Raw genomic sequence first — 57,078 nt, 5'->3', positions numbered from 1 at the left:
GCCAGGTTCCAACAGCGCGCGGTATCGGGCCGACTGCCCACCGTGCAGTAGTCCCGCGTGCCGACCATGATCGCGTGTTAGCAGAAGCGCCAATGCGGCGCTTTCTCCATACGGTCGTGCGGAAAGCAGGATCGCTTGATCATTCCAGTCCATACGTTCAAGTCTATTACAAAGAACAGGAAGCCGTTAAGAGGCATGGATTGGGCATTCGCCGGCCAACGAAGCCAGATCGCCTTTCAAATGGCTGAGCCGGGTTCACCCGGAAGACCTGATCTGGCTACAAAAGGTGGCCGAAGAACAGCTCCGGACCAGAGAAGGACACAATGGGCCAGCACCCCAAGGGGCCGATGATGGTCTAGGGGAAGGGAACGTCATGGTCACCGTGACCACCCAGACGCGCCGGCGTCCACGACTTTCTCTGAAATCCCTTTGGAGTCCAGGGCCGGTCATGATGGTTCCGGTATGAGCGGGATCTCGGCATGGAGTGCATTACACAGTCGGTGAGCCAGCGCCGATAACTCGTCCAGGCCGTAGTCGGTGTGCAGCCCACAGCCCCAGACCGGGCCCGGCCAAGCCGGATCATCGCGCCGTCGCGCCACCACGTGAATGTGAAGCTGCGAAACGACATTACCCAGGGCGCCGGTATTGATCTTGTCAGGCTGGCAAAGGCGCTCAAGCACACGAGCAGCGGCGGATGCCTCCCGCGACAGCAGCCCCTGATCGTCGGGGGACAGGCGGTGTATTTCCACTGCTCCCGCTCGGCGTGGCACAAGAATGAGCCAGGGGAACAGGCGATTGCGCATAAGCAGCACGCGCGACAGGGGCCAGTCACCCAAGGACGCTGTATCCTTCACCAGTCGCGCATCCAAATCGAATCCAGTATCCATCACCTTACATCCGCCCTGGCTCCCTGCCCGGTCTATACCAAGATGGGCCGGCTGCGCTATGCTGAGACCTGTCACAACGGATGGCCATTGCGCTTTTCATAAAAATACCAGAAACGGCTGCCAGAAGCTGACCAGCCGCCATTCCTGGCGGGTGGTGTCCAGGGGCAAGACAGGAACGATGGGCAAGATTTTGAAAATGCGGGCTTCGGCCTGGTTGGTGCTGTTGCTGCTGGTCCTGGGCAATATCGGGGCCTGGGCTCTGTCCAACCGGCCCACCACACCTGAGAAACTATGGTCGGGTACCATCTCCGGTGTGGCCTTCAGCCCCTATCAAGAACATCAAAACCCGCAAGATGGTCGTCACCCAAGCCGCGCTGATATGGAGCGCGATGTGGCGGTCGTCGCTCCGTTTGTCCGATCCATCCGCACCTATACGGTCACCGATGGGTTGGAGGTGATTCCAGAACTGGCTGCCAAGCATGATCTGGATGTGACGGCCGGCGCCTGGATTTCCGGCGATCTGGGCAAGAACGAGCAGGAAATCAACTCCCTTGTCCGTTTGGCCCGGGCCAACAAAAACGTCACCCGCGTGATGGTGGGCAATGAGGTGATGTATCGAGGCGATCTGGAGGTCGAGGCCCTGATCGACTATATCCAGCGCGTCAAACGGCAGATGGATGTCCCCGTTTCCACCGCCGAACCGCCCTATGTCTGGATCAGATATCCCGAGTTGGCGCAGGCAGTCGATTACATCACCATCCACCTGCTGCCCTATTGGGAAAAGGTGCCCATCGAACAGGCCATGGATCAGGTTCGCCGTGGCTATGATGAGGTACGGGCAAAGTACCCGGACAAACATATCCTGATCGGGGAAGCTGGCTGGCCGTCAGACGGTCCCTATCGGGGCGGGGCACAGGCCAGCCTGGTAAACCAGGCCCAGTTCATCCGCAATTTCCTGAACCTAGCCGGTGAGAACCGCTGGGACTATTACATCATGGAAGGATTCGACCAGCCATGGAAGCGGCAGATCGGCGGCGAAGCGGAGGCTAACTGGGGCATCTGGGATACCCATCGCCAGATGAAATTCCCCATGGAAGGTGGAGTGTTCGAGGTGCCGGGCTGGCCGGTTCTCTGCGCCATCGCCACGCTTCTGGCCTTTATCCCCATGTTCTGGTTTGTGCTGGCGCGCGATGATCTGAAGCCTGCCGGGCAGCTCTTCTATGGCGCGCTCATTCAGGGGATCGCGTCGGGTCTGGTCTGGACCGCGACGGAGGCGATGACGACGGGCATGAACACCATGTCCTTCGTGGCCTTTCTGATCCTGATCTGTGCGCAGATCCTGCTGCTGATCGTCGTTCTGATCGACGGGTTGGAACTGACGGAGGTGGTGTGGACCGACCGCTGGAAGCGAAAATTCACGCCCGTGAAGGTCAATACCAGCGGCTATTACCCCAAGGTCTCCATCCATGTGCCCTGCTATAACGAGCCGGCACATATGGTGATCGAGACGCTGAACGCGCTGGCGAAGATGGATTATCCCAACTTCGAGGTGCTGGTCATCGACAACAACACCAAGGATGAGGAAGTGTGGAAGCCGCTGGAGGCGCATTGCGCCAAGCTGGGCCCGCATTTCCGCTTCTTCCATCTGGCGAAATGGCCGGGATACAAGGCCGGTGCCTTGAATTTCGGGCTGGCGGTTACCGCGCCCGATGCTGAGGTCGTGGGCGTCATCGACAGCGATTATCAGGTCACGCCAGATTGGCTATCCTCCACCATTCCCTATTTCGAGAGCCCGAAGGTCGCGTTCGTCCAGAGCCCGCAGGATTACCGCGACTGGCAGATCCATCCCTTCCATCGCATGATCAACTGGGAATATCAGGGCTTTTTCCATATCGGCATGGTCCAGCGTAATGAGCGCAACGCCATCATCCAGCATGGCACCATGACCCTGATCCGCACCTCCATCCTGAAGCGGGTGGGCTGGTGGGCCGAATGGTGTATCTGCGAAGATGCCGAACTGGGCCTGCGCCTGTTCGAGGAGGGGCTGGAAAGTGTCTATATGCCCGACAGCTTCGGCAAGGGTCTGGTCCCGGACAGCTTTGCCGGGTACAAGACGCAGCGCTTCCGCTGGGCCTATGGCGCGGTCCAGATCATCAAGCGGCATTGGCGGGAATTCCTGCCCAGCGGCAAGACGCTGACCTTTGGCCAGAAATACCATTTTGTCACCGGCTGGCTGCCCTGGTTTGCCGATGCGGCCCATATGCTGTTCGTGGTCGGGGGCATCTTCTGGTCGCTGGGTCTGCTGTTCGCGCCCAAATATTTTGAATTCCCGCCCACCGTCTTCATCATGCCGACCTTGGGGGTATTTTTCTTCAAGGTGGCCTGCGGCCTCTGGCTTTATGCGGCGCGGGTCAAGTGCGGCTTTCTGGACAAGGTCAATGCCGCCGTCGCCGGCATGGCCCTGACCCATACGGTGGGCCGCGCTGTCTGGACCGGGCTTTTCACCGAGGGGCGTCCGTTTGTGCGCACGCCCAAATGTGAGGATCAGCCGGCTTTGATCCAGGGCTTCCTGCATGCCAAGGAAGAGGTCATGCTGATGCTGGCCCTGTGGGTCACAGCCTTTGCCGTGGGCTGGAAAGAAGGCGGCGACAATCGCGACGCCTATATCTGGTCGGCCATGCTGGTCGTCCAGTCCCTGCCCTATATCGCGGCCCTGGCCGTGGCCACCATCAATGGCCTGCCCATGCCCAAGCAGGAAGAAGGACCGACGGCCCCGGCGGCGGCGGAGTAAGCCCGATCATTTGACCGAGCGGAAGAAGCGATCCCACCATCCCCCACCGGGGCAGGTGAGACCTTCTTCCGCCGCACAGCCGCTGCGGGTGAAGGCAACGGTGGAGACGCGGCCCAGCACGCGTTCCAGCGGCACATAACCGACATCGTTCAGAAAACGGCTGTCACCGGAATTGTCACGGTTGTCGCCGGCCATGAACAGGTGACCGTCGGGCACGATATATTCCGGGGTGTTATCGGCCATGCCGGCGTCGGTATTCTCAAGGATCAGGTGACGGCGACCGCCGGGCAGGGTTTCCTGATATTCGCTGGCCGTCACGATGGTGCCGGAATGGGCGCGATAGGTGATGTCGCGCAGCTTTTCCCGTGCCACCAGCGCGCCATTGATATAAAGCCGCCCGTCCAGCCATTGCAGCCGGTCACCGGGCAAACCAACCACCCGCTTGACCAGATCACTTTCTTCGCCTGCCTTGCGGAAGACGACAATGTCGCCGCGTTCGGGCAGGTCACCCAGGACCCGGCCTGCGCCTATGGGCAAAGGCACAAAAGGGGTAGAAAAGCGGCTGTAGCCATAGGGATATTTGGCCGCATAGAACTGATCACCCACGGTCAGGGTGGGCAACATGCTTTCCGAAGGGACATAAAAACCCTGATAGAGGAAGGTATTGACCAGCAGATAGGCCCCACCGAAAAGGGCGATGCTGCTGGTCCATTCCCGCAATGTTGACCGTGGTTTGACGGTCGCCGCGCCCTGGCCTTCCGTCCCCGCCATCAATCCGCCGCCACCCAGCGGAACAGACGGTCAGACCAGCCACCACCGGGGCAGATCAGGCCGGGTTCTTCGCTGCAGGATTTGCGGGCAAACGCGACCATGGAGACACGCCCCAGCACGCGTTCAACAGGGATATAACCGACCTGACGCAGATAACGGCTGTCCTGCGAGTTATCACGGTTATCACCCATCATGAACAGATGGCCGTCCGGGACCTTATATTCAGGCGTATTGTCGGCAAAACCGTCATCCCGCTGTTCAACGATCAGGTGTTTGCGGCCATTGGGCAGGGTTTCGGTATATTCCGTCACCTGCACCACCATGCCGCCATTGTCGCGGTAAGCATAGTCACGGGTTTTTTCGCGCGGTACTTCGGTCCCATTGATGTAGAGCCGGCCGGCGGTGACCTGCACCGTGTCACCCGGCAGACCAATCACCCGCTTCACATAATCTTCTTCCGTCGATGGCAAGCGGAATACCACAATGTCGCCACGTTCGGGCGTGATGTCGGGGAAGCGGGCCGAACCGCCGACCGGCAGCGGCACAAAACTGGTGGAGAAGCGGCTGTAACCATAAGCATATTTGGCCGCATAAAACTGGTCACCCACCTTCAAGGTGGGCAGCATGCTTTCCGATGGGACATGGAAGCCCGCAAACAGCAGCGTGTTGATGACGAGGTAGAAGCCAGCAACAAAACCGACCAGACCTGCCCATTCCTTAACAACTGCGCGCAAAGCCATTCCTCCTCACGGAAAACAGTGCCGACACCATGCCCGCGGCTCTGTTCATGGTCAATCATCCGCCAGCATGGCGGGTCCGGGGTCCTATGGTCTGAGGCCTTTTCACGCAGGGGGCTGCGCCGTCGCCGGGCCACCTTCCGGCACCACGACCTCGCCTTCGTCCGCCCCCGCTTCCGCCACGGGAGCATCGGCACGGCGTTCCAGCACGGCGGCGAAGAAGCCATCCGTGTCATGTCGCAGCGGCGTCAGGCGCAGCATGTCGGTGCCAACGGGTGGCTTTCCCCAGGCCGCGGGCCAGGCAGAAGGCACAGGGACCAGGGCAAAATCCGGATGCGATGCCAGAAAGGCCTCCACCTGACCCTCATTTTCCTCCCGCAGGACCGAACAGGTGGCATAGACCACGCGCCCGCCAGGGCGGACCAGACGGGCGGCACTGTCCAGGATGCTGGCTTGCAAGGGGAGCAATTCCACCAATCCCGGCCCCAGGGGACGCCAACGGCTATCAGGATTACGGCGCCAGGTCCCGGTGCCCGAGCAGGGCGCATCCACCACCACCCGGTCAAACTTGCCCTTGTGGCGCTTCACCCAAGGATCGCGTTCGGTCTTGATGGCCCGGGTTTCGATATTGTGCAGGCCGGCGCGGCGGAAACGTTCCTTGGCGCGGGTCAGACGGCCTTCCAGAACGTCGGTTGCCACCACACGCCCCTTATTTTCCATCATGGCGGCGATGGCCAGCGTCTTGCCGCCGGCCCCGGCGCAGAAATCCACGACCTGCATGCCAGGCTGGGCATCGGCCATAAAGGCCACCAGTTGCGAACCTTCATCCTGGATCTCGATCATGCCGGACTTATACGCGTCCAGCGCCATAACAGGGGCGCGACCGGCCAGACGCAGGCCCACGGGCGACAGGTCGGTGGGCGTGGCCTTGATCCCGGCGTCGGCCAGCGCCTTGATGGCGTCCTCGCGCGTGCCCTTCACGGGGTTCACGCGCAGGTCCAGCGGCGCTTCACCCAGCATGCCCGAGGCTTCGGCCAGGAAACGATCGCCAAAGGTGGCGCGCATCGACGCTTCGGCCCATTCCGGCACCTCGGCCTGAACCGCTTCCGGCTGGTCAGGATGGTTCAAGGTGCGGGTGTCCAGCGCCCGGATCAGCTTGCGCTCACGATCCGACAGGGGGGCGGGGGCGAACTTGGCGCCATTGAACAGGCCCGCCACGGCATCGGCCGTGCGGCCCCCGGCCAGGATACAGTCGGCAATGACCAGGGCGCGCGGATCGGGCATGTGGTTCACCCGTTCCAGCCACCAATGCAGCCGCGCCCAATGGCGCATCACGCCATAGACCAGCGACGCGATTTCCCCCCGGTCTTTGGCCCCGATATACCGGCGAGCGCGAAAAAAGGCGCTGGTGACGGCATCGGCCGGACGCGGGGTGTCCATCACCTCGGCAAGCAGATCAGTCGCGGTGGCCAAACGGGCGGCGGGGGTCATGGCGTGTCTTCTCGATACTGGCAGCACTGGTAAAGCCGGCGACTATAGGGCCGCGCAGGGCGTCGTGGAAGTGCCGGGCGACCATGGCTGCCCCTCTTGGCCGGTGGGAGGGGACGGGTCGGGTCAATATCCCCCGTCCCTTCCCGCCCGGCGCCGCTGTGAAACATGGTGGAACGGGAGATCGTTGCGGTCGCACAGGTCCATAGGCGGCTTATCGCCCCAGGCCAGCCAGCGGGCACGCAGGGCCCAGCGCGCCGCCGACAGCCCGGCCGCACTATCGACACCGTCAGCCAAAGGCAGACGGTTATGGAGTATCCAGACCAACAAGCGCACCGCAGGGCGGCGACGGATGGAATAGGAGCCGCGTTTCAGACGCAGCGAGGGGCCAGCATGGTGCGGGGCTGGCGGGGCCGATGCTGTGATCTTCCGGCGGGGACGCCGGCGCCAACGCAGGCAAGCCGGAAAGTCCGGCAGCGGATCGGCGGATTGACCCAGGGGATCGGCATCCGGCGACGGCAGCGGGGGCACCGGGTCGGGCATGGCCAGGGTAGCAGGTACCGATTCCGGCGTGATCTCCGGTTGGGGATCGGGATGGGTTGCCGCAAGCCGGGGGCTGAGCGGGTCCGGGGCAGGATCGGACAGCACACGAGGCGGTGGGGTGGGGTCAGGACCGGCGGGACTGTCATCGGCAGGCACCCGGCCGCCGGGGCGAATGGGACCGCGATAGCGGGCCCTTGCCGGCGGCGGGGCGGTGGGCGATTCTTCCGGCACAGGCAAAGGTACCCTTGTACCGGGCGCCGCATCGAGATCGGCCATGATCCTGGCGGCATCCTGTGGACCGGGGAACCAGCCGGCAGGGATACGAGCATAGCCGGGTTTGGGCGGCTTTTCGGCCTGCTGTAAGAGTTCGGCGCCCAAGCCCAGACGGTCAGCAGCCCAGAGGGTGGCGCGCATATTGCCGTCAGCAACCGCCCTGTACAGCGTGTCCACAACCAGTTCCCGCATGGCCACAAACCGGCTGTCCGCCTCCCGCCGCATCAGGGCGCGTTCTTCGGCCACACGCCGCCGCAGATTGTGGGATTGCGAGAGCGCCCGCCAGATGGTGGTGCGTGACAGTTTGTAATGTTCGGCGATCTTGATGATCGGCACCCCGGCGGCGAGGTGGAAAGCGATCTTGGCCCAGGTGACTTCATCGGCTTTCCGGGAATTATATCCTTCCAGCAGATGGCCGCAGGCCGCGAAGCTGACATCTTCGCTATAAGGCCGGACATGCCGGTCAGAGGACCCGCGCCACCAGGCCTCCGCCTGCTGTTGCGGTGTCAGGGTGTGATGATCCGTATCAAAGGGATTGTGACCGAGCGAGGACATGGGGCGCCACCGATAATGGGATGCGAGACCATTATCCTATCTGGCGTTAGGATTATTTTCCATTATTTTGTGGTTACCCATTTCAGTGTCGCCAGTCGAACAGGGTCAGCAGCGTGCGCTGGATCACGGGTTTGAAGTTATTGTCCGACAGCAGATAAATGGCGATGCCGCCATCGGGCAGCGGGCGAGTGTCGATACCTTCATAGTTTTCGGTCGCCATAGGCGGGTTGAGGCGGGCGATCTCCCGCCCCTGCAACACCCCGCCCGGCCGCAATGCTGCTGCCAGATTGGCAGAATTCAAATGCACGATACGGCTGCCCCAGCCACCCAAGAGACCAGCCCGCCGTTCCAGCACCAGGATGCCACCATCAGGCAAGCGCGCCGCGTCAACCGGCAGGAAGGGGGACAGGGCCTGATAGGTAAGGTCCACCCAGCCATCAGCGCCCCCGACCCAGGCGCGATGCTGCCCCTGCCCGATATCCTGTTCGGCGATGGCCAGAAGCCGGCCATCGGCAAGGGCCAACAAAGTCTCAATCCCGGCATTAAAGGGCAAATCAGCGAAGGCCGCCGGGGTGTCCAGCAGTACCGCCGGCGGCCCGGCCAGCGATGGCGGATAGCGCAGGATGGAATGGCGGCGTTCCATGGACACGGCCCACCCATCGCCCGGCCAGGGGCCGATCAGTGCCAGCCCCTCGGTATCGTTGAACAGGCCCGGCAGTGCCTGTCCGTCGGCACCCCGCAGCGCGGCGATGCTGAAGTCGCCAGCGCTGGCCAAACGACCATCGCGGTCATAGCGCAGCCGGCCGGCAATCCGTTTGCCCCGGTCGCTGATCGCCACAAACTGGCTGCCATCGGGGCTGACCCGCAAGGCGGACAGGCCACCAAAATCCGGACTGGCATCGCGCAGATGCAGGGTGCCGCGCCAGACCAGTTCACCGGCCCGCACAGGGGCCGCAGCCTCTTCCAGCAGCGCAACCGGCGACGAGGGCGGGCCGTCCTGCCCGATGGCACAGCCAGACAGGGACAGGGCCAGACCCAGAGTGGCCGCTACACGGCGCCAGCAACCGGACATTCAACTACTCCGTTCAGGGGGCCAGAGGAAGATCGGCTTATCTCCATCGGATGGGGGGACACTGTCCCCCCTTCCTATCGCGGTTGCGAAACGTTTATCCTGTCCGCTGGTCCGAAAACAGTAGCCAGAATGACAGGCGGTTGGCGCGATGAGTGATCCTGAACTGACGTCAAATCCCGGTCCCGCAACCCCGGTCCCGGCCCCGGTTGATCCCGCCATCGAAACCTCCAGACTGGAGCGGATCGAGGCCCGACTTGCAGCCTTGGAGGATCGGCTGGCCGGTGCCGGTGCGGCCCTGCCACCGCCGCGCGACACCGAGCCCCCCCCTTCGCCAGCGGGCAACAAGGGGGGACTCGACGCGATGCCGACCATCCTGGCGTCGCTGAACGATTTCGTGCGCAACAATCCGGTCCTGACGCTGATCGCGATCATCGTCGGCCTGGTTGTGCTGTCGCACCTGTTTGACTGAGGACCGGTCATGAACAGCTATAGCTTTGAGACCACGATGAAATTCAAGAATCGTGGCGACATGGAAAAGGCCGAGGACTGGATCAACGCCAATATCAAGGGCCTTTGGGCTCTGGAATTCCTGGGCATGCAGGAAGAGATGAGCGTCGATACCGGCATGCGCAGCAATGTGCTGAAGGTCTTGTTCAAGTTCGGCCGCAAGGAAGATTTCGAGCGATTCCGCAGCGAATATGTCCTGGGCAAACCGACCAGCCCGCAAAAGGCCACCACCAAGGCCCCGGAAAAGCCCAAGGGGTTTTTTGCACGGCTGTTCGGGTAAGCACCGGGTCCAGGGGACGTCACCGTCCGGCCGAGGTCCATCGTCAACCGGGGTTACCGCCGTCACCGGAAGGATGTGAGAGAAAACGCGCAACCCCCTTGGCGGCAGCGATGGCGGTGGCGTAGCAGGCCTGGAGCAGGTAACCACCGGTCGGCGCTTCCCAATCCAGCATTTCCCCACAGGCAAAAGTGCCCGGCACGGCGCTGATCATCAGGTTCGAATCCAGCGCTGAAAGTTTGATGCCGCCGGCCGAGGAAATGGCCCGGTCCAGGCCCCGCTGCCCCGACAGGGTCACGGGCAGTGCCTTGATCAGGGCTGCCAAGGCGGCGGTACGGCCCAGATCAGCATCACCAGCACATTCCCGGATCAACGCGCCGATGGGGGGGCCCAGGGCCAGCCCCTTGCGCAGCCGGTTGGCCAGACTGTCGGCCGGCGGGGTCCGCGCCAGCTTGTTCTGGACCTGCGGCAGGGTCAGGTCCGGCTTCAGATCCATCGCAAGAGTGGCCCGGCCATCACGTTCCAGCGCCTCCCGCAGCGGAGCAGACAGGGCGTACAGCGCACCCCCCTCCAGCCCGGTGCGGGTCACCACCAGTTCACCGGGCACCGTGCGGTCCTGAAATGTCAGGGCGATTCGTTTCAGGGGCTGGCCTTCCGCCCGTTCCAGGAACCCAGGTGACCAGGCGACGTCAAAGCCGCTGTTCGATGGGCGGAACGGGGCCAGGGGTACGCCACGCGCAGCCAGCAGCGGCGCCCACCCGCCATCGGACCCCAGCCGGGGCCAACTGGCCCCCCCCATGGCCAGCAGCGTGGCGGCGGAATGGAGGCCGACCCGGCCCGTGGGCGTATCGAAAAGGACGGCACCATCTGCGGCCCAGCCAGCCCAGCGATGGCGGGTAAACAGGCGTACCCCCAGCCCTTCCAGCCGTTTCAGCCAGGCACGCAGCAAGATGGAAGCCTTGAAACTGTTCGGGAAAACCCGACCCGAAGACCCTACAAAGGTTTCCACCCCCAGCCCCTGGCACCAGTCCCGCAGCGCGAGCGGCGGAAAGGCGCGGATCAACGGGTCCATAAAGGGACGGGCCGCACCATAGCGGGTGATAAACCGGTCCAGCGGTTCGGAATGGGTGATGTTCAGCCCCCCGCGCCCCGCCATCAGAAACTTGCGCGCCGGGCTGGGCATGGCGTCATGGATTTCCACCCCATAGCCCGCACCAGCCAGGATTTCAGCCGCCATCAGGCCCGCAGGGCCAGCGCCGATGATCAGGATGGGGCGGGTCATGCCGGTGGTTCCGTCAGAGTGAAGCCGAAGAAGGGTCATCAATGGAAAAGGGCGGCGCCGTCGCCGGCACCGCCCTTTTCACGGCCACAACACGCGGTCAGGCGTGGGTGATCGCACGCTCGACCAACTGGCCCAGATGCTGGGTGCGCTTGGTCAGGCTCTGCAGCACGGCGGAGATTTCGGCCGTGGCCGCAGCGGTCTGGCCCGACAGGTTCTTCACCTCACCGGCCACAACGGCGAAACCCTTACCGGCCTCACCCGCACGGGCGGCCTCAATGGTGGCGTTCAGGGCCAGGAGGTTGGTCTGCTTGGCAATGGCGTCAATCTGCTGCGCCACCGTGCCGACCTTCTCAATTTCGGTCCGCAGGCCTTCCAGTTCACGGCTGATTTCCTGCAAGGCGGAGGACACCTCGCTCTTGCCAGCGCCGGAGAGATTGCTCGATTCGCTGCCGTACTTCATCTGCAAAGGCCTTGCGTCTCTGGGGTTGTCAGATCATGGACCCGGAAGCACCGGGTCCGACAGACTACATAGCACAAACTATCGAACGGCATGGTTACGATTTTCCACCAAACCCATCACTTTCGGATAGGAAGGCGGCAAACAGAAAGGGGGAGGACAGATGCCCTCCCCCCCCAGCCACGCCCTTTACGCCGATGCGGCCATCAGGCGAAGGTCAGTTCGGTTGCACGCACCACGCTGGGCAGAGCGCGGATGGTCGCCAGCAGGGCATCGTCGACCTTCTGATCAACCGACACCAGACAGATGGCGTTGGCACCCGGCGCCGTGCGGCCCAGATGGAAGGTGGCGATATTGACGCTGGCATTGCCCAGCGTCGTGCCCAGCTTGCCGATGAAGCCCGGCTTGTCCTCGTTGCGGACAAACAGCATGAAGGGCGTCACCTCCGCTTCGATCGGCACATCGTCAATTTCGACCAGACGCGGCTTGTCACCACCGAACAGGGTGCCGGTAACGCTGCTGGTGCCCTTGTCGGTGGTGACGATGATGCGGACCAGCGTGTGGTAATCCCCATCCACGGTGCGCTTGGTCTCCGCCACCTTGATGTCACGCTCCTTGGCAATGACGGGGGCATTGACCATGTTCACCGACTCCATCAGCGGGCCCAGCAGGCCCTTCAGCACGATGGCGGTCAACGGCTTGGTGTTCAGCGCGGCAGCCTGGCCTTCATATTCGATGGTCACACCCTTCAGGCTGCCATCAATCAACTGGCCGACAAAACCACCCAACTGTTCGGCCAGCTTCATGTAGGGGCGCAGACGCGGCGCCTCTTCTGCGGTCACCGAGGGCATGTTCAGCGCGTTGACGACGGCGCCATTGACCAGATAGTCGGCCAACTGCTCGGCCACCTGCAACGCGACATTCTCCTGCGCTTCCGTCGTGGAGGCGCCCAGGTGCGGCGTGGCCACCACCTTTTCATTGCCGAACAGCGGGTGAGACTTGGCGGGTTCTTCGGCGAACACGTCGAGCGCGGCACCGGCCACATGGCCGGCCTCAATGGCGGCCTGCAAGGCCTCTTCCACGATCAGGCCACCACGGGCGCAGTTGATGATGCGCACGCCCTTCTTGGTCTTGGCCAGGGCCTTGGCGTCCAGAACGTTCTTGGTCGCCTCGGTCAGCGGCGTATGCAGGGTGATGAAGTCGGCGCGGCGCAGCAGATCGTCCAGTTCCACCTTTTCCACGCCGATTTCGGTGGCGCGCTCCGGCGACAGGAACGGGTCAAAGGCGATGACCTTCATCTTCAGGCCGATGGCGCGGTCGGCGACAATGCCGCCGATATTGCCGCAGCCGATAACGCCCAGCACCTTGCCGAACAGCTCCACGCCCATGAAGCGGTTCTTTTCCCACTTGCCGGCATGGGTAGAGGCGTTGGCCGCCGGGATTTCACGGGCCAGCGCGAACATCATGGCGATGGCGTGCTCGGCGGTGGTGATGGAATTGCCGAACGGCGTGTTCATCACAACGACGCCACGGGCCGTGGCGGCGGGAATGTCGACGTTATCAACGCCGATACCGGCGCGGCCGACAACCTTCAGGTTGGTGGCGGCGGCCAGGATATCCTTGGTCACCTTGGTGTTGGAACGGATGGCCAGGCCATCATAGTCGCCGATGATGGCCTTCAACTCGTCCGGCTTCAGACCGACCTTAACGTCGACCTCGACGCCGCGCTCCTTGAAAATCTCAACGGCGCGGGGGGACAGGCTGTCGGAAATCAGAACCTTGGGCATGGGAGTATCCTTCACGGGACAGGGCGCCGCACGTCATCAGGGGGATGCATGACCCCGCCGACGGGCGCTCAGGAAAATCAGGGATAAGGGGAGGACGGGGATTGTTACCCGTCCCCAACCATCAATCAGCCAGCCTTGACCGTTTCATAGGCCCAGTCGAGCCAGGGCAGCAGGGCCACAATGTCGGCATTCTCGACGGTAGCACCGCCCCAGATGCGGATGCCCGGCGGGGCATCGCGATAGGAGCCGGCGTCCAGCGCCACGCCTTCCTTTTCCAGCAGCGACGTCAGCTTCTTGGCAATCTCGGCCTGTGCCTCTGCCGGCTGTTCGGTCGCCCAGGGGTCGACAATCTTCAGGCAGATGGAGGTGCAGGAACGGCTTTCCACCGTGTCGGCCAGGAAATCGACCCAGTCCGTCTTGGCCACCCAATCAGCCACCGCCTTCAGGTTGGCTTCCGACCGGCCGATCAGCCCTTCCAGGCCACCCACGGATTGGGCCCAGTTCAGGCCGTCCAGCGCGTCTTCGACGGCGATCATCGACGGGGTGTTGATCGTCTCACCCTTGAAGATGCCTTCCGACAGCTTGCCATTGCTGGCCATGCGGAAAATCTTCGGCAGGGGCCAGGCCGGCTTGTAGGTCAGCAGCCGGTCAACGGCGCGCGGCGACAGCGCGATCATGCCGTGGGCCGCCTCACCGCCCAGCACCTTCTGCCAGGACCAGGTGACGACATCCAGCTTATCCCAGGGCAGGTCCATGGCGAACGCGGCGGACGTCGCGTCGCAGATGGTCAGACCTTCACGATCAGCGGCAATCCAGTCGCCATTGGCGACACGCACACCCGAGGTGGTGCCGTTCCAGGTGAAGACGACATCGCGGGAGAAATCAACGGCGGCGAGGTCGGGCAGTGCGCCGTAACCGGCGATCATCTGACGGACATCGGTCAGCTTAAGCTGCTTAACAACGTCGGTGACCCAATCCTTGCCGAAGCTTTCCCAGGCCAGCATGTCGACGCCACGGGCCCCCAGCAACGACCACATCGCCATTTCAACGGCGCCCGTGTCAGAGGCGGGAACAATGCCCAGCCGATAATCGGCGGGGATGCCCAGAATTTCTTTGGAGAGGGTAATCACCTGCTCCAGCTTGGCCTTGCCGGGCTTGGAGCGGTGCGAGCGGCCCGTCAGGGCGCCCTTCAGGGCGTCGATCGTCCAGCCGGGGCGCTTGGCGCAGGGACCAGACGAGAATTGCGGATTGGCGGGGCGATTGCCCGGCTTCGGCGCAGCCATTATGGCTATTCCTTCCAGAATAGTAGCACCCCGTTGGGGGGGTGTGACCCGCCGCCGAAGCTATGGGCTTGCAAGGTGCCCGTCAATGGGGCATCGCTGCGCAGGGATTGGAATGCTGCTGTGCAGGCAGCGCAGGGGAAATAAAATTAGGAGGTGGCCCGTACCCGCCCCGTCAAACCCCTGCCGGAACCCATCAAACCTGTTCACACCCAGGCAGAAGCGCTGGCCACCGGGTTGGAGATCAGCCCGTCAAGAACCGACAGGCCCTTTTCCAATTGTGCGGAATGGTCCACACCCATCAGGCAGATCCGGACCGCGTTCGGTACCTCCCCCCGGCCGACGCCAAAGCCGTCGGCAGCGGTGATCTTGACACCACGTTCCAGCGCGCCCCGCACCAGTTCATCGCGCCGCACCGTTTCCGGCAGGGGCAGCCAGAGATGGGTAACCGCCGGATCGCTGCCCGACAGGTCAAGCCCGGACAGGATTGTGCGGGCCAGGGACTGACGTTCGGCCACCAGGCAGCGGCGGCGCTGGGCGATGCGTCCCGCCTCTCCACTGTCGATGAGTTCGGCGGCCACCACGGTGCCCAGATGAGCCGGCGCCAGCACGGTGGCCCGCAGGATGGTGGCAAGACGGTCAAATAACGGCCGGGGTCCGACAATGAAGCCGGTGCGCAGACCGGGAAACAGCGATTTGGAAAGACTGCTGACATAGAGCGTCACGTCGGGCCCAAGGCTGTGCAGCGTCGGCGGCGATGGCTGTTTCAAGAACCCGTAGACATCATCTTCGATCAGCATCAGGCCGATACGGCGCGCCACCTCTACCAGTGCGCGACGCCGTTCCAGTGACAGGGTGATAGTGGTCGGGTTCTGCAAGGTCGGCATACAGTACAGCGCATGGGCACCATGGCTGCGCGCCGCCTGTTCCACCGCGTCTGGCAACAGTCCGTCGGCATCCATGGCCACCGGCACCAGCCGCAGGCCAAGATGCAGGGCCACAGCCCGCAGGCCAGGATAGGTCACCTGTTCGACCAGGAGCGTATCGCCGGGCCGTGTCACGGCCGACAAAGCTGTCAGCATGGCCCCCTGCCCGCCCACAGCCAGCAGCACCTGGTCGGCGGCGACATGAAGATCGGCGCTGTCGGCCAGCCAATCGGCGATGGCAGCACGCAGCCGATGATGGCCAAGCGGCGTCTGGTAGGACATCAGCGACACCAGATCGGGACGCAGGGCCACCGCCTGTGTCGCCGCCGTCAATGCCGGGGCATCGGGCCATAACGCCGTGGCGTTCACCGACAGGTCGATCAGACCCAGATTCATCTCCAACAGGCCACCCCCCGACTCCACCACCGGTTCGACCAGACGGCGCGGATCGCGTACAAAGGTGCCGCGCCCCACCTCCCCGCCGATCAAACCCTGGCGTTCAGCTTCCTGATAGGCCCGGGTGATGGTGCCGACCGTTACCTTCAAATCCCAGGCCAGATCGCGGTGGGTGGGCAGGCGGGTGCCCGGCGGCAGGGTGCCATTGCCGATATCTTCGGCCAGGGCCGCCGCGATGGCCCGGTACAGGGGGCCCGGACGATGGGCGATGGCAGGTTGCCAACGGACGGTGGCGGGCTGATTCATCGGCCTGGTCCCAGAAAGAGCGGAAATTGTCCCCCTGCACCGCATGGGTGCCCGTAACAATCCGCACATTGACGCTTTATTGTCCCCAGAATATCCAAGAATGGTGACGGGTTCAACCCACCCCAAGCGCAGCACAGGGTGACAATTGTCGCAAACCAAGAGGGACAATTATATGTGTCCCCCTCACCGGAAGGCGCTCCGATGGAAAACAGCCTTGCTGAGACCCTGCTGGCGCTGGCGGCCTATTGCGTCGCCACGTCGGTGACGCCCGGTCCCAACAACATGATCCTGGCCGCCAGTGGCGCTACATTCGGTGTCCGACGTACTGTGCCCAATCTTCTGGGCATACTGGTGGGTTTCGGATCGCTGCTGCTGCTGGCCGGGATCGGCGGCGAAGCGTTGATGCGGATCGCACCAGTCCTGGAGCCAATCCTGAAATATGCCGGCGTGGCCTATATGCTTTATCTTTCCTGGAAGATCGGGACCGCCGGGCGGCCGGAGGCGGGATCGCGTGACCGTCCCCTGACCTTCCTGCAAGCGGCCGCCTTCCAGTTCATCAACCCGAAAGGTCTGGCCATGGCCCTGTCGGTGCATGCCATCTATCGCATGCCGCAACTGGGGGAGATGGGCAGTATCATCACGGTCACCGCCATGTTCCTGGTCGTCGGCATGCCCTGGACCCTTGTCTGGGTGCTGTTCGGGCAGGCCGTGGGGCAATGGCTGCATGATGATCGCCGCCTGCGGCTGTTTAACGGCGCGCTGGGTCTGGCCACGGCAGCCAGCGCCATGCTGTTGCTGGTTTGACGATCTTGTTACGGGTACAATTTACCCATTGATGCCATATTGTCATGATTGTACCCAATTATTGCGCCCCCAAGGGGGGCAGCACCCTGGTAGGGAAGAATCATGGACAGGTGTTTGCGACCGCCCACTGCACCAACGGATGTGCCGAATGCGCAGAGAGGGTGTGAGCAGGCCGCCGGTTCATCGTTCCCATGATCCGTTCCGCCCTCCCCCTGCCCGCGCGCCAGCGTGTCACCGTTTCACCCCAGAAAGGACAGGATCATGCGCCTGCCGATCTATCAGGTCGATGCCTTCGCCGACCATCTGTTCGCCGGTAATCCAGCCGCCGTCGTCCCGCTTGAGCACTGGCTGCCGGATGCGGTGATGCAGTCCATCGCGGCGGAGAACAATCTGGCCGAAACCGCCTTCATCCGGCGCGACGCGGACGGTTGGTTCATCCGCTGGTTCACACCAGCCAATGAGATTGATCTGTGCGGACATGCGACCCTGGCATCAGCCTTTGTCATCCGTCACTTTATCGAGCCTGACTGCGCAGAACTGCGTTTCCAGACCAAGGTGGCGGGCGAGTTGCGCGTCCTGTTTGCCGACGGGGTGTACATACTGGATTTCCCGACCCGCGCCCCGGTCGCCGTGCCAGTGCATCCCGATCTGGTGCGTGCCTTGGGCGGACCCGTGCCCGAACAGGTACTGGCCGCCCGTGACTGGCTGGTCGTCTATCCCGATGAGGCGACGGTACGGTCCCTGTCCCCGGATTTTTCCCTGTTGAACACTGTTGGCCGGATGGTGATCGTGACGGCACCGGGCAGCGATGGCGTGGATTTTGTCTCCCGCTTCTTTGCCCCCATGGATGGCATTCCAGAAGATCCGGTCACGGGTTCCGCCCATTGCACCCTGACCCCTTACTGGGCGCAGCGTCTGGGCAAGGAGCGGCTGAACGCACGTCAGGTATCGGCACGCGGCGGCACCCTGCGGTGCCAGCTTCTGGGCAACCGGGTGCACATTGCCGGGCAGGCCGTTTTGTACCTGGAAGGGTTCATCCATGTCTGACCTGTTGTCGCCGCTGCCCCTGCCGGTGTTGGCGGCGTTTGCGGCACTGTGCCTGGGCATGGTGCTGACGCCTGGCCCCAATATGGCCTATCTGGTGTCACGGTCGATCTGCCAGGGGCGCACCGCCGGCCTGGTATCGCTGGCCGGTGTGGGCTTGGGGTTCGTGATCTTTCTGACCGCCACGGTGTTGGGCCTGTCCGCGATGATGGCGGCCCTGCCCCTGACCTTTGAAGTCATTCGCTGGGCCGGTGCGGCTTATCTGGTCTGGTTGGCCTGGAACGCCTTGCGGCCGGGCGGCCACTCCCCCTTTCAGGTGCGCGACCTGCCACCAGACAGCGGGAGACGGTTATTCACCATGGGATTGGTCACCAATCTGCTGAACCCAAAAGCGGCGATGCTGTACCTGTCCCTTCTGCCGCAATTCATCGACCCGGCACGGGGGTCCGTGCTGGTTCAGGGGCTGATGCTGGGCGCCATCCAGATCACCATCAGCCTGTCGGTCAATGCCGTGTTTGTCATGATCGGCGGTGGCATAGCCCGGTTCCTGGACAGCCGGCCGCTCTGGGCCCGCGTTCAGCGGATGGTGATGGGATCGGTGCTGGCCGGGCTGGCTGCCCATATGGCGATGGGCCGCTGAGCCCCGCACCGATGGCCGGCAGGTGGGTGACCCTGACTTCACGGCCCCCCAACCAGCCGTGTCAACCATCGCCGGCCCTTGGCGGCGTGCTTCCATGCCCCGCAAAGACGATACCGACAGGGAGACAGGTCAATGCATATCTGGACGGTTTGCCGCGCGGATGGGGCCTTTGTCACCAACGACCCCGCGCGCCTGGATTTCGACTTCATCCACGCATCATTGACCGGCAGTTACTGGTCTGCGGGCATCAGCCGCGAGATGGTGGAAAAAGCGGCCCGCCATTCCGTGGCAATCGGGTTATATGATTTCAATTGTTTCCAAATTGGCTATTGCCGGGTCATCACCGACCATGTGAGTTTTGCCTATCTGGCCGATGTATGGGTGGACCCGCAGCGGCGGGGCGGCGGGCTGGGAACCTTTCTGGTTGAGAGTGTCGTGATGCGCCCGGAATGGTCCGGGCTGCGCCGATTCCTGCTCTTCACCGCCGACGCGCATGGGTTGTACGCCAAGTTCGGTTTCCGTGGCCTGGAAATGCCGGAAAGGGCCATGGTGCGGGCGGCCTCAGCCGGATAATCACGGCAGGAATGCCCCCATAGGTGGTAGAAGTTATCTATATCTTTTGGCCTATCGCGCACATCCGTTATTCCGCTGTTTACCCCGGAAGGAGAATTGAGCAAGATAGCCCCGCTTTCACACCTTCCCATCGCTGGCCTCTGCCGCGCCGGTTCACGGCAGGTGTGCCAGACGGTTTCATCGAGCCCAGACCTGTGGACAAACAGAAACTCATTGGCACCGTCCAGACGGTCTATGAACTGCACAGTTTCCATACGGACCTGTGGCTGGTGGTGCGGGAATCGCCCGACCTGCGGCAATTGGAACCGTCAGCGGCCATGCTGGTGCAGCGCAATGAGGTCGATGGTATCCGGCTTGTTCGACGTTCTGATTACAAAGACCATGATTTTGTTACAACGGTCACCATGGTCAAACGCCTGCGCAGCGGTGTGCAGGAGGTTGACCCGCTGGCCCGTGCCAATCCGGGGCGCGATGCGTCGTGGTGTGACAAGCCGGAAGACCTGATGGGCGATGTCCAGCGACAGATGTTTCGCAGCTTCTTTGCCAAATATCTGGATGAACGGCGCCTGACGCCCCTGGAAATCCTGAATTATGAGGTGCATGCCCGCGTGCTGGACCAAGCCGGCACGACGGTCCAGGGCGCGTTGCAGCGCCTGGCATCGGTCCAGGTGCGGGGCACCAAACAAACCGCTGTGTCGCGTATGAAGGAACTGATGGCCATCGCCGATAATGGTCTGGCCGCGCTGGTCAAGGAGGCCAAGGGCAATCCTCCCTTGAAGATTGGGCCGGGTGGCCTGTTAGAGGTGGCCAGCGCCTATAAGGGGCCGGCGGAAGGGCGGGACCGGGCGCTGTACCGCGCCGTCGCCGCGCATCTGGCCGATGCCAAAAGCTGGGTGGAGAAGCTGGACCGGCTGTTCCAACTGTTCACCCCGGCGTTAACCCTGACCGAAATGCGGGTGCTGGACAGTCTGGCGGCCGAAATCCTGGCCTCCCCGCTGGCGCTAAAGGAACTGGCCGGGCAGGAGAAGCTGCGCCTGGACCTGGTGCTGAACGCAATCGATCTTTATGTCGGCAATCTTGGGGCCGGCGACGGAGAGCAGCCTGCGGGCGTGAAAGCCCTGTCCATGCTGCTGGCGGAAGGGGTGCTGCCGCGCACGCTGGCCGAACTGCGCCTGGGCCTGCTGCGCCATCTTTATTCCCGCCTGCCGCTGCGCAGCGACCGGGGCATCCGCGACGAAATGGAAGCCACGGTCGAGGTCATCGCCTATCTGCGCAAACAGGCCCCACCATTGGCCCGTGACGAGGAAGTGCTGGAAGCGCTGGCCCAGCGCGCCGACCGCCTGATCCAACCGGAAGCGATGTCCGAACTGATCGGACCAATCCGCAGCACGATGGGCAAGGCGGAAACCGTGCTGTCGCTCGCGGAAACCGCACCGGGCGATGCACCGAAGGCCAAGATCGCCACCTATCTGCGCAGCCTGATCGTGCCGGAGGATTTTATCCGCGAGGTCGGCAACCGGATGGAAGCCATCAAGACGCTGGGCGGTATCGCACGGCGCATCGTGATGTCGGGCATGCCGCCCGGCCCCAAACGGGAAATGGCGGAAATCCTGGACAGCGCGATTTTTGACAGTATCCGGACAGAGATTCTGGCCAATCAGGCCATGCCGTTTGCCGACCGCATCTTGAACATCGTGCGCCTGTGTGGTGGCCTGCCGGAAGGCCGGGCCCGGCAACTGGCCGCCGATCAGTTGAGCCTGGCGCTGAAACGCCCGGAATTCATCCTGAATTACCTGGAACGGTTTCCCGGTGCGCAGGAACGGCGTGATGCCTATTTCAAGCTGTGCAACGCCATGCTGGAATCCGGCCTGGTGGATAAGTCGCTGCTGCCGATGGGGTAGGCTCAGGTGAGCAGGCGTTCGGCCAGATCAATGTCCGCCGCCTTGTCCACATCAACCGCCGCCAGACCGTAGGGCATTTCCACCACCCCGGCGCGCGCACCGGTGATGCGACCCAGCCGGTCCAGGGCCGCTGTCAGGGTCAGACGCCCCAACAGAAAACGCAGGATGGATAACGGGCCCAGCAAGCGGATCATGCGCAGCGGGCTTTTGCGCTGGGCTTCCACCTGCCGCCAGGTCTGGGCCACAGCGCGGGCCGCCGGGGTGCGGAAGGCAAACATGTTACAGCCGGAAAAGGACCCGTCGGCAAAACGCAACCAGGTGCGTTTTGTGTCCGGCACCGCAGCCTGCACCACGCTGTCACGGGCCAGGCCAACACAAACATCGCTGTTCTCCGGCAAATGGGTCAGGAAATAATCCACCCATTCCGGACGCAGCAGGGCATGGTCCGCCGTTGTCACAAACAGCGGTGTGCCCAGCAGATCAAGCGCCGCCGCGACGGTGCGGCTGGGGCTGCCCTCCGCCGGCAGCAGCGCGATGCGCCCGCCCGCCAGCAGCAGACCCAACTCCGGATGTTGTTCCACCAGTTCCGGCCGCTCGATGGCGATGTGGATCATGCCGATACCGGGCGCCGCAATCAGCGCCCGCACCACCCGTACCAGCATCGGTACCCCGGCGATCGGCGCAAAGGCCTTATGGCTGACCCCGCGCAGCCGGGCCACCGGGTCATCCGGTCCACGAGAACCGGCCAGAACAAGGGTGTCCATCGGGCTCACACTGCGCGCTCGTAAAGCCGGTAGGTCTTGTACCGGTTGGAGCCGATCGCCTCAATGATACGGCGCATGGGGCGGTTATCTTCCAGAATCCAGGACAGCTCTATCCACTGGTACCCCAGCTTGCGGGCTTCCAGGCGCATATTGTCGACGATCAGGAAGGGCAATACCGCCTGCAGCCAACCGCCGACATCCCGGCGCACACCCATCAGCGGCACCCGCGCCGTCTTCACTCCCTTCACCTTCAACCGCCAGAGCAGCTTGATGATGCCAAGTGGGAACAGTTTGCCCCCCAGATCGGCAATGGCTTCGTTCAGGTTGGGCAGGCAGACACCAAAAGCAACGGGCCGACCCCCGACTTCCGCAATCCAGGCCAGCCTGGGGTTGATGAGCAGTTTCAGCGACTTGGCCATCTGCTTGGTTTCCGCCGCCGATAAGGGCACGAACCCCCAGTTGCCAGACCAGGCATTGTTGAAAATGCTGGTGATGCTTTCCAGTTCCTGGTCATAGCGCGCCATATCCAGCATCCGCACCCGCAGATCCGCCGGCAAAGGCCGTTCGATCATGGTGCGGACCGCCTTGGGCAACTGATCCTGGATATCATAGAGATAGGCATAGACATCCTTGGCCTTGACCAGACCCGCCGCTTCGACACGCGGGCCCAGATAGGCCAGGTCATGGCCCATCATCAGCATGGGCGGCCGGTCCCAGCCCTCAACCAGCAGGCCGGTTTCCTCATTGATCGAGAGGTTAAAGGGCCCGACCATCCGCACCATGCCACGGGACCGCAGCCAGTCGGCGGCTGCCGCGAACAGGGCATCGACCACGCCCTGGTCATCCTCTGCGGCCAGCAGGCCGAAATGGCCAGTGGCGTCCTGGCGGAGTTCCAGACCGGCATGGTCAATCTGGGCGGAGATGCGCCCCACCACATTGTCACCGCGCAACGCCAGAAAATACATGACGTCGGCATGCAGAAAATAGGGATTGGTCTTGGGCGACAGGGTCTCCCGTCGCTCCATCAACAAGGGCGGCACCCAGTTCGGGTCGCTGGCATGCAGGCGGTACGGCAGGGCGATGAACCGATCCATCGCCTTGGAACCGGGTTCGACCTGTTCGATACGGATCGTGGCGTCCCCGCCCGCCGCCGCGGTCAAGATGCAGCCTTCACACTGTCGCTGTTGCCGCTGGCCGGCGGGCGCGGCGGACGGTCACGCGGCGGCGCGCCGGTCAGGTTCATCACCCAGGGATAGCGTTTTGCCTCTTCCACATCATAACCCAGGTTGAACACCGTCGGGCTGCGCGGCTTTTGCCGGGCTTCGCGATAGAAGGTGCCCAGCAACATGTCGGGACCATAAGAAATGATGCCGAAATTGCCGTCTTCATTGTGGAAGTGATGATAGAGGTGCAACTGTTTGATCCGGGCCACCCAGTTCCAGGTCGGCTTGTAGTTCAGATGCTGAATGCAGTGAAAAAACTCATAGATGCAGGTGGTGACCAGACCGGTGGCCAGCGCCGTCGCCGCAGCCGCCTTGCCATCAACCAGGTAACCGACAGGCACGGTGACCAGGGCAATCGTCGGCAGGGTGTTGGCCAAGCTGCCGAACAGCACTTCCAGCTTATGCGGGTCCTGATGATGATCGAAATGGATACGCTTCCACAGGGCGGCAGACCATTTCATGCGGTATAACCAGCGGCCATGCAGAATGAAACGATGGATCAGATACCAGGCCATCGGATAGATCAGGGTCGCCACCAGCACGGTCAGCGCCATCCGGCCCCAATTCTCCGTCCAGATCACGGCCAGCACCGCCGATACCAGCGCCAGGGCCGCATAGGCCTGGATCGCCGGGTATGTGGAATAGGCAATCGCCAAATCCCGCAGGTTCATCTTGCCGAGGTCATAGCTGCGGCCGCGCCAGGCATCGCCCCACATGCCCCTACCCTTTCCGAAAGTCGTTCATGCGGCCTTGCGGGCCGGTTGATCGTGGCGTCAAATTAGGCCTGACAGGCCATGGCTTCAAGAGCCATGCCGCATTGCGGCATTGTGGGTGCGCATGGCACCTACCCCTCCACATAAACCATGATGGCCCCGCCGATGGCCGCAAAGAAGATCAGGGGCGACCAGACGGCCACCACTGCTGGCAAGGCACCCGCCTGGCCCATCGAACTGAGGATGCCCGAGGAGAGCAGGAAGACCAGCCCGATGACGGTGCCCAGCGCCAGACTGCCCATAGCGCCACCCCGCCGGCGCATGCCATGCGCAACCGGGGCCGCCAGCAGCAGCATGACCAGCGAGGCCAGGGGCGCGGCATAGGTGGAATGCAGCCGCGTGGCATAGAAGGCCGGGCTTTCGCCACCCGCCCAGTTGCCGCGCACAATCCGCAGCAGCCGATGGACAGAGATATTTTCCGTCGGTTTGCGCAGATCGACCATATTGTTGGGCGAGAGATCGACATCCCACAAGGTCGTGGCCTGCCGCGTCACAGTCAGCGGTTCACCGATGCGGGTGCGGACCACATCGGTCAGATGCCAGCCATCGGCACGGTGTTCACCGCGTGCAGCCGAAAGCAGGCCAATGGCCCGTCCCTGCGCATCGCGGCTGACCATTTCCAGCCCCTCGATCGTGCGGCCATCATCGGCAATGGCGGCGATGCGGACCACATCATCCCCGAGCCGGAACCAGACCGGTTTCACCGGATCGTCCTTCTTCGCCTCTGATGGCAGCTCGGTCGCAGCCCACCAGGTGACAAAACTGCGCTCGGCACGCGGCGCCACCTGATCGGCCAGGATGAAATGGGCCAGGGCCACGACCAGGGCGGCTGGCAGCAGCGCGCCCATGATCTGGTACGGCGTCATGCCGACCGAACGCATGGCCACGATTTCATTGGTTGATGCAAAGGTCCACAAGGTGGATAGCGAACCGATCAGCACGGCCAGCGGCACCACCCGTTCCACAACCATGGGCAGGCGGATCATGGTGTAATAGATCAGGCCACTACCACCCAGCCCACGTTCCAGCACGGTAGAGGCAGCATCGAGCAGGTCCAGCAACTGCAACAGGGCCGACAGGGCAATCAGCACCGACAGCACACGCATCAGGAAGGTACGGGTCAGGTAGCGGGTGATCGTGCTGCGATTCATGGCCTGCCCCCTTCCGGCTTTTTCCGGCGGCGCCGGAACAGGCGTTTCACAAATCCGGTAGCCGCATCAATGGTATCGAACATGGCGGCAAAGGGATTCTCACCCGGCCGGATATCGGCACGATGGAATAACCAAGCACAGAGCAGGGAAAACAGCGCAAAGGGCACCCAGATCCCGACGACCGGCGACAGGCGGCCGACATCGCCCAGACTTTCCCCCAATTGCACCAGATGGTGGTACAGGATCAAAATGACAGTGGCCAGTGCGATCCCCTGCCCGCGCCGGGCACGTTTGGCCGCCATGCCCATGGGCACCGCCAGCAACGGCAGCAGCGGCAATGACAGAGCCCGCGCCAACCGCGCATGCAGTTCGGAAGCAACCTTGGCATGGGGCAGGATCGATTGCGGGTCGTGCATTTCCGACCATAGCTCATGCAGGGTCAGTTCACGTTCGCTGCCGCCGCGTTCACGGAACGGTTCGGTGACCATGCGGAATGGCTTGTCCAGGGTCAGTTCTGCGAATTCCATCACCTGCCGCCGACCATCCGGCAGCAAACGCACCTGCACACCATCATGCAAGGTCAACAGGACGCGCTGCCGATCGGGGCTGGCGGCAAGGGCGCCGGTGACGGCGGTGGTCACCCAGCGTTCGCCATTGTCACGGTCCTGCTGCACAAAGACCTTTTCCAGCCGACGGCCGGTGACATCGACCATATCGGCAGAAATGGTCACCCCCTCACCGGCGTCGACAAAGCTGGCCTGCGGTACGGTGGCGTTCCAGGCGGCATTGACCACCATGTGGTAAATCGCGCTGTAGCCATATCGGCCATAGGGTTGCAGATAACCGAACAGGATGATGGAAAATACCATCAGCGCCATGCCCAGGGCGACAAAGGACCGTGCGATGCGCGGCACCGACAGACCAGCGGATTGCAGCGCATCCAGTTCATTATCTTCCCCCATCCGGGCGACAATGATGAACATGGAGATGAAAAAGGCCGCTGGCAGGGCCAGACCCAGATAATGCGGCACCAGATTGGCTACCAGCCGGATGACCATATCGAACGGGCCGCCATGATTGGCCAGCAGGTCGAACAGCCGCAACAGCCGTTCCATCAGCAACGCAACCAGTACCACCAGCAGCGATGCAAACAGCGGTTTCAGCGTCTCGGCCAGGATATAGCGGTCGATCAGCCGGGTGGAATGCAGTTTGTAATGCCGGTCAGGCGGCGGTACGACACCGTTCACGGCACATCCACCCACAGGGCCTTGAGATCGGCGGTGATGCCCGCTATGGCACCGCTATCCAGGGTCACGGCCTGCGCAAGGGCAGGCGGTCCCGGCCAGCCGGCATCGGCAAAGGGGATGCCCGCATAGTCCCGCACCCCCTCATACCGGGGGATGACATGGAAATGCACGTCAGGGTCCACCATCATCAGCATCAGGTAATTGATCTTCTGATAGGCGGTAAAGCGGGCCAGCACCCGTTCCACCCGCGCCACCACGGTTTGCAGTTCGGCAAAGGCAGCGGGACTGAGCTGGCCGAAGGCAGTGACCGGTTCTTTGCAGACCAGAACCAGGGCCCCCAAAGTCGGCTGCTGCGGCCGCACCTGAACCGACCACAGTGCCGTTTCCGCCACGGTGCTGGCCGGATAGCCGAATTTCAGCATGGTGGCATTGGGCAGGGTCATCGGTTGCGCTACTCGACAGGTGAACAGGACGGGCACTTTAGAGCGGAACGAAGGTGACCGGAACCACCATTATTGCCCCGCCAGTCAGGCCCCCGCGACGGGCAGCCGCAGGCGCCAACCGCCCAGGGCCTTGACTGGCGTGCCCTGGCTTTCAACGCCGCGCACTTCCACCTGCACCTGCCAGTCCGGCCCGTCTGTGTCCACCGTCACAAGGTGCCAGCGGGCCGGCATATCATGATGATAGCCGATGGCCGATGCCGACGGGGCGGTGAGACTGGGGATCGGACCCAGCGGCCCCCGGATCATGGAAAGGTTGGCCCTGTGGGCATGACCATGCAGCAGCAGTTCTGCCCCCGTCCGGGCCAGCAGGTCGCGCAGATTGTGGCGGTCGGTCAAGCCCTTGCGGCTGGAAACCACCCCTTCAGCCACGGGATGATGCACCATCAGCACCCGGAACAGCCCGCGCCGCGCCGCATCAGCCAGCATGTCGCCCAGCCGCTCCCGCTGTTCAGGACCCAGATGGCCTTGCGCCAGCAAAGGCGCGGTCGGCACGCCGGAATTGGCCCCGATGAAGGCAACCGGCCCGCGTTGTCGCAGGTAGGGAAACGACACTTCCCCCTGCCCATCCCCGCGCAGATAGTCGGCCCACAGGCCAAGACCATCGGCGAAGTCCACGGGCACCATGGCGTCATGGTTGCCGGGCACATAAGACACCTGACGCCCATCCCCCAGGGAACGCAGCCAATCGGCCCCCCGCCGGAACTCGCCGGGCAAGGAGATATTGGCGATATCCCCTGTTACCGCCCAATGATCCACCTGATGTGCCCGGATATCATCCACGATGGCGCCCAACATGGCGGGTGTGTGGGCATAGCGGCGTCGGCGCTGCCAGGATTGATAAGACAAGGTCCGCTTGGACAGCCATTGCAGCCCCCGTGGTCGGTCGGGTGCCAGCGGCAAATGCGGGTCGGACAGATGGGCAAAACGATAGGGCTGCATGAAAGGCAAGCTACAATGCCTTACGGGCGATAGGCAAAGCCCGCGTCAGGGAGTATGTAGACGGTCAAGAAAATCACCTGATCATGGTTCATACCTTGTCCGCCGACACGCACGCCGCCCAGAACAATCCCGCACACACCCCCCCGCCCCTGGCCGCCACCATCGGCGATAACCCGGTCCGCCTATGGGGTATGACATCCGCCGAACGCCTGCGCCGCCAATGTGTGCGCAACGGGGTGACGGAGGTGCGGGCCTGGGACGGGCAGGACCAGGGCCGTGCCCATCTTTTGCTGCGCACCGACTGGGTGTTTGATGAAGTTCTGGTGCGCGATCTCGCCAAGCGCCCCGGCACCATCCTGGTGGACAGCCGCAACCAAGAACCGGTAGCAGCCCATGTCGCCGCGGACGAGGCGGCAGAGGTTGCCCAGATGCTGAACAACAGCCGAGTCGTCCCGGCTGAAATGGCGGAACGGTTGCGCGTGCTGGTGCCCGATGACCTGTCATCGTCCTATAACCACGCCCTGCGCAAACGGGAGACACCGTTCCTGCTGCGCCTGACACCGGAAGCACTGCCCAGGATCGAGCAGCGCATGTTCGCCGGCAGTTACAAGGGCGTCACCGATGTGGTGACAAAATATGTCTGGCCGCTGCCGGCCCGCCATGTGACCAAGCTGTGCGCCGTGATCGGCCTGTCACCGAACATGGTCACCGGTATCGGCGCCATCTTGATGCTATTGGCGCTCTGGCTGTTCGCGGAAGGGCATTACCTGCCGGGTCTGGCTGCCGGCTGGATCATGACCTTTCTGGATACGGTGGATGGCAAGCTGGCGCGCGTCACCCTGACCAGCAGCAAATGGGGCAATATTTTCGACCATGGCATTGATCTGGTGCATCCACCGTTCTGGTGGTGGGCCTGGGTTGCCGGTCTGTCGGCAGCGGGCCTGACACTCTGGGGCTGGGAAACGGCCGCCATTGTCATTATCTGGGTAGGCTATGTGTCCCAACGTCTGCAGGAAGGCTATTTCCTGAAGCGCTTCAATCTGGACATGCATACCTGGCGGCCGTTCGACAGTTTTTTCCGACTGATTACGGCGCGGCGTAACCCCAATCTGGTGATCCTGACCCTGGCCACCCTGCTGGGCCGCCCGGATATCGGCATGGCCCTGATGATCGTTTGGATCGTTGCCTGTTTCGGTGTGCATATGGCGCAGATCATCCAGGCGGAGCAGGCCTCCAAAAAGGGCCCCATCACGTCTTACCTGTCTGCCTGATCCGTCATGGCGCGCCTGGGTCTTGTATCATCGCCGGAAGATCTTGACCCTTGGTCAGCATCTTCCGCCCCGCCAGTGCCGGGGCCTGCATCCGCAGGCTCGGCACCACCATCCGCGCGAAATCGCACCGGGGGCCATCAATCATGATCCCCGGCCTCATCCGGAACCCGTTCAGCCATCGAAACAAGGCAGGCAACGATACCCTGCCCGCCGATGCTGCGCGCCTGTTCGGGGCCCATGTGGCCGCCCCCGATACGCCGGAAAAGCTGGTGCAGGTCTTGCGCGGCTTTGCCGACAGCGGGGTGGACATCATCGCGGTCGATGGTGGCGACGGGACCGTGCGGGAAGTGCTGACGGCCCTTCCGCCGGCCTATGGTGCCGCACCACCCGCGCTGGCCATACTGGCGGCAGGCAAAACCAATCTGATTGCCGCCGATGTCGGCACCACCGGATATGGGCCGCGGGGATTGGCCGGACTGGTGCGGGCAGCCCATGAGGGGACACTAGGCACACGCATGACACAACGCCCTGTCCTGTCGCTGCATTGGCCGGACGGCGAACACAGGCCCGTGCGCGGCATGTTCATGGGGGCTGGCGCCTTCACCCGTGGTACCGATCTGGCCAATGCCGCCATCCACAAGGCGGGTTTCACCCAGGAGATCGCCGTGGCTCTGACCATGGCCGGTGTTCTGGGCCGCGCCCTGATCGGCAATGACAGCCATGGCTGGCTGGCGGGTGAAGTGTTGGGTGCGACTGTCGATCAGCTTCCGGCCGAGGACGGCAACCGTTTCCTGTTCCTGGCCACGACACTCGACAAGCTGATCCTGGGCCTATGGCCCTTCTGGGACGAGGGGACCAAACCCTTGCGCTTTCTGGATGTGGCGGCGAACCCGCCCGGCCTGCTGGGTGCGCTGCCGCGCCTGATGACGGGGCGGCCCAGTATGGCGATGCGCCGCACCGGTGCCTACCGGTCCGGCGGGGCAGACCAGATCGAACTGCGCCTGACCCGGCCGCTGATCATGGATGGGGAGACCTATCCGGCGGGCCGTGTCATCCTGTCAGCCCCAGACCGCATCCGTTTCGTCCAGCCGTGACCGAGCCGCTTTCCACCCTGATCGAGCAGGAATGGAACACCAGCCTGCCCGACCCCGCCGCCGCCCTGGTCGCCGCCCTGGTGGCGCATGGCGGCGCGCATGTGGCGGCCATCCTGTTCTATGGCTCCAACCTGCGGTCGGGGGATGTGGAGGGGGTGCTGGATTTCTATGTGCTGGTTGACAGTCTGACCGGGTGGCGGGGCAGTCGGCCGCTGGCACTGGCCACCAGGCTGTTGCCGCCCAGTGTGGAATATTGGGAAATTCCCTGGCAGGGCCATACGCTGCGCGCCAAGGTGGCGGTGATGGGTATCGACCAGTTCGCCAACGCCACCCGGTTCGATTGCATCGACACCACCATCTGGGCCCGGTTCACCCAACCGGTGATGCTGGCGCATGCACGCGATGGAACGGCACGGCAGACAGTACGCGATGCCGTGGCGCAAGCCGTGACCACCGCCGCGCGCTGGGCCGCGATTCTAGGTCCGGCGGAGGGTATGGCGAGGGATTATTGGGAGGCCCTGTTCAAGGCCACCTACAGCGCCGAATTGCGGGTGGAGAAGGCGTCGCGCGGGATCAGCATCGTCGACCACGCCGCCGACCGCTATGCCGCCCTGCTGCCACCGGCCTGGGCATCGGCCAGCGTCGCCTTTGAGGAGATCGGCGACGGGCGTCTGCGGCCCCTGCTGTCGCCGGCCCGCCGTGCCCGAGGAGACCGCGCCTGGCGCTGGCGCGGCCGGTTCGGCAAGGGGTTGAACATCGCCCGTCTGGTCAAGGCCGCCTTTACCTTCACCGGCGGCGTGGATTACCTGCTGTGGAAACTGCACCGCCATTCCGGCGTACGTCTGGACCTCACCCCCTGGCAACGACGCCACCCGATCCTGTGTGCCCCCTATATCCTGTGGAAGCTGAAACGGATGGGGGCCATCCGGTGACGGGACGGGTCACAGCGAACCCCACACTTGCCCACTATCAGGCGCATGCCGCGCACTATGCCGATCTTTTGGCCGATCATGACAGCGCCACCGCCCGTCACCGGTTTCTGGCCCAGGTGGGCGGTACGGCATTGCGCCTTCTCGACCTGGGCTGCGGTGGCGGGCGCGACCTGATCGGGTTCCGCGATGCCGGAGCAGAGGTCATCGGCGCCGATGGCAGCGCCGCCCTGGCCCTGATCGCGGCTGAGCGCACAGGATGCAGCGTGGAGGTGGTAGACCTGCTGTCAACCGATCCCGTCCCCTGGGAGGCGGCCGCGTTTGACGGGGTCTGGGCCCATCATCTGTTTTTCCATCTGCCCAGCGCCGCCCTGCCCTTTGTCCTGTCGCGCCTTCACGGCTGGTTGCGGCCAGGCGGGGTTTTCTATGCCTGTGATCCGGTGGGCGACGGTCTGGAGGGCATGGCCCCGGACGGGCGTTATCTGGCCTTCCGCCGTCCACAAAGCTGGAAAGCCGCGGTCAAGGCAGCGGGTTTTTGCCTGATCGACGAATGGCGCCGCCCGGAGGGGCAGCCCCGGTATCAGCAGAACTGGCTGGCCACCTTGTGGCGGGTACCGACCTGACAAAACAAAACCCCGCCGGAACCTTTCGGTCCCAGCGGGGTTTTTGCAATGGCGTTGGCTATTGCTTACTCGGCCGCAGTCTGGACCAGGGCCGGCTGCACGCCCAACTGCCGGGCCACCTTAGCGAACAGTTCGATGGCCGTGTCGATCTGCTTGGTCGTGTGGGCTGCACTGACAGAGGTGCGCAGCAGCGACTGGCTGTTGGGGGTCGCCGGCGGCAAGGCGAGGTTCAGATACAGCCCCTCTTCCAGCAGACGGTTCCAGAAGGTGATCGCCAATTCGATCGACGGCAAGGACACCGCCACGATCGGGTTGACATCCGGCCCCACCTGGAAACCCAGATTACGCAGGCCGTCATAGAGACGCTTGGAATTGGCCATCAGCTTGTGGCGCAGACCCGGCTCTTCCTGCAACCGCTCCAGCGAGCGCAGGCAGGTGGCGATGACCGAGGGCGGCAGCGAGGCCGTGAACATGTAGGGGCGGCAGGCCACCCGCATCACGTCAAAGTCCGGCAGGTCGGAGACGCAGAAACCGCCGACCGCACCCAAGCTCTTGGAGAAGGTGCCGACGATGAAATCGACATCATCCTCAACGCCCACTTCCTGCGCCAGACCACGGCCGGTTTCCCCCAGCACACCCATGGAATGGGCTTCGTCCACCAGCAGATAAACGCCATTCTCCCGCTTGACCTGGGCGAATTCCTTCAGCGGAGCCACATCGCCCAGCATCGAATAGATGCCTTCGACCACCACCAGCTTGTTGCCGGGATGATCGGCGACGCGGCGCAGACGCTTATTCAGGTCTTCGGGATCATTGTGACGGAACCGAATGACCTGGGCCGGGGTCATTTTGGCCGCATCATAAATGCTGGCATGGCTGTCGCTGTCCAGGAACAGCAGGTCATCCTTACCAACCAGCGTAGAAATAATGCCGAGATTGGCCTGATAGCCGGTCGTGAAGACCATGCAGCTTTCACGGCCATAAAAAGCGGCCAGTTCACGTTCCAGCGCCGCATGGCCATCGTAACTGCCATTGGCGATCCGCGAACCGGTGGTGCCGGTGCCGAACGATTTCAGCGCTTCGACACCCTTGTCGATGCAGCTCTGATCGAAGGTCAGGCCCAGATAATTGTTGGTGCCGAGCAGGATCGTGCGGCGACCGTTCAGCATACCCTCCGTCGGGGAGAGCATGGCGTCGAACTTCACCGTGAACGGATCACGGCCAGCGCCGGCGATGCGGTGGTAATGCTCACGGAGTTTTGTGTACTTGGCAAGGATCGTCATGGCTCAGGCGTGCCCCCGGAGTTCCGATATGGTCCTGGCCAAGTCGCCGATGGTTTCGACCTCTGCGATCCGTTCCATCGGGATCGAGACATCGAACTGATCCTCAAGCACCATCACGAAATCCATAACGGCCAGACTGTCCAGGCCGAGATCACGCGTGATGCTGGTCTCCGTCGTAACGGTGACCGGCGTTGGCAAGGTCTTTACAAGGGCGGCGATGATGGTTTCGACGATGTCGTTGACGTCGGTAGTCATTAAAGCGCCCCGGTAACCAGTCGTACAGATTGTTGAAGTTGCGAAGATGCCGGTGCCCCCCGACATCTGTCCTTAAAGCGTCACGTTCCGGTAAGGTAGTTGCAACGCAGTAGGAAGCAAGAGCAAACCACAAAATGCATGAAACACCTGTGACAGATGACACAGGGACGGGTAAATTCGCAACAGTTTGAAGCGAACTTTGTTCAGATCGCTATATCCAGCGATGATCACGGTACCATTTTGCCGCACCGGCAAAGCCTTCCCGCAGCCCCACGCGGGGTTTCCACAGCGATTCAGGCGGCATCTGCTGCGACGCGAGGGACCAGTCCGCATGGGTGATCTCCCGCGTCTTGGGCAAGGTCAGCATGACGGCTTTACCTGTCAGCGCCGCGGTGATGCTGCCGCCCAGCCCGATGGCCCGCAACAGCAGCACGGGAACCCGGACACGGGCTGCACGGTGCCCCAGGGCATCGGCGGCACAATCCAGGATATTGGTCCAGTCGTAACCGCCCGTCACCCCGTCACACAGGCCAAATGACTGCCCACAGGGCCCACCAGGGGCGGCCAGGGCGGCGATGGCGGCGGCGGCATCGTCGACCTGTATCATGGCCAGCCGCGCATCGCGCCCCCCCAGGACCGGCACCACGGGGCCAGCCGCCGCCTTGAACAGGGACAGGGTTTCGCGGTCCCAGGGACCGTAGATGGCCGGCGGGCGCACAATGCACCAGTCGTCCCCACCATAGGCAGCAATGGCGGCAACCTCTCCTGCCCGCTTGCTGGCGGCATAGTGGGACAGGTGCGGCTGTGTCGCGGCCTGACTGGAGATCACCAGCAGGCGGGCGCCGGGGGCATGGGCCGCGACCGCCCGGCCCACGCGGGCAGACCCGCCTTCATTCACAGCGAAGAACTGCGCCCGGTCCCTGGCCTTGATCAGGCCCGCGGCGTGGATGATGACATCCGCCCCCGTTACCAGCCGGGCCAGGGCCGCGTCATCATGCAGGTCACCCAGCACCAGTTCTGGCCGCAGATCGGCCAGCAGCGGATGCACAGAGTCCTGACGCACCAGCATCCGCACGCCAAAACCGGCGCGGTGCAGGGCCGCCACAATGTAGCGGCCCAGAAAGCCGGTGCCACCGGTGATGGCGGCCAGCGCCATGATCAGGCGGACAGCATGGCGTTGGCGCCGAACTCACCAGCCAGCAGCATCTGCCGTGCCTTGGTGCGTGACAGTTTGCCGGATGATGTCTGGGGCAGCGAATGGGTGGGGACCAGCACCACCTTCACCTCCAGCCCGTGAGCGGCGCGCAGTACACCTTGTACCTGTGCCGCCAGGGCGGCGCGCGCCTCTTCCTGGGTCGGGCGGCACTGCACCAGCACCACCACCTGTTCCCCGCCATCGCCATCGACGGAAAAGGCGACAACGTCACCGCTGCGCAAACTGTCGATGGAATGTTCGGCCGACCATTCCAGATCCTGTGGCCAGATGTTGCGGCCATTAACCAGGATCAGATCCTTGGCCCGACCCGTGATCACAATCTGGCCCTGGCAGAGATAGCCGAGGTCACCCGTATCCAGCCAGCCATCGGCCGACAGCACAGCAGCGGTTTCTTCCAGCCGGTTGAAATATTCCCGCATCAGCGAGGGCCCCCGGACGAACAGGCGCCCCACCTGTTTTTCGCCCAGCAAACTGCCGTCGGGGTCCCGCACCTCAATCGCGTGACCGGGCAGGATCGGGCCGTTGAGGACAAATTCCCGTTCACGCGCCGTCTGCGGCCCTGGCGGCACGGCCACCGCGTCGCCTTCCAACCTGTCCAGATCAACGCGGTCGGTGACAAGACCAACGCCCAGCGGCGCGAAGGACAAGGCCAGCGCCGCTTCGGCCATGCCATAAGAGGGAACAAGTGCACCGGGACGAAAGCCGCGGGGGGCAAAGGCGTCGACAAATTTACGCAGCACGCGGGGACGAACCATATCACCGCCGATACCAGCCCCGCGCCATGTGGACAGGTCAATCCCTTCCGTCGATGCGGTTTCCGCCCGCCGGGCGGCCAGTTCGTACCCGAAGCTGGGACTATAGGACAGGGTGCCACCATTGCGGGTGATCAGGTGCAGCCACAACAGCGGCCGGCGGGCAAACTCACGGGTCGGCAGATAATCAATGGAAACCTGGCAGACCAGCGGAGTCAGCAAAAAGCCGACCAGCCCCATATCGTGATAGAGCGGCAGCCACGAAACACAGCGGTCGGCCGCCGTGATCTTCAGCCCGTGATGGGTAATGGCATGGGCATTGGCCATCAGCGCCTTCTGCGTCACCGCCACGCCCAGCGGAAAGCGGGTGCTGCCGGAAGAGAATTGCAGATAGCAGAGATCGTCAGGGCCCACGGTCGGCAGGGTAATCCCGGCCCCATCGACATCGTCGAACACGGCAAGCGTGCCCACCGCCTTCATCCCCAACCCATCAGCCGCCGTCAGCACCCAATCCTTCAAAGACGCCGGCGACAAGACGGCAGCAGCATCCGCCCCCTGCATCATGCGGCGGATATGGTCGATATAGGCATCCTTGCCGCCAAACGCTGCTGGCAGCGGTAGCGGGGCCGGAACCAGGCCGGCAAACTGGCAGGCGGTGAAGGCCCGCATGAAATCGCCATCGCTTTCTGCGATGATGGCGACACGATCGCCCTTCACCAGCCCCTTGGCCAGCATGCGCCTCGCCAGATCAACACCCTGGTCATACATCTGACTGTAAGGCAGCGCTTCGGTCAGTTCACCCTTGCCGGAATAGAAATTCAGACCGGTCTCCCCCTTAGCGGCATAAGTGATCGCTTCCGGCACCGTGGCGAAATCCGCCAGACGGGAGGAAAGCGCATGCTTAGAGGGGGTGGGCGTGACCATGGCGTACTGTTCCAACAAGGTTTGAAAGCCGTTCATCCGACCATAGAAGCGGCATCGCGCCTCCAGCAGAAGAAGGCCCGTCCATGCCGGTCCATACCAGAGCGCACGGTCTGGGGCAATCGGTCCGCATGTCGGGGCACCCTTGCCGCCGGTCAGACCGCCCGGACCAGCCAGTCGGCCAGCAACGCAGCATTGTGGCGGCCGGGATCGGGGATCGACAGGTCAAAGTTGGCGGCAAAGGCCGCTTCCTGCCGTTCGCGCCAGTCAGCATGCTGCGCAAAGGCGGCATCCAGATGGGTCAGCAAGGCCGGAACCTGTGCGTTTGACAGGACAGGACCCAGGGTCCAGAACCGGTAATTGGCATCATCCTGCCAGGCGACATCATGGGCATTCAAAAAAAGGCAGGGCCGGGGCCGGCAGAGAAATTCATAGACCTGGCTGCTGACATCCCCCAGATAGAGATCGGCCGCCAGCGTATAGGTCATGTCGCTGCTGGCGTCAGAACCCAGATCAATGCGTAAATGGGACAGGCCCTGAAACCGCACAAACGGCGCCATCTGGGCCGATCCCCCCGGATGGAACAGCCGCATATGCGGGGCGAAGATCAGATTATATCGGTCTTGTGTTGCCAGCAGCTCCAGCACCTGCATCCCCACCACCGGCCATGAGGACAGGGACGGTGCAAAATGCGGGTTATAGAGAATCGTGGGCCGGCCATTGGCGAACAGCGGCGGTCGATCGTTCTCCAGTCGGCGGACAATGTCGAACTTGGCATAGGCGGCCAGCGCATACTGGCCGTCACGCAGATAGCCTTTCTCAAGCAGCCGACGCACCGTTTTCGGGCTGGGGATCAGGTTAAAGTCAAATCGGGCCACACGCGGATCAAAGGTGACATCCCGGTCGCCGGCCCCATGTTCGGTATTCACCAGCTTTGGACGCGTCACCCCGAAACGGCGCATCCACAGGCTGGTCTTTTCGGTGGTGACCAGCACATCGAACCGGTTCAGGAAGGCCCGGTTATGCAGCAATGACCAGACCTTGGGCGGCAGGGGCAAAGGGCGGAAACACCTGTACGCCGCCACAGCCAGCGGCACCCGCAACAGCCGCAAAACGACGTTGGCGCCCGGATAAAGCGGAATAAAACGGCGGATATAGTCAAGATGCCCCGGTGACGGGGCCAGGATTTCGACCTGCCAATCCGGACGCAGGATGGAGAGTTCCAGCGCCATCGGCAGGGAGTGCAGGATCTGATGGTTCTGGCTGTTATAGAGGAAACCGATCCTCATGCCTTCTGACGCTCCTCCGCCATGCGCTGCCGGAACCAGCGCACCACAGGGATCAGGAACGCCACCAGCACCAGTATGGCGGAGAACATGCGGGCCCACCCGGCACCGAGCAAGTCAAACCAGTGGATGCACGCCAGTAGCACCGGGATGTAGAGGGCCGTTGTCCAGATGCGGACAATCAGCGCCTTGTGCGCCTCTCCCGCCGACACCATCACCGGTTCCAGGGGGAAGGACCAGATCCCCACCACGGCCGCAGCCACCAGCCACATCATGACGGGCCAGGCGGGCACAAACTCTTCGCCCACGATCAGGCGCAGGCCGATTTCCCCGATGAACCAACAGATCACCAGGGCCAGCATGGCCCCGGCCCCGGCCAGAAGGGCAGAGCGCTGGATCAGGGACCGCATCTCTGCGAATTGCCGTGCCTCGATCATGCGGGACAATTCGGGATAGATGGCAGGGATCAGCAGCTTGGCGGGCTTGGCCAATGCCTCTCCCAATTGCCGGGCGATGCGAAACAGGGCGGCCTCACGCGGGCCCAGCATCCAGCCCACCGCCAGCGTGCCGATATGGGTATAGGCCAGTTCCAGCGTAGAGGAAAAGTTGGTGGACCAGACGAAGCCCCAAACCCCATCGAATCCATGGCTCATGGGTTTGCCGTCGCCGCGCCAGCGATACCCGTCCAGCAGGCCGCGTTTGCGCAGTTCCGACCAGCCCTTGATGATCAGGTAGAGGCCGGCAATGGCCGTGGCGACATACCAGGCCACCAGGAAAGCGACGATACCGCCGCCCATGACCCAGGCGATGCCGCCGCCCAGCATGCGGATGATGGCCCCCAGGGTGCTTTGTACCGACAAGATGTCGAACCGGTCGATCAGGCGCAGGATGCCCGTGGGCGTGGCCTGCACCATGAACAGGACCGAGGTCACATAAACCAGCGCTGCCGGCATCAGGTCCGCCGGCCAGCCCAAGGATGCACCCAGCATCCATGCCAGCGCCACAGACAGGACAGTGCCGGCCACCGCGCTCCACCCATCCAGATATGCTGTAAAGCGCAGCAGGCGCTGGAAATCACCGATCCGTCCCTCATTCAACGCCGGTGTGCCATAGCGCAGGACGGCCTGCCAGCTCTGGAACTTGGCGATCTCGCCGATGGTCTGGGTGAAGGTATGTATCAAGACCAGCACACCGAACTGTTCCACGCCCAGCGCACGCGCCGCAATGGCCAGACCGGCCAGTCCGGCGATGGCATTCACCGTCTTGCCGCCCAGCAGAATGCCCGCATTCGCGAACAGCCGGCGCAGACGATCGTCACCGAACCAGGCACGGAGGGAGGAACGAGATTTCTGGGGCGTCACGGGCGATGCAGTCAGGCGGACGGTTCAGGGCACGCCCATTTAGCAGCATGCAACGGCGGCGCATAGGCCATGCATGCCGGGTTAGACAAATTGCAGCGTTGGCATTCGGCCCGTTAACTGTGACAGTTATCACTTTGCATCGCGGCAGCGCGGCCTAAATGAACAGAGTTCGCAGGTGCTGCACCGCGTGTGCCCAGGATTTTTCGAGGCTCCACATGTCCCGTCCGTCCACTTTCCCCTTACTGCGCCGCACGGCGATGGCAACGCTGCTGGCGCTGTCGGTTGCCACCCTGCCGGCAGCGGCACAAGACGGCGCCCCGGCGCCGAATGGGGACGAGAGCCGCGTGAGCGATCTGCAAATGGCGGCCGGCCCGGCGGAGGATATGAATGATCCGCTGGAGCCCGTGAACCGCGCCATTTTCTGGGTGAATGAAGGACTGGACGTCGTGCTGATCCGCCCGGCGGCCAAGGTTTATCGCACGGTGCTGCCCAATCCGGTGCAAAAGGGCGTGCGCAATGTGCTGCGCAACCTGCGTTCGCCCCTGGATTTGACCAACCAGCTTTTGCAAGGCGACTGGCAGGGGGCCGGCGATGTGCTGCGCCGCTTCACGATCAACAGCACGATCGGGCTGGGCGGCCTGATGGATGTGGCCGCCGATCATGGCATGCCCTACGAATATGAAAGTCTGGATCAGACGCTGGCTGTCTGGGGTATTCCGGAGGGGCCGTATCTGGTCTTGCCGTTGCTGGGCCCCTCCTCAGTCCGCGACGCGACGGGTTTTGCCGGCGAGTTTTTTGCCGATCCCGTCTCCAACTATGCCAGCAATACCAACCAGGACTGGATCACCCTGAGCCGCGGCACCCTGACGGCGCTGGATACGCGGGCGGAATATATCGAAGCGCTGGACGATGTGAAGCGCAACAGCTTCGACTATTACGCGTCAATGCGGTCATTGTACCGTCAGCGCCGCGACGGCTGGATCCGCGACGGCAAGCCCGATGTGGAACAGATGCCCGACATTCCCGATTACGAGTGATCAGCGGCGCCTGTTGACCGCAGGTCAGGCCAGCCACTTGTCCACAACATCGACAATGTTGCGCAGGCTGAGCAGCATGATGACAACCGCGACCAGGATCATCATCGGTTTATCGGGCAGCTTCTGTGTCACCATGGCGGCAAATGGCGCCGCCACCACACCACCGATGATCAGACCCAGAATGGCCGGCCAGAGATCCAGGCCTATGGTAAAAATGAAGGTGAAGGAAATCGTCGTTGTGACGAAAAACTCTGCCAGATTGGTGGAGCCGATGGCATAGCGCGGCGTGGTACCGCCGCCGATCAGGGTGCTGGCCACCATTGGCCCCCAGCCACCGCCGCCGACCGCATCCAGAAAACCCCCGGTCAAGCCCAGGCCCGTGACCTTCCGCGTGGATAATTCATGCGGCGGCGGCGGATGCAGCGCCTTCCACAGAATCAGGCCGCCCATCGCCAGCAGATACACCGCCACCAGCGGGCGGATAAAATCACCTTCCACCCCAGACAGAAGATAGGCGCCCAGTGCGCCCCCCAGCATGCCCGGCAGGGCCAGTCGCCAGACAAGATCCAACCGCACATTCCTGGCCCGCCAATGCGCGAAGCCAGAGGCGCCTGTGGTGAACATCTCCGCCACATGAACACTGGCACTGGCGGTGGCCGGGGGCACACCCATCGACATCATGACGGTGCTGGCCGTGACGCCATAGGCCATGCCGATGGCGCCGTCCACCATCTGGGCCGCGAAACCGACGGCAACGAACAACAGGATATCTTCGAGCATGGCGCCTCCTGTTGTTCAACCTAGGCGGAATCACCCGCCTCTGCCAACCCCATCGCCAGAAGCGTGGCCGTCATATGCGGCGGCAGGGGAGCGGTTGCTGTTATTTCGGTACCGGAGCCATCCAGATTGGGGAACCGAATGGAGCGGGCCAACAGGTGCAGCGGCACCGGGGCCGGACGGTCGGCACCATAAATGGGATCTCCCAGGATCGGCATCGCCATATAAGCACAATGCGCCCGCAACTGATGCATGCGGCCGGTCCGTGGCGACAGTTCCAGCAACGCCCGATCATCGGCCCAGCCCAGGGTTTTCCAGCGGGTCAGCGCCGGCTTGGCCGTTACATCGACCACCACCTTTGACCCACCCGGCACCCAGACCTTGCCCAAGGGTAGGTCAATCACCCCACCATCGGTCCGGGGCCCGGACTGTACAACGGCCCAATATGTTTTGTGCACCCGCCCCTCTAGAAACATCGCGCCCAGCCGCGCCGCCGCCTCGGCATCACGCGCCAGGACCAGACACCCGGCGGTATCCTTGTCCAACCGATGGGCCAGCCGCGGCGGTTCCGGCCGGTCACCCTGGATCAGGGGCAGGTAGAGTTCCAAGTGATCCTTTGTTCTGGTTCCGAAATGAACCGGCAACCCGTAGGGTTTATCCAGGATGATGACACGGTCATCCTGATAGAGCACGCGCCGTTGCATCTGTTCGGTATCATAGGACATCCACCAGCCCCCCGCCCCTATCTGCCGATCGCAGCGCGGGCCTGCTGCCGGACACCCGCCAGGATCTGGTCCGACAGCGCCGGGTCCGCGACGGCCACAGCGCGGGCCAGGTTCATGCCCCCGACCAGAACAGAAACCAGGGCGGCGGCCCGCCCTTCCGCCAGCGGATCATCGGGCGGCAGATGGGCACGGATGGCCGCAATATAGCGTGCCACCCCGGCCGTGAACTGATCACGTACTGGCCCGGACAAACGGGAAACATCCGCGCCCAGTGCCACCATGGGGCATGGTCCCTCGCGGTCGCGGTGATCGGCCGAGACATATTGGTCGATATAATCCTCCAGGCTGGCCGCACCCCGCACCCGCTCCACCGCGTTGCCAAAGCTGAGATCGCAGACCTCAGCCGCCAGCGCCTCCTTCGAGGCGAAATGGCCGTAAAAGCCGCCATGGGTCAGACCGGCCGCCTCGGTCACCTCTGCCACACCCACCTTGTCGATCCCACGCGCACGGAACAGGCGCGAGGCCGCCGACAGAATGGCGTCCCGATGTTGCCCCGCCTTCTGTTTCGACACACGCACAACCCACCCCCCGCAAAAACGCCGCCCATCATGCTTGACCCGGTGCATGTTACCTATCATGACTGAGTTATCATTATGATCATCATGAATACCAGCGACCATTTCGGGGCTGCTGACAGGAGGTGCGGTTTGTTCCTGTCTGATCGTCTGGCGGCCCGTTTGGCCGTGCGCAACATCCATTATGGCTGGGTTGTCGTCGCGGCCACTTTCCTGACGGCGATCACCGCCGCCGGCGCCATGGGCGCGCCCGGTGTGCTGATGATCCAGCTACAGAAAGAATTCGGCTGGACCACGTCGGAGATCTCAACGGCATTGGCCATCCGCATGGTGCTTTTCGGGCTGATGGGACCGTTCGCCGCCGCGTTGATCAACCGGTTCGGTGTCCGACGTATGACCCTCACCTCGCTGTCCATCATTGCCGGCGGCATGGTCCTGTCGTTGGGCATGAGCAGCCTGTGGGAACTGATCCTGCTGTGGGGCGTGGTGGTGGGGCTTGGCACCGGCATGACAGCCCTGGTCCTGGGGGCGACCGTGGCCACCCGTTGGTTCACCCATCGTCGCGGCCTGGTGGTGGGGTTGCTGACGGCCAGTTCGGCCACAGGTCAACTGGTGTTCATCCCGATGACTGCCTGGCTGGCCGAGGAAATTGGTTGGCGCACCGCCCTGTCGGTGATCTGTGCCATGCTGACGGTGGCCGCGCTTGCCGTGCTGCTGCTGATGCGCGACCGGCCGGGCGATGTCGGCCTGCGCGCCTATGGCGAGGCCCCCGGCCTTCCGGAACCGGCACCGCCAGCACCGGCCGGGTCCGTGGCCTTTGCTGCCATCGACGCCTTGCGCATGGCCGCAAAGTCCAGGGTGTTCTGGGTACTGTTCGTTACTTTTTTTGTCTGCGGGGCCAGCACCAACGGCCTGATCCAGACCCATCTGGTGCCGATGTGTGTGGATTTCGGCATGCCCGTGGTCCAGGCGGCGGGCATGCTGGCCCTGATCGGTCTGTTCGACTTTATCGGGACGGTCGTGTCGGGCTGGTTGTCCGATCGGTATGACAATCGCTGGCTGCTATTCTGGTATTACGGGCTGCGTGGCCTGTCCCTGTTGTACCTGCCCTTCTCCGACTTCACCTTCTATGGTCTGGCCCTGTTCGCGGTGTTTTATGGGTTGGACTGGGTGGCAACCGTGCCCCCGACGGTCAAGCTGACGGCCGAACGGTTCGGGCGCGAACAGGCCAACCTGGTCTTTGGATGGATTTTCGCCGGTCATCAGTTGGGTGCGGCGGTTGCCGCTTTCGGTGGTGGCTTTTCGCGCACCTATCTCGACAGCTATATGCCGGCCTTTTATGTGGCGGGTGTGCTGTGCCTGTTCGCGGCCCTGATCTGCCCGACCCTCGGCAAAAAGGCAGAACCGGTGCCAGCCTGAACAGCCCCGGTTCTGGCCAAACGCCAGCAGCGTCAATCGTACCGCAGCTCCCCCGCCTTGCCCCGGAACACCCGATAGGCAAAGGCCGTGTAGCCCACAATCACCGGCAAGACCACACAGGTGCCGACAAAAATGATCATCAGGCTTTCGGGGGCGGCGGCGGCCTGCCAGACGGTCAGTTTCTCCGGCACGACATACGGATAGAAACTATAGGCCAGACCGTTGAAACCCAGGGCAAAAATGCCCACCGCCCCGGCAAAGGGCATCCAGGCCCAGCGGTCCCCGGCATTGGGCAGCCGGTCCAGCGCCAGTTTTACCCCGACAAACAGCAGCAGCGTCATCAAGGGCACCGGCGCCAGCAGGATAAGATAAGGCAGATCAAACCACTTGGCCGCGATCCGATCACTGACCAGCGGGGTGGCGATGGAGATGGCGGCCATGCCCAGGGCCGCCAGCCACAAGGTGTGGCGCGCCCAGATCACGGCCTTGGCCTGCAAGCCACCGTCGGTCTTCAAGATCAGCCATCCGGCCCCGATGAAGGCGTAGGCGGCCGTCAGGCATACCCCCGTCAGCAGGCCGAACAGCACCGCCGACAACCCGGTTTCAAGACCCAGGATATAGACACCCAGCATATAGCCCTGTGACAGGGCCGCCAGCAGTGACCCGCCGATAAAGGCCCGGTTCCACCAGCGGCGCTGGCCGCCATCGGTCTTGGCCCGAAATTCAAAGCTGACCCCACGCAGAATCAGCCCCAGCAAGAGCACGGCCGCCGGCAGGTAGAGATGGCTGAGGATCATGCCATGGGCCATGGGAAAGGCCACCAACAGCAGCCCCACCGCCAGCACCAGCCAGGTCTCGTTCGCGTCCCAGAAAGGGCCGATGCTGGCGATCATGCGGTCGCGTTCGGCATCGCCTGCCCGCGCCATCAAAATCCCGACCCCCAGATCGTACCCATCCAGCACCACATAAGCCAGGATCGACAATCCCATCAGGGCGGCAAATGCAACCGGCAGCCAGTGTGCGTCGTTCATGAACTCCATCACGGATTTCCTTATTCTGCCGCGGCGGTGGCGCCCGCCGTCACGGGCAGCCCAGCCCCCGCCGTGGCCCCGGCCCCCTGCATCGCCTTGGCCGCCAGCTTAAACAGCACGGCGATATAGGCGATCAGCAGGCCGGCATAGACCAGCAGATACATGGTCAGCGACAGACCGATCTGTGGCGCGGGGACAGCGCTGGCCGCCTCCCAGGTTTTCATCACGCCGGTGACCAGCCAGGGCTGGCGCCCGATCTCGGTCACGTACCAGCCAGCCAGGGTGGCAACCCAGCCGGAGAAGGTCATGCCCACCAGGGCACGGGCATGCCAGATGCCCAGGGTACCCCGCCGCCGCAACGTCCAGGCGCAGGCCCAGGACACCAGCAGCATCAGCATGCCCACGCCCACCATGACACGGAAGGCATAGAAGACCGGGGCCACAGGCGGATGGGCGCCGTCAAAATCCTTCAGGCCCTGGATCACGCCATCGGGATCATGCTTCAAGATCAGGCTGGCGCCGCTGGGAATTCCCAGTTCAAAATGATTGGTCTGCGCCTGTTCATCCGGGACCGCAAACAGCAGCAACGGCACGTTACCGCCGGTTTCCCAATGCCCCTCCATCGCGGCTACCTTGGCCGGCTGATGTTCCAGCGTGTTCAGCCCGTGCAGGTCACCCGCCAGGATCTGCACCGGGATCAGGGCGGCAGCGACATAGACACCGGTACGCAGGCTGGCCAGCACCACCGGCGCGCGGTCCCCCTTCAGCCAGCGCCAGGCAGAAAGGCCCGCCACCAGGAACGCCGCCGTCAGGCCCGAAGCCAGCAGCATATGGACCAGACGATAAGGCATGGAAGGGTTGAAGATGATGGCAAACCAGTCGGTGGCATGGGCCACGCCATCGCGCATTTCAAACCCGGCCGGTGTGTGCATCCAACTGTTCAACACCAAGATCCAGAAGGCCGACATGGTGGTGCCGAAAGCAACCAGCGCCGTGGCCAGGGTATGGACCCAGTTACGCACCTTCCGGAAGCCGAACAGCATGATGGCGATGAATGTCGCTTCCAGGAAAAACGCCGTCAGCACCTCATAGGCCAGGAGAGGCCCGGCGATGTTGCCCACCTTCTCCATGAAGCCCGGCCAGTTGGTGCCGAACTGAAAGCTCATGGTGATGCCAGAGACGACCCCCAGCGCAAAGGTGACAGCAAACACCTTCACCCACTGGAAATAGGCATCCATCCATTTGGTATCGCCCGTCGCATTGAAGCGCAGCTTGAAGAACAGCAGAATCCAGGCCAGGGCGATGGTGATGGTGGGAAACAGGATGTGGAAGGAGATATTGGCCGCAAATTGAATGCGAGCAAGGATAACGGCATCCATAATGTCAGCCCTCCTTTTCTGTGCGTCTGCCACCGGGAAGGGTGAACAGCCGGTCCTTCATTTCCAGGATCTTCTGAACCTTGGCACCCATGCTCAACAACTGCACCAGACGCTCTGTCTCCATCCGGCGGACATCGTCGTACCAGCCGCATAACAGCTCGATCAGTTCATGCATCTCGCGCATCCGATCCTGCGCATGGCGTTCCTCGGCCGTGCCAGGGGTCTGCATCAGCAATTCCCGAAGGATCGACAAGGTGGGATCGACCTCCCGCTTTTTGCGCTCTTCCACCAGGGTGCGGACGATCTGCCAGATATCGTCAGGCGTGGTGTAAAAATCACGCCGGTCATCCGGCCGGTGCAGCAGCCGTACCAGATTCCAGGATTGCAGTTCCTTGAGGCCGATGGACACGTTGGAGCGCGAGAACCCCAACTGTTCCACCATATCATCGGCACAGAGCGGCTCCGGCGCGATATAGAGCAGCGCATAGATCTGACCGACGGTCCGGTTGATGCCCCAGCGGCTCCCCATCTCACCGAAATGCAGCACGAAGGCCTGGACCAGGGGTGGCAGCTTCATGATTTCCTCTAGTTTCAGAAATTTCTGAAAGATGTAGAAGGAAAACAGTTGCCCGTCATCGTGGCGAGATGACGCGGCCCGGTGGTGGTGCAGAAAGGGGAAGAGGATAGGTGATGCCCGTCATCCCTCCCGACAGAAAAAAACCACGCCGAGCAGCCGCTGGCGTGGTCTTGATGGCCAATGGTGAAGGGGTCAGACGGCCCGGATCAGAACGGGATTTCGTCATCCAGGTCAGCGGCCGGGCTCGGACGGGAGCCACCGCCGGCACCACCGCGCGGGGAACCACCACGGCTGCTGCTGCCATAATCGCCGCCGCCGCCGCCGTAAGAGCCGCCACCGCCGTAGCCACCACCCCCGCCGCCGCCGCCGTAATCGGCGCCACGGTCATCATAACCGCCGCCGCCGCCCATGCCGCCTTCGCGGCCGTCCAGCAGGGTCAGTTCACCCCGATATTGGCGCAGCACCACCTCGGTTGTGTAGCGTTCTTGGCCCTGCTGGTCTTGCCATTTGCGGGTTTCCAACTGGCCTTCGATATAGACCTTGCTGCCCTTTTTCAGGAAGCGTTCGGCAACGCCCACCAGATTCTCGTTAAAGATCACGACGCTGTGCCACTGCGTGCGTTCCTGCCGCTCACCCGTGCCGCGGTCCTTCCAGGTCTCCGACGTTGCGATGCGCAAGGTGCAGACCTTGCCGCCATTCTGCAACGACCGGACCTCCGGCTCCTTACCCAGGTTGCCGATCAGGATGACCTTGTTGACGCTGCCCGCCATAGCTGTCGCTCTTTCGCAAAAAGGGATCGTCGGCGGAAGCTGCCCGCCGCCGGATGTTTGGCACCCTACACGCTGCTTTCTACATTTTTAATGGGAACAATACAAGAACATTGCTTTCCACTAATGGACGGGGCATTCTCGTCCGTGTCCCATGACCAGCCGGACGCAACCATGACCATGCTTCCTTTTGCCGATGCCGAGCAGACGCTGCGCACCCATGCCCTGACCCTGCCGGAAGCGGCGGAGGATTTTCCCTGGGGGGAACGGGTCATCAAGGTGCGGGGCAAGATCTTCATCTTCGTCCACCATTATGAGGGCGTGTTCCGTGTCACCCTGAAACTGCCGCAGTCCCGCGATTTCGCGCTGGATTTGCCGGGCACTCAACCCACCGGCTATGGACTGGGCAAGGCTGGCTGGGTCACGTTCAAGTTCAAGGCCGGGGACGAGATTGATGTGGAGCGGCTGTGCCACTGGACCTTGGAGAGCTATCGCGCGGTGGCGCCCAAACGGTTATCAGCCCTTCTGCCCACATGACGGGGCCGCGTTCAGGCGCCCTTTTCAAACCGGCCCCACCGTCTATCCTTAACCGCACCGCAGCATCCGCCCGCCCCACGGGACAGAAAGCCGAAGATCAAAACCGATGAACAAGCATATTTCCGTCCGTGGCGCCCGCGAACATAATTTGAAGAATGTTGATGTCGATCTGCCGCGCGACAGTCTGGTGGTCATCACCGGCCTGTCGGGGTCGGGCAAATCCTCGCTGGCCTTCGACACGATCTATGCCGAGGGGCAACGGCGCTATGTGGAAAGTCTGTCGGCCTATGCGCGCCAGTTCCTGGAATTGATGCAGAAACCCGAAGTGGACAGTATCGAGGGTCTGTCGCCCGCCATTTCCATCGAACAGAAAACGACCAGCCGCAATCCCCGCTCCACCGTCGGTACGGTGACGGAGATTTATGATTATATGCGCCTGCTCTTCGCGCGTATCGGCATCCCCTACTCCCCCGTCACGGGCCTGCCCATTGAAAGCCAGACGGTCAGCCAGATGGTGGACCGTATCCTGGCCATGCCGGAAGGCACGCGGCTGTATCTTCTGGCCCCCATCGCGCGCGGCAAGAAGGGGGAATTCAAGAAGGAGCTGGCGGAACTGCGCAAGCGCGGGTTCCAGCGGGTGAAGATTAATGGCGAGATGTATGAGATCGAGGAGGCCCCCACCCTCGACAAGAAGCTGAAGCATGATATCGAGGTGGTGGTCGACCGGTTGAAGGTGCAGGCCGATCTGGGCAACCGGTTGGCGGACTCGATTGAGACGGGTCTGGACCTGTCCGACGGACTGATCTTTGCCGAAAATGCCGATACCGGTGAACGCACCGTGTTTTCTGCCAAGTTCGCCTGCCCCGTCAGCGGTTTCACCATCGAAGAGGTAGAGCCGCGCCTGTTCAGCTTCAACAATCCGTTCGGCGCCTGCCCGGCCTGTGACGGGCTGGGGTCCAAGCATTATTTCGACCCGATGCTGGTGATCCCGGATGAGCGGTTGAGCCTGCGGGAGGGTGCCGTCGCCCCCTGGGCCAATTCCAGCTCGCAATATTACCTGCAGACCCTGGAAAGCATCTGCGCCCATTATGGCAGTAGCATCGACAAGGCCTGGGAGAAGCAGCCGGAGGAGCTGCGCCACTGCATCCTGTTCGGGTCGGGCAAAGTGGCCATCACCATGCGGTATGATGATGGTCTGCGCGCCTATGAAACGAAGAAGCCGTTTGAGGGTGTGGTCAATAATCTCCAGCGCCGCTGGAAAGAAACCGAAAGCGCGCTGGTGCGCGAGGAATTGTCCAAATACCAGTCGTCGCAGCCCTGCGAGACCTGTCATGGCGCCCGTCTGAAGCCAGAAGCCCTGGCCGTCAAGATCAAGGGCCTGTCCATCGCCGATATCAGCCGCATGTCCATCCGCGAGGCCGGCGAATGGTTCCTGGCGCTGGACCCGCATTTAACGCAGAAGCAGCGCGACATTGCGGTACGGATTTTAAAGGAAATCAACGAACGGCTGGGCTTCCTCAACAATGTCGGCCTGGAATATCTGGCGCTGGACCGTGCCTCGGGGACCTTGTCGGGCGGGGAAAGCCAGCGTATCCGACTGGCCTCGCAGATCGGGTCCGGCCTGACGGGCGTGCTGTATGTGCTGGATGAACCCTCAATCGGTCTGCATCAGCGCGATAATGACCGGTTGCTGACGACCTTGAAACGTCTACGCGATATCGGCAACACCGTGATTGTCGTCGAGCATGACGAGGATGCGATCCGGGTGGCCGATTACCTGGTCGATATGGGACCGGGAGCCGGGGTACATGGGGGCACCGTGGTGGCGCAGGGCACACCGGCGGAGGTGATGGCCCATCCGACGAGCCTGACGGCGCAATATTTGTCGGGCCGCCGCCGTATCGAGATCCCCAAGCAGCGCCGGCCTGGCCATCCGGGACAGTTCCTGGAAGTCACGGGCTGCCGCACCAACAATCTGCGTGACGTGTCGGCCAAGGTGCCGCTGGGCACCTTCACCTGTGTCACCGGCGTGTCGGGCGGCGGCAAGTCGACCCTGGTGATCGAAACGCTGTACAAGGCGCTGGCCAAAAAACTGATGGGCGCGCGCGAACATCCGGGCGAACATGACGCCATCCATGGGCTGGAGAATATCGACAAGGTCATTGATATCGACCAGTCGCCCATTGGCCGCACGCCGCGATCCAATCCTGCCACCTATACCGGCTGTTTCACGCCCATTCGCGACTGGTTCGCGGGCCTGCCGGAGGCGAAGGCGCGCGGTTATGGGGCGGGCCGGTTCAGCTTCAACGTCAAGGGCGGGCGATGTGAGGCGTGCCAGGGCGATGGCGTTATCAAGATCGAGATGCATTTCCTGCCCGATGTCTATGTCACCTGCGATGTCTGTCACGGCAAACGCTATAACCGCGAAACGCTGGAGGTCCTGTACAAGGGCAAGAGTATTGCCGACGTGCTGGACATGACGGTGGAGGAAGGGGCGGAGTTTTTCCGCGCAGTGCCGTCGATCCGCGACAAGCTGGAAACGCTGGACCGTGTCGGCCTTGGTTACATCAAGGTCGGGCAACCGGCCACCACCCTGTCAGGCGGTGAGGCGCAGCGGGTGAAATTGGCCAAGGAACTGGCCCGCCGGTCCACCGGCCGCACCATCTATATCCTGGACGAGCCCACCACCGGTCTGCATTTCGAGGATGTACGCAAACTGCTGGAAGTGCTGCATGCCCTGGTGGACCAGGGCAATACGGTGCTGGTGATCGAGCATAATCTGGAGGTGATCAAAACCGCCGACTGGATCATCGATATGGGGCCGGAGGGCGGCAATGGCGGCGGCGAGATTGTGGCCGCCGGCACGCCCGAACAGGTGGCCAAAGCGCCGCGCAGCCATACGGGGCATTATCTGGCTCCCTATGTCAACCAGCCCAAACGCAAGGCGGGCTGATCAGTCGGCCAGCAGCCAGTCACGCAGCGGGGCCCAGACCTTGGCCTTGGCCCCGCCGCTGACCACCATGCCAATATGGCCCAAAGCCGGCTGCCAGACAGTCGCGCCGGGCAGCAGTGAGCCCAGTGCCGCGGCCGAGGCAGGCGGCACAATCCGGTCCCGCGCCGGTACAATGACCAGCGACCGACAGCGCAGGTCAGCCGGCCGAACGGGCACGTCGGCAACCCGCCATTCACCCCGACCGGGTGTATTGTCGCCATACCAGCCGGTCAGACATTCGCGGGCAATGGCGGCCGGCAGGCTGACCCCATCATTCAGCCAATCCTCCAAAGCCACAAAATCGTCCGCCTCATCGCTGGCCATATCCATGGACGCAAAACGACTGAATTTCTTATAGGCCAGCAGCGGGTCCAGGGTGGCGAACAAGGTCTGCACCCCATCGACCGGCAATTCCCCCAACAGGCGCATCACCGGGTCGAACGGGTTGATCAGGGCGGCCGTGCGCTGGGCCGCCGCCGCATCATCGGCATGGAAATCCCAGGGCGTGGCAAGGGCCACGTAGCCGCTGACCAGATCGGGCCGCCGCAGGGCCGCCCCCAGCGCCAGCAGTCCACCCATGCAGTATCCGACCAGGGTTACCGGGCCGCCGGCCCGCGCACAGGTGGCTTCCAGGGCGCGGACCAAACGGCCCGCAACGACATCGGACAGGCCAAAGCGCCGTTCCATCGGCCCCGGATAGCCCCATTCCAGCAGGAAAGGCCGGATGCCGCCGCCGCCCGCCGCATCCCCCCCCTGCCCCGCCAGCCAGCGCAGCAGGCTTTTGCGCCAGGACAGGTCCAGGATATAGCCGCGATTGACCAGAGAGGGCACAAACAGCACCGGCCTGCCGGTCGTACCCACCTCCAGCAGGCGTGCCCTGCCCTCCTGCCAGACGGGGTCGGCATCGGTGATATCGCGTTGATAGGGATGGTGGCGATAACGTTCCAGCCCGGTCAGGAACCGGTCGAGTCGGCGCCGCATCTCCCGGTCCACCGCCCGGCTGAAGGGGGCAAACGCCTCTGCTGCCAGGGGTACGTCAGGCGGATTTGCGGACGGGTCGCCGGCGGCGCCTAGCCGCTGGCGCAGGTCCCGGCGCAGGTTTTCCGCCGTCGCCTTCACCGTCGGGTGCCAATGTGGCCAGTTCGCGTTCAAGAGCGGCAATGCGGCCGGCGAGCTCAGCAAGATCGCCGTCCCCATCCCCAGATGCAGGCCGAAGGGGCGTGGCCCCTGGCGCAGCGGTTTCGGGCCCAGCGGTTCCGGCCTTGTCCTGGCGTTGATCATCGGTTTCCGCCCCCTTTGCCGCAGCAGGCATCGGCCACAGCGACGTCATCAGGTCTGCCCAGGGGTTCACGGCAGCCGCCGATCCCAGGGTCTGTTCAAGCATGCCATTGATGGTCAGCGCCGTCTGTCCAAAGGCGGTCATGGTCCGCGCCATGCTGTCGGCCACTGTCGGGTCGGCACAAACGGCCGCCCACTGGTCCTGCCACAGGTCCAGATACCGCTTGGCCAGGTCCTCCATCGCGGGCGGTTCATCGCGCTCTGTCACCATCGCCACCCCATCAAACGGGCAGGCCCCGGTCGGACCCGCCATGCTTGCAGCATAGATTATAGCGGTACAGCCGCAGAACAATAGTTACGCTTTCAACGTTCGGCATTGCGGAAGGCTTGCGCTGCGACCGCGTAATGACGTACTTCTTGATATAACGATCCGCAGCATCGTCCGGGGGAAGCGACGCCAAATGGCTGAAAAAGAAGACACCAAGCCCGCGCCGGTCACTATCAAGAAGTACGCCAATCGCCGGCTGTACAACACAGCGACCAGCAGCTATGTGACCCTGGACCACCTTTGCCAAATGGTGAAGGACGGGACGGATTTTGTGGTTTATGACGCCAAGACCGGTGACGATATCACCCGCTCGGTGTTGACCCAGATCATCGTGGAAGAGGAATCGAAGGGCCAGAACCTGCTGCCCATTCCGTTCCTGCGCCAGTTGATCAGCTTTTACGGCGACAATATGCAGTGGCTGGTGCCACGCTACCTGGAACACTCGATGAAGTCCTTCACGGGTAACCAGGAGAAGATGAAGGATTATTTCCAGAACACGTTCGGCGGCATGTTCCCGTTCGGCGGGTTCGAGGAAATGAGCAAGCAGAATATCGCCTTGTTTGAACGGGCCATGCGCATGTTCAGCCCGTTCAACCCCGATGGTGTGGCCACGCCCGAGGCGGGCACCCCGGCGGCCACGCCCGAGGTGAAACCCAAGGCCGAGGACAAGTTTTCCGAGTTGCAGAAGCGGCTGGACGAGTTGCAGACCCAGATGGAAAGCCTGACCAAACGCAAGGAGTGAGGTCGGGTTCACCTCTAACAACAAAAAGGGGCGTCGCATGCGGCGCCCCTTTTTGTTGACCGATCAACGTGATGACCAGGCTGTTGCCGGTTTCAAGGTGACAGCGGCCGGGTCACATGGCCCATTTTACGGCCAGGGCGCGCGTCACCCTTGCCATACAGATGCAGCCGGGCCTGAGGATCGGCCAGGATGGCCGGCCAGGTGTCGACATCGTCGCCGATCAGATTGGTCATGACGCAGGGGGCCGTCACCTCAACCGCGCCCAGCGGCAGGTCGCAGACAGCACGGACCAATTGTTCAAATTGACTGGTTGCTGCGAAATCCAAAGTCCAGTGGCCCGAATTATGCGGGCGCGGGGCCATTTCATTGACCAGGACACGGCCATCCCGCGTCACGAACATTTCCACGGCCAGCAGACCAACGACATGCAGTTCCGTCGCCAACGTCTCTGCGATCCGCACCGCCTCTGCGGCGATGGCCGGGGTGAGGGTGGCCGGCACGGTGGTTGTGTCCAGGATGCCGGATCTGTGCCGATTCTCCACCGGCGGGTAAGACAACATGGTGCCATCGCTGCGGCGGGCGGTCACCACCGAAATCTCCCGCTCGAAATCGACAAACCCCTCCAGGATCGCCTCATCGCTGCCAATGGCATCAAAGGCACCGGTGAGATCGTCGCCGGGATTAAGGCGCAACTGCCCTTTGCCATCATACCCCATGCGGGTGGATTTCAAGATGGCTGGCAGCCCGATCTCCGTCGCTGCCCGGTTCAGTTCATCCAGGGACCGCACAGCCCGGAACGGGGCCGTGCCGATACCCAGCTTGTTGGCGAAACTTTTTTCCGCAACCCGGTCCTGGGCAACCGCCAGAACATGCGCCCCCGGATGCACCCCGACATGCCGGGCCAGAAAATCCACGGCATAGGTTGGCACATTTTCCCATTCCAGGGTGATGACATCGACATCATCGGCAAACCGGGCCAGCGCCCGCAGATCATGCCAGCCAGCCTGGGTATGATGGGCCACCACCTGCCCACAGGCACTGTCCATGCTTTCGGGCGCGAAGACATGCACCTTATAGCCCAGGCGCGCGGCGGCCAGCGCCGTCATACGACCCAATTGACCGGCACCCAGGATGCCGATGATGGAGCCGGGGGGGATCACGGTCATGGTCGCGCTTCCTTTTCACATTTCGGTTCGCACCGGATCAGGCAGGGTCATCCACCGGAACCAGCGCCACGCCATCGGTCTGCCGGGCCCGCCATGCCGTCAGCGCGGCATCCAGCCGGGCATCGGACAGGGCCAGAATACCCGCAGCCAGCAAACCGGCATTGATCGCGCCGGCCTTGCCGATGGCCAGGGTACCGACAGGCACACCGCCCGGCATCTGGACGATGGAGAGAAGACTGTCCTGCCCCTTCAGCGCGTGGCTTTCCACCGGTACACCCAGCACCGGCAAAGTCGTCATCGACGCGGCCATGCCCGGCAAATGGGCCGCCCCACCCGCACCGGCAATGATCACCTTCAGGCCCCGGCCCTTGGCCGAGCTGGCATAATCATAGAGTCGCTGCGGGGTGCGGTGGGCGGAAACGATCCGCGTCTCAAACGGCACGCCCAGATCCGTCAGGATCGTGGCCGCATGTTTCATGGTGACCCAGTCCGACTGGCTGCCCATGATGATGCCAACGGGTACGGGCGCGCCCTGGCTGTCGCGGGTGACATCAAAACTCACGGGTGGGCTCTCCTGTCGTATCCTGGCGACGATCCCGGAAAGCGCCGGATTATAGGCACCCCTCCCCATGGCACAACAGCCGGGCACGCAGAGCGGCCCGGCGGAAATTCATGCGGTGACCAGTTCCCCTTGACCGGAAGAAGTGCAGCCCATACCCCTTCCCCCAGCAAGGACAGGGAACAGGATCATGGCAGGGCCACAACGCAACACAGAGACGCCAACCGGCACTGCCACGCTGGCCGTTCCGACCCCTGATTGCGGCCTCTGCCCCCGACTGGCGGATTTCCGCCGGCAAAACAGGCTGGCCTTCCCCGCCTATCACAATGGACCCGTCCCGGCCTTTGGGACCTTGGCGGGACGCTTGCTGATTGTGGGGCTGGCGCCCGGCCTGCATGGTGCGAACCAGACCGGACGCCCCTTCACCGGCGATTATGCCGGCGACCTTCTGTATGACACACTGATCCGCTTTGGTTTCGCCCGCGGCAGCTATGGACGGCGCCCCGATGACGGGATGGACCTGCTGGACACACGCCTGACCAATGCGGCGCGCTGCGTTCCGCCCGAAAACAAACCGACACCCGCCGAGATCGCCACCTGCCGCCCGTTCCTGGCCCAGGAAATCGCCGCCATGCCCAACCTGCGGGCCATTGTGGCGCTGGGTACGGTTTCGCATGCCAGTACCCTGACGGCACTTGGCCGGCGGCCTGCCCATTTTGCGTTCGGCCATGGTGCCCGCCATGATGTGCGGGACAATCTGCGGCTTTTCGACAGCTATCATTGCTCCCGCTACAACACCAATACCGGGCGTTTGACGACCGAGATGTTCCAGGCGGTCTTTGCCGCTGTGCGGGAGCATATTGACCGGACAGGGTGACGGCGACCGTCCAACCCGGAACCCCCCATCCGTGAGGCAATGGGGTGCCTGTCACCGGACGCCAGGTCAGACGCCCAGCGCGGCGCCGACGACGAACCATGCGTACATGGTGCCAAAGAAGCCGGTGATGGCCAGGAAATCACGAACGTAAGCAGCGCGGTTCATGTCAGCCTCCATTGTTCTCGTGAGGCCACAATGTCAGAACAAAAAATGAACATCAAGGGCTTTGTTCCGTCTTTGTTCGCATTCCTCTCTGCCGTTCCCATTCCGTTCACGCATAACACCAAAAAATGGCCGGACGGTCACCCGCGTCCGGCCCAGTGTAAACCTGAACGGGAGCGTGTATCCGATCAGGCAGCCCGTGCCTCCACCAGGAACCGTTCGACCTGCACCGACAGGTTGCCGGCCCCTTTGCTGAGTTCGGCGGCCGAGCCGCGCACCTGTGCGGCCGCCGCCCCTGTCTCACCGGTGGCATGTTCCACACCGCCGATATTTTCGGTGACATCGCGCGTGCCCTGGGCAGCCTGAGCGATGTTGCTGGCGATTTCGCTGGTGGCGGCCTGCTGCTGTTCGACGGCAGCAGAAATGGCAGCAGCCGTCGTATGCAGATCGCGGATCAGATCCGTCATGCCGCGCAGCGCATTACCCGCCCGACCGGACGCCGCCTGAATCTCCTCGACCTTCATGCGGATCCGGTCCGTTGCCCGAGCCGTCTGGCTGGCCAGACCCTTCACCTCGCCAGCGACCACGGCAAAACCCTTGCCGGCCTCCCCGGCCCGCGCGGCCTCAATCGTGGCATTGAGCGCCAGGAGGTTGGTCTGACTGGCAATGGCCGTGATCAGTTCCACCACCTCGCCCACTTCCTGCGCACTTTCAGCCAGTTGACGCATCAAATGGTCGGCCTGTGTGGCTTCGTCGACGGCCTGACTGGTCCGGGTGTTCGAGGCTTCCGCCTGGCGACCAATTTCCTGGATGGACGCCGCCAGTTGCTCGGTCGCGCTGGCCACGGCGGCAACATTGGCGCTGGCCTCCTCGGCTGCGGCCGCCACCGCCGTGGACCGGCCGCTGGCATTGCTGGCCGTTGCGGACAGGGCATCGGCGGCCCGCGCCATTTCTTCCGCCGCCTGGGTGACCAGATCAACAACTCCCTTCACATTGGTTTCGAAATCATTGGTCAGGTTGACCTGACGGGTGACCAGTGACCAGGTAAGCATCGGCCCGACATAGCGGTCTTCACTATCGCGGATGGCGGTGACGCGCAGATCCATCACCTCTCCCCCCAGCTTGATCTTGGTGCGATGGGGAAGATTGGCGGGGTTGGACAAGAGACGGCGCTGATGTTCGGGATGTTTGTGCAGGATGTCGATGGACTTGCCCAGCATCTCGTCGACCTTGCAGGGCAGCAGATGTTCCACGGTCTTCAG

Annotated in this window: 55 protein-coding genes (2 of these 55 only partly in view); 18 read left to right on the top strand and 37 right to left on the bottom strand. The window is 63.1% G+C overall.

Annotated elements, in window-relative coordinates; all coding sequences use genetic code 11:
- Positions 1-153 carry the 5' portion of a DNA repair protein RecO gene (gene recO / locus CHU95_RS15280; RefSeq protein WP_094457155.1) on the bottom strand. The gene continues 597 nt to the left of window position 1, outside the view, so 153 of the gene's 750 nt are visible here — the first part of the coding sequence; the start codon lies at positions 151-153; its stop codon lies off the left edge, out of view.
- Positions 154-446: 293 nt separating this feature from the next.
- Positions 447-887 (bottom strand): HIT domain-containing protein, encoded by a 441-nt coding sequence (locus tag CHU95_RS15275; RefSeq protein WP_094457154.1) that lies wholly within the window; start codon positions 885-887, stop codon positions 447-449.
- 178 nt (positions 888-1,065) lie between these two features.
- Here CHU95_RS15275 and CHU95_RS15270 point away from each other — a divergent pair, with 178 nt between their 5' ends.
- Positions 1,066-3,678 carry a glycosyltransferase gene (locus CHU95_RS15270; protein ID WP_207762511.1) on the top strand — a complete coding sequence of 871 codons (2,613 nt, stop codon included), beginning with the start codon at positions 1,066-1,068 and terminating at the stop codon, positions 3,676-3,678.
- Positions 3,679-3,684: 6 nt separating this feature from the next.
- Here CHU95_RS15270 and lepB (CHU95_RS15265) read toward each other — a convergent pair whose 3' ends face one another.
- The 5 genes from lepB (CHU95_RS15265) to CHU95_RS15245 form a co-directional block, all read right to left on the bottom strand.
- A complete protein-coding gene (lepB, locus tag CHU95_RS15265) occupies positions 3,685-4,449 on the bottom strand; it encodes a signal peptidase I (protein WP_094457153.1) in 765 nt (254 codons plus the stop codon).
- Positions 4,449-5,183 (bottom strand): signal peptidase I, encoded by a 735-nt coding sequence (gene lepB / locus CHU95_RS15260; RefSeq protein ID WP_165772200.1) that lies wholly within the window; start codon positions 5,181-5,183, stop codon positions 4,449-4,451. Before lepB (CHU95_RS15260) ends, lepB (CHU95_RS15265) begins: the two co-directional genes overlap by 1 nt.
- Positions 5,184-5,291: 108 nt before the next feature.
- The gene (locus CHU95_RS15255; protein WP_094457151.1) at positions 5,292-6,677 is read right to left on the bottom strand and encodes an RsmB/NOP family class I SAM-dependent RNA methyltransferase; all 1,386 of its coding nucleotides are present in this window, start codon (positions 6,675-6,677) and stop codon (positions 5,292-5,294) included.
- 123 nt (positions 6,678-6,800) lie between these two features.
- Positions 6,801-8,045: a hypothetical protein gene (locus CHU95_RS15250; RefSeq protein ID WP_094457150.1), complete on the bottom strand. Its 1,245-nt coding sequence runs from the start codon at positions 8,043-8,045 to the stop codon at positions 6,801-6,803.
- Between the two features lie 82 nt (positions 8,046-8,127).
- The gene (locus CHU95_RS15245) at positions 8,128-9,117 is read right to left on the bottom strand and encodes an esterase-like activity of phytase family protein (RefSeq protein WP_094457149.1); all 990 of its coding nucleotides are present in this window, start codon (positions 9,115-9,117) and stop codon (positions 8,128-8,130) included.
- A gap of 148 nt (positions 9,118-9,265) precedes the next feature.
- Between CHU95_RS15245 and CHU95_RS15240 the strand changes: the two genes are divergently transcribed.
- Together CHU95_RS15240 and CHU95_RS15235 are read left to right on the top strand one after the other, a co-directional pair.
- On the top strand, positions 9,266-9,586 hold the full coding sequence (locus CHU95_RS15240) for a hypothetical protein (protein WP_094457148.1): 321 nt from the start codon (positions 9,266-9,268) through the stop codon (positions 9,584-9,586).
- A 9-nt stretch (positions 9,587-9,595) separates the two neighbouring features.
- Complete coding sequence (locus CHU95_RS15235) at positions 9,596-9,904, top strand: hypothetical protein (RefSeq protein ID WP_094457147.1); 309 nt, start codon at positions 9,596-9,598, stop codon at positions 9,902-9,904.
- Between the two features lie 43 nt (positions 9,905-9,947).
- Here the strand turns inward: CHU95_RS15235 and CHU95_RS15230 are convergent, their stop codons facing one another.
- From CHU95_RS15230 to CHU95_RS15210, 5 genes are all read right to left on the bottom strand, one after another.
- Positions 9,948-11,183 (bottom strand): TIGR03862 family flavoprotein, encoded by a 1,236-nt coding sequence (locus CHU95_RS15230; RefSeq protein WP_094457146.1) that lies wholly within the window; start codon positions 11,181-11,183, stop codon positions 9,948-9,950.
- 97 nt (positions 11,184-11,280) lie between these two features.
- A complete protein-coding gene (locus tag CHU95_RS23080; protein WP_054167173.1) occupies positions 11,281-11,643 on the bottom strand; it encodes a methyl-accepting chemotaxis protein in 363 nt (120 codons plus the stop codon).
- 203 nt (positions 11,644-11,846) lie between these two features.
- Complete coding sequence (gene serA / locus CHU95_RS15220) at positions 11,847-13,427, bottom strand: phosphoglycerate dehydrogenase (RefSeq protein WP_094457145.1); 1,581 nt, start codon at positions 13,425-13,427, stop codon at positions 11,847-11,849.
- 125 nt (positions 13,428-13,552) lie between these two features.
- A complete protein-coding gene (locus CHU95_RS15215; RefSeq protein ID WP_094457144.1) occupies positions 13,553-14,710 on the bottom strand; it encodes a phosphoserine transaminase in 1,158 nt (385 codons plus the stop codon).
- A 203-nt stretch (positions 14,711-14,913) separates the two neighbouring features.
- Positions 14,914-16,335 (bottom strand): aminotransferase-like domain-containing protein, encoded by a 1,422-nt coding sequence (locus CHU95_RS15210; RefSeq protein ID WP_165772199.1) that lies wholly within the window; start codon positions 16,333-16,335, stop codon positions 14,914-14,916.
- 201 nt (positions 16,336-16,536) lie between these two features.
- Between CHU95_RS15210 and CHU95_RS15205 the strand changes: the two genes are divergently transcribed.
- The 5 genes from CHU95_RS15205 (at position 16,537) to CHU95_RS15185 (ending at position 21,297) form a co-directional block, all read left to right on the top strand.
- Positions 16,537-17,139 (top strand): LysE family translocator, encoded by a 603-nt coding sequence (locus CHU95_RS15205; RefSeq protein WP_094457142.1) that lies wholly within the window; start codon positions 16,537-16,539, stop codon positions 17,137-17,139.
- Between the two features lie 261 nt (positions 17,140-17,400).
- Complete coding sequence (locus CHU95_RS15200) at positions 17,401-18,186, top strand: PhzF family phenazine biosynthesis protein (protein WP_094457141.1); 786 nt, start codon at positions 17,401-17,403, stop codon at positions 18,184-18,186.
- A complete protein-coding gene (locus CHU95_RS15195) occupies positions 18,179-18,823 on the top strand; it encodes a LysE family translocator (protein WP_094457140.1) in 645 nt (214 codons plus the stop codon). Before CHU95_RS15200 ends, CHU95_RS15195 begins: the two co-directional genes overlap by 8 nt.
- A 132-nt stretch (positions 18,824-18,955) precedes the next feature.
- Positions 18,956-19,396, top strand: coding sequence for a GNAT family N-acetyltransferase (locus CHU95_RS15190; RefSeq protein ID WP_094457139.1), 441 nt, complete (start codon positions 18,956-18,958; stop codon positions 19,394-19,396).
- A 194-nt stretch (positions 19,397-19,590) separates the two neighbouring features.
- Entirely contained in the window at positions 19,591-21,297 is a 1,707-nt protein-coding gene (locus CHU95_RS15185) for a hypothetical protein (RefSeq protein ID WP_245838294.1), read from the top strand.
- 2 nt (positions 21,298-21,299) lie between these two features.
- On the opposite strand, the gene CHU95_RS15180 is transcribed toward CHU95_RS15185, so the two are convergent.
- The 7 genes from CHU95_RS15180 to CHU95_RS15150 all read right to left on the bottom strand — a co-directional run bounded on the left by CHU95_RS15180 (position 21,300) and on the right by CHU95_RS15150 (position 27,897).
- Positions 21,300-22,061, bottom strand: coding sequence for a nucleotidyltransferase family protein (locus tag CHU95_RS15180; RefSeq protein ID WP_094457138.1), 762 nt, complete (start codon positions 22,059-22,061; stop codon positions 21,300-21,302).
- Between the two features lie 5 nt (positions 22,062-22,066).
- The gene (locus CHU95_RS15175) at positions 22,067-23,221 is read right to left on the bottom strand and encodes a dATP pyrophosphohydrolase (RefSeq protein WP_245838290.1); all 1,155 of its coding nucleotides are present in this window, start codon (positions 23,219-23,221) and stop codon (positions 22,067-22,069) included.
- Positions 23,218-24,000, bottom strand: a complete 783-nt coding sequence (locus CHU95_RS15170; RefSeq protein WP_245838287.1) for a sterol desaturase family protein — start codon at positions 23,998-24,000, stop codon at positions 23,218-23,220. The genes CHU95_RS15175 and CHU95_RS15170 overlap by 4 nt, the downstream gene beginning before the upstream one ends.
- 128 nt (positions 24,001-24,128) lie before the next feature.
- Complete coding sequence (gene lptG, locus CHU95_RS15165; RefSeq protein WP_094457137.1) at positions 24,129-25,208, bottom strand: LPS export ABC transporter permease LptG; 1,080 nt, start codon at positions 25,206-25,208, stop codon at positions 24,129-24,131.
- A complete protein-coding gene (locus tag CHU95_RS15160) occupies positions 25,205-26,455 on the bottom strand; it encodes an LptF/LptG family permease (protein ID WP_165772198.1) in 1,251 nt (416 codons plus the stop codon). The genes lptG and CHU95_RS15160 overlap by 4 nt, the downstream gene beginning before the upstream one ends.
- Positions 26,452-26,898 carry an HIT family protein gene (locus tag CHU95_RS15155; RefSeq protein WP_207762510.1) on the bottom strand — a complete coding sequence of 149 codons (447 nt, stop codon included), beginning with the start codon at positions 26,896-26,898 and terminating at the stop codon, positions 26,452-26,454. The genes CHU95_RS15160 and CHU95_RS15155 overlap by 4 nt, the downstream gene beginning before the upstream one ends.
- Positions 26,899-26,982: 84 nt before the next feature.
- Positions 26,983-27,897: a metallophosphoesterase family protein gene (locus tag CHU95_RS15150; protein ID WP_094457135.1), complete on the bottom strand. Its 915-nt coding sequence runs from the start codon at positions 27,895-27,897 to the stop codon at positions 26,983-26,985.
- Positions 27,898-27,992: 95 nt separating this feature from the next.
- Between CHU95_RS15150 and CHU95_RS15145 the strand changes: the two genes are divergently transcribed.
- The 4 genes from CHU95_RS15145 to CHU95_RS15130 all read left to right on the top strand — a co-directional run bounded on the left by CHU95_RS15145 (position 27,993) and on the right by CHU95_RS15130 (position 31,814).
- A complete protein-coding gene (locus tag CHU95_RS15145) occupies positions 27,993-29,168 on the top strand; it encodes a CDP-alcohol phosphatidyltransferase family protein (RefSeq protein WP_245838285.1) in 1,176 nt (391 codons plus the stop codon).
- Positions 29,169-29,311: 143 nt separating this feature from the next.
- Positions 29,312-30,262 (top strand): diacylglycerol kinase family protein, encoded by a 951-nt coding sequence (locus tag CHU95_RS15140; protein WP_133065538.1) that lies wholly within the window; start codon positions 29,312-29,314, stop codon positions 30,260-30,262.
- On the top strand, positions 30,259-31,194 hold the full coding sequence (locus CHU95_RS15135) for a hypothetical protein (protein ID WP_207762509.1): 936 nt from the start codon (positions 30,259-30,261) through the stop codon (positions 31,192-31,194). Before CHU95_RS15140 ends, CHU95_RS15135 begins: the two co-directional genes overlap by 4 nt.
- Positions 31,191-31,814, top strand: coding sequence for a class I SAM-dependent methyltransferase (locus tag CHU95_RS15130; RefSeq protein ID WP_165772197.1), 624 nt, complete (start codon positions 31,191-31,193; stop codon positions 31,812-31,814). The genes CHU95_RS15135 and CHU95_RS15130 overlap by 4 nt, the downstream gene beginning before the upstream one ends.
- Before the next feature lie 65 nt (positions 31,815-31,879).
- On the opposite strand, the gene spt is transcribed toward CHU95_RS15130, so the two are convergent.
- The 6 genes from spt to CHU95_RS15100 all read right to left on the bottom strand — a co-directional run bounded on the left by spt (position 31,880) and on the right by CHU95_RS15100 (position 38,888).
- Positions 31,880-33,097, bottom strand: a complete 1,218-nt coding sequence (gene spt / locus CHU95_RS15125) for a serine palmitoyltransferase (RefSeq protein ID WP_094457131.1) — start codon at positions 33,095-33,097, stop codon at positions 31,880-31,882.
- Positions 33,098-33,100: 3 nt separating this feature from the next.
- Positions 33,101-33,352, bottom strand: a complete 252-nt coding sequence (locus tag CHU95_RS15120; RefSeq protein ID WP_094457284.1) for an acyl carrier protein — start codon at positions 33,350-33,352, stop codon at positions 33,101-33,103.
- Between the two features lie 211 nt (positions 33,353-33,563).
- Positions 33,564-34,508 carry an NAD-dependent epimerase/dehydratase family protein gene (locus tag CHU95_RS15115; RefSeq protein WP_094457130.1) on the bottom strand — a complete coding sequence of 315 codons (945 nt, stop codon included), beginning with the start codon at positions 34,506-34,508 and terminating at the stop codon, positions 33,564-33,566.
- Between the two features lie 2 nt (positions 34,509-34,510).
- Positions 34,511-36,244 (bottom strand): fatty acyl-AMP ligase, encoded by a 1,734-nt coding sequence (locus CHU95_RS15110; protein WP_094457283.1) that lies wholly within the window; start codon positions 36,242-36,244, stop codon positions 34,511-34,513.
- A 152-nt stretch (positions 36,245-36,396) separates the two neighbouring features.
- Positions 36,397-37,530: a hypothetical protein gene (locus tag CHU95_RS15105; protein WP_094457129.1), complete on the bottom strand. Its 1,134-nt coding sequence runs from the start codon at positions 37,528-37,530 to the stop codon at positions 36,397-36,399.
- Positions 37,527-38,888, bottom strand: coding sequence for a lipopolysaccharide biosynthesis protein (locus CHU95_RS15100; RefSeq protein ID WP_165772196.1), 1,362 nt, complete (start codon positions 38,886-38,888; stop codon positions 37,527-37,529). Before CHU95_RS15100 ends, CHU95_RS15105 begins: the two co-directional genes overlap by 4 nt.
- Before the next feature lie 215 nt (positions 38,889-39,103).
- Between CHU95_RS15100 and CHU95_RS15095 the strand changes: the two genes are divergently transcribed.
- Complete coding sequence (locus CHU95_RS15095; RefSeq protein WP_094457127.1) at positions 39,104-39,925, top strand: MlaA family lipoprotein; 822 nt, start codon at positions 39,104-39,106, stop codon at positions 39,923-39,925.
- A 24-nt stretch (positions 39,926-39,949) separates the two neighbouring features.
- Here the strand turns inward: CHU95_RS15095 and CHU95_RS15090 are convergent, their stop codons facing one another.
- Genes CHU95_RS15090 through CHU95_RS15080 form a run of 3 tightly spaced genes read right to left on the bottom strand, consistent with a single transcriptional unit; the run spans position 39,950 to position 41,999 of the window.
- Complete coding sequence (locus CHU95_RS15090) at positions 39,950-40,705, bottom strand: sulfite exporter TauE/SafE family protein (protein ID WP_094457126.1); 756 nt, start codon at positions 40,703-40,705, stop codon at positions 39,950-39,952.
- 20 nt (positions 40,706-40,725) lie between these two features.
- On the bottom strand, positions 40,726-41,427 hold the full coding sequence (locus CHU95_RS15085) for an RluA family pseudouridine synthase (RefSeq protein ID WP_094457125.1): 702 nt from the start codon (positions 41,425-41,427) through the stop codon (positions 40,726-40,728).
- A 17-nt stretch (positions 41,428-41,444) separates the two neighbouring features.
- Positions 41,445-41,999, bottom strand: coding sequence for a TetR/AcrR family transcriptional regulator (locus CHU95_RS15080; RefSeq protein WP_245838282.1), 555 nt, complete (start codon positions 41,997-41,999; stop codon positions 41,445-41,447).
- Between the two features lie 81 nt (positions 42,000-42,080).
- On the opposite strand from CHU95_RS15080, the gene CHU95_RS15075 reads away from it, so the two are divergent.
- Positions 42,081-43,421, top strand: coding sequence for an MFS transporter (locus tag CHU95_RS15075; RefSeq protein ID WP_245838281.1), 1,341 nt, complete (start codon positions 42,081-42,083; stop codon positions 43,419-43,421).
- Between the two features lie 32 nt (positions 43,422-43,453).
- On the opposite strand, the gene CHU95_RS15070 is transcribed toward CHU95_RS15075, so the two are convergent.
- The 4 genes from CHU95_RS15070 to ssb form a co-directional block, all read right to left on the bottom strand.
- A complete protein-coding gene (locus CHU95_RS15070; RefSeq protein WP_245838279.1) occupies positions 43,454-44,452 on the bottom strand; it encodes a cytochrome d ubiquinol oxidase subunit II in 999 nt (332 codons plus the stop codon).
- A 20-nt stretch (positions 44,453-44,472) separates the two neighbouring features.
- Entirely contained in the window at positions 44,473-45,831 is a 1,359-nt protein-coding gene (locus tag CHU95_RS15065; protein WP_094457123.1) for a cytochrome ubiquinol oxidase subunit I, read from the bottom strand.
- A 4-nt stretch (positions 45,832-45,835) separates the two neighbouring features.
- Complete coding sequence (locus CHU95_RS15060; protein ID WP_094457122.1) at positions 45,836-46,408, bottom strand: GbsR/MarR family transcriptional regulator; 573 nt, start codon at positions 46,406-46,408, stop codon at positions 45,836-45,838.
- Between the two features lie 206 nt (positions 46,409-46,614).
- Positions 46,615-47,178 (bottom strand): single-stranded DNA-binding protein, encoded by a 564-nt coding sequence (ssb, locus tag CHU95_RS15055; RefSeq protein WP_094457121.1) that lies wholly within the window; start codon positions 47,176-47,178, stop codon positions 46,615-46,617.
- A 171-nt stretch (positions 47,179-47,349) separates the two neighbouring features.
- Between ssb and CHU95_RS15050 the strand changes: the two genes are divergently transcribed.
- Positions 47,350-47,712, top strand: a complete 363-nt coding sequence (locus CHU95_RS15050) for an MmcQ/YjbR family DNA-binding protein (RefSeq protein ID WP_165772195.1) — start codon at positions 47,350-47,352, stop codon at positions 47,710-47,712.
- Positions 47,713-47,818: 106 nt separating this feature from the next.
- Complete coding sequence (gene uvrA / locus CHU95_RS15045) at positions 47,819-50,665, top strand: excinuclease ABC subunit UvrA (RefSeq protein ID WP_094457119.1); 2,847 nt, start codon at positions 47,819-47,821, stop codon at positions 50,663-50,665.
- Here the strand turns inward: uvrA and CHU95_RS15040 are convergent, their stop codons facing one another.
- Both CHU95_RS15040 and CHU95_RS22940 read right to left on the bottom strand, forming a co-directional pair.
- Entirely contained in the window at positions 50,666-51,685 is a 1,020-nt protein-coding gene (locus CHU95_RS15040) for an alpha/beta fold hydrolase (protein WP_245838277.1), read from the bottom strand.
- Positions 51,686-51,740: 55 nt separating this feature from the next.
- Positions 51,741-52,295: a hypothetical protein gene (locus CHU95_RS22940; RefSeq protein WP_245838275.1), complete on the bottom strand. Its 555-nt coding sequence runs from the start codon at positions 52,293-52,295 to the stop codon at positions 51,741-51,743.
- A gap of 148 nt (positions 52,296-52,443) precedes the next feature.
- Here CHU95_RS22940 and phaR point away from each other — a divergent pair, with 148 nt between their 5' ends.
- Entirely contained in the window at positions 52,444-53,052 is a 609-nt protein-coding gene (gene phaR, locus CHU95_RS15035; RefSeq protein WP_094457118.1) for a polyhydroxyalkanoate synthesis repressor PhaR, read from the top strand.
- A 92-nt stretch (positions 53,053-53,144) separates the two neighbouring features.
- Here the strand turns inward: phaR and CHU95_RS15030 are convergent, their stop codons facing one another.
- Both CHU95_RS15030 and purE read right to left on the bottom strand, forming a co-directional pair.
- Complete coding sequence (locus tag CHU95_RS15030; protein ID WP_094457117.1) at positions 53,145-54,218, bottom strand: 5-(carboxyamino)imidazole ribonucleotide synthase; 1,074 nt, start codon at positions 54,216-54,218, stop codon at positions 53,145-53,147.
- 37 nt (positions 54,219-54,255) lie between these two features.
- On the bottom strand, positions 54,256-54,723 hold the full coding sequence (gene purE / locus CHU95_RS15025; RefSeq protein WP_094457279.1) for a 5-(carboxyamino)imidazole ribonucleotide mutase: 468 nt from the start codon (positions 54,721-54,723) through the stop codon (positions 54,256-54,258).
- Between the two features lie 244 nt (positions 54,724-54,967).
- Between purE and CHU95_RS15020 the strand changes: the two genes are divergently transcribed.
- On the top strand, positions 54,968-55,654 hold the full coding sequence (locus CHU95_RS15020) for a uracil-DNA glycosylase (protein WP_094457116.1): 687 nt from the start codon (positions 54,968-54,970) through the stop codon (positions 55,652-55,654).
- 350 nt (positions 55,655-56,004) lie between these two features.
- Here CHU95_RS15020 and CHU95_RS15015 read toward each other — a convergent pair whose 3' ends face one another.
- Positions 56,005-57,078 carry the 3' portion of a methyl-accepting chemotaxis protein gene (locus CHU95_RS15015; RefSeq protein ID WP_094457115.1) on the bottom strand. 894 nt of this gene lie beyond the right edge of the window, so 1,074 of the gene's 1,968 nt are visible here — the last part of the coding sequence; its start codon lies off the right edge, out of view — the gene reads right to left on this strand; its stop codon occupies positions 56,005-56,007.

The sequence above is a fragment of the Niveispirillum lacus genome (assembly GCF_002251795.1).
In the GTDB taxonomy this organism is placed as follows: Bacteria; Pseudomonadota; Alphaproteobacteria; order Azospirillales; family Azospirillaceae; genus Niveispirillum; species Niveispirillum lacus.
This window is presented reverse-complemented; position numbering and strand designations above follow the sequence as displayed.

Coding starts and splice junctions, on each gene's coding strand:
- CHU95_RS15275 (WP_094457154.1), bottom strand. CDS start 887: ATGGATACTGGATTCGATTTGGATGCGCGACTGGTGAAGGATACAGCG.
- CHU95_RS15270 (WP_207762511.1), top strand. CDS start 1,066: ATGGGCAAGATTTTGAAAATGCGGGCTTCGGCCTGGTTGGTGCTGTTG.
- lepB (WP_094457153.1), bottom strand. CDS start 4,449: ATGGCGGGGACGGAAGGCCAGGGCGCGGCGACCGTCAAACCACGGTCA.
- CHU95_RS15255 (WP_094457151.1), bottom strand. CDS start 6,677: ATGACCCCCGCCGCCCGTTTGGCCACCGCGACTGATCTGCTTGCCGAG.
- CHU95_RS15250 (WP_094457150.1), bottom strand. CDS start 8,045: ATGTCCTCGCTCGGTCACAATCCCTTTGATACGGATCATCACACCCTG.
- CHU95_RS15245 (WP_094457149.1), bottom strand. CDS start 9,117: ATGTCCGGTTGCTGGCGCCGTGTAGCGGCCACTCTGGGTCTGGCCCTG.
- CHU95_RS15240 (WP_094457148.1), top strand. CDS start 9,266: ATGAGTGATCCTGAACTGACGTCAAATCCCGGTCCCGCAACCCCGGTC.
- CHU95_RS15235 (WP_094457147.1), top strand. CDS start 9,596: ATGAACAGCTATAGCTTTGAGACCACGATGAAATTCAAGAATCGTGGC.
- CHU95_RS15230 (WP_094457146.1), bottom strand. CDS start 11,183: ATGACCCGCCCCATCCTGATCATCGGCGCTGGCCCTGCGGGCCTGATG.
- CHU95_RS23080 (WP_054167173.1), bottom strand. CDS start 11,643: ATGAAGTACGGCAGCGAATCGAGCAATCTCTCCGGCGCTGGCAAGAGC.
- serA (WP_094457145.1), bottom strand. CDS start 13,427: ATGCCCAAGGTTCTGATTTCCGACAGCCTGTCCCCCCGCGCCGTTGAG.
- CHU95_RS15215 (WP_094457144.1), bottom strand. CDS start 14,710: ATGGCTGCGCCGAAGCCGGGCAATCGCCCCGCCAATCCGCAATTCTCG.
- CHU95_RS15210 (WP_165772199.1), bottom strand. CDS start 16,335: ATGAATCAGCCCGCCACCGTCCGTTGGCAACCTGCCATCGCCCATCGT.
- CHU95_RS15205 (WP_094457142.1), top strand. CDS start 16,537: ATGGAAAACAGCCTTGCTGAGACCCTGCTGGCGCTGGCGGCCTATTGC.
- CHU95_RS15200 (WP_094457141.1), top strand. CDS start 17,401: ATGCGCCTGCCGATCTATCAGGTCGATGCCTTCGCCGACCATCTGTTC.
- CHU95_RS15195 (WP_094457140.1), top strand. CDS start 18,179: ATGTCTGACCTGTTGTCGCCGCTGCCCCTGCCGGTGTTGGCGGCGTTT.
- CHU95_RS15190 (WP_094457139.1), top strand. CDS start 18,956: ATGCATATCTGGACGGTTTGCCGCGCGGATGGGGCCTTTGTCACCAAC.
- CHU95_RS15180 (WP_094457138.1), bottom strand. CDS start 22,061: ATGGACACCCTTGTTCTGGCCGGTTCTCGTGGACCGGATGACCCGGTG.
- CHU95_RS15170 (WP_245838287.1), bottom strand. CDS start 24,000: ATGTGGGGCGATGCCTGGCGCGGCCGCAGCTATGACCTCGGCAAGATG.
- lptG (WP_094457137.1), bottom strand. CDS start 25,208: ATGAATCGCAGCACGATCACCCGCTACCTGACCCGTACCTTCCTGATG.
- CHU95_RS15155 (WP_207762510.1), bottom strand. CDS start 26,898: ATGACCCTGCCCAATGCCACCATGCTGAAATTCGGCTATCCGGCCAGC.
- CHU95_RS15150 (WP_094457135.1), bottom strand. CDS start 27,897: ATGCAGCCCTATCGTTTTGCCCATCTGTCCGACCCGCATTTGCCGCTG.
- CHU95_RS15140 (WP_133065538.1), top strand. CDS start 29,312: ATGATCCCCGGCCTCATCCGGAACCCGTTCAGCCATCGAAACAAGGCA.
- spt (WP_094457131.1), bottom strand. CDS start 33,097: ATGACGATCCTTGCCAAGTACACAAAACTCCGTGAGCATTACCACCGC.
- CHU95_RS15120 (WP_094457284.1), bottom strand. CDS start 33,352: ATGACTACCGACGTCAACGACATCGTCGAAACCATCATCGCCGCCCTT.
- CHU95_RS15115 (WP_094457130.1), bottom strand. CDS start 34,508: ATGGCGCTGGCCGCCATCACCGGTGGCACCGGCTTTCTGGGCCGCTAC.
- CHU95_RS15110 (WP_094457283.1), bottom strand. CDS start 36,244: ATGGTCACGCCCACCCCCTCTAAGCATGCGCTTTCCTCCCGTCTGGCG.
- CHU95_RS15105 (WP_094457129.1), bottom strand. CDS start 37,530: ATGAGGATCGGTTTCCTCTATAACAGCCAGAACCATCAGATCCTGCAC.
- CHU95_RS15095 (WP_094457127.1), top strand. CDS start 39,104: ATGTCCCGTCCGTCCACTTTCCCCTTACTGCGCCGCACGGCGATGGCA.
- CHU95_RS15090 (WP_094457126.1), bottom strand. CDS start 40,705: ATGCTCGAAGATATCCTGTTGTTCGTTGCCGTCGGTTTCGCGGCCCAG.
- CHU95_RS15085 (WP_094457125.1), bottom strand. CDS start 41,427: ATGTCCTATGATACCGAACAGATGCAACGGCGCGTGCTCTATCAGGAT.
- CHU95_RS15075 (WP_245838281.1), top strand. CDS start 42,081: ATGATCATCATGAATACCAGCGACCATTTCGGGGCTGCTGACAGGAGG.
- CHU95_RS15070 (WP_245838279.1), bottom strand. CDS start 44,452: ATGAACGACGCACACTGGCTGCCGGTTGCATTTGCCGCCCTGATGGGA.
- CHU95_RS15065 (WP_094457123.1), bottom strand. CDS start 45,831: ATGGATGCCGTTATCCTTGCTCGCATTCAATTTGCGGCCAATATCTCC.
- CHU95_RS15060 (WP_094457122.1), bottom strand. CDS start 46,408: ATGAAGCTGCCACCCCTGGTCCAGGCCTTCGTGCTGCATTTCGGTGAG.
- ssb (WP_094457121.1), bottom strand. CDS start 47,178: ATGGCGGGCAGCGTCAACAAGGTCATCCTGATCGGCAACCTGGGTAAG.
- CHU95_RS15050 (WP_165772195.1), top strand. CDS start 47,350: ATGACCATGCTTCCTTTTGCCGATGCCGAGCAGACGCTGCGCACCCAT.
- uvrA (WP_094457119.1), top strand. CDS start 47,819: ATGAACAAGCATATTTCCGTCCGTGGCGCCCGCGAACATAATTTGAAG.
- CHU95_RS15040 (WP_245838277.1), bottom strand. CDS start 51,685: ATGCGGCGCCGACTCGACCGGTTCCTGACCGGGCTGGAACGTTATCGC.
- CHU95_RS22940 (WP_245838275.1), bottom strand. CDS start 52,295: ATGGCGGGTCCGACCGGGGCCTGCCCGTTTGATGGGGTGGCGATGGTG.
- phaR (WP_094457118.1), top strand. CDS start 52,444: ATGGCTGAAAAAGAAGACACCAAGCCCGCGCCGGTCACTATCAAGAAG.
- CHU95_RS15030 (WP_094457117.1), bottom strand. CDS start 54,218: ATGACCGTGATCCCCCCCGGCTCCATCATCGGCATCCTGGGTGCCGGT.
- purE (WP_094457279.1), bottom strand. CDS start 54,723: ATGGGCAGCCAGTCGGACTGGGTCACCATGAAACATGCGGCCACGATC.
- CHU95_RS15020 (WP_094457116.1), top strand. CDS start 54,968: ATGGCAGGGCCACAACGCAACACAGAGACGCCAACCGGCACTGCCACG.